Consider the following 57,671-nt stretch of genomic DNA (forward strand, 5'->3'; position numbering starts at 1 on the left):
GTGGCGAGGTCGCGGTCGCCGAGCGTGAACCACTGCGCCTCGGCGCCGTACGCGGCCAGCTCCTCCGCGACGGTGAACGTCTCGGCGGCGCGGCCCCACCCCTGCGACTCCTCGATGCCGCCGCCGAGCGTGTACATGACGGTGTCGAGGTCGGGGCTGACGTGCAGCCCGTGCAACGTGATGTCGTCGGCGGTGTTCCCGACGACCGTGACCTCGGCGTCCGGCGCGGCTCGCAGCAGTCCCCGGAGGAACCTGGAGCCCCCGATCCCGCCGGCCAGCGCGGTGATCCTCAGCACAGCCACGACCGTACCCGGTGCCACGTGGGCGGCTGGCCCGCGCCCGGTCAGCGAGACGCCAGCGGCTACGTTCGATGATGATCATGGAGAAGTTGGGGTTCCGGGCGACTGGCCCAGGTGGCGAACGCAACGGCGGAGTCGGTGGGGCGACGGCAGGTCGGCGGTGGCGGGCGGTGAAGGCAGCGGCGAGGTGGTGAACGGCGGTGTTGGACGGCAGCGGCGGTCGCAGCGGCGGATGGTGGTGAACGGCACCGGTGGTCGCAGCGGCGGCGTGCGGTGAGCTGCGCCCAGATTGCCCCCGTCCCCCTGATAGCTGCCCGTTCTTAGGCCGCGGTGCCGCGGGTCAAGCGGTGCGTCGTCCGCGCGAAGCGCCGTCGGCTCCGCTTGAGGCGCGGTGCCGCGGTTGAGAAAATGGGCAGCAGGGGGACGGCAACGTGGCGAACTCGGCGCACGGCACCCCGGCGAACGAGGTCCGTGCCAACCGAACCGCCGGCCGACGCCGAGGTGGGCTGGCGAGCGCCGCCGAGTCGGGCTGGGTGGGCGCCGGGTGATGTGAAAGTGTGCTGGCAGCGCCCGAGGTGAGGTGGGCCGGGCGGATCACGCGAGGTAGGCGGCGCCGAGACGGGCGGGCGAGCGGGCGCGGACCGGGCCGCCGGAACCGTCCAGCTGGCGGGGAAACCGGGCGCCGAGGCGGAACCCGCGCGCCGTCCGGGACGTCAAGGAGATGGTGCGCCCGGCGACCCTGCATCGGTTGTTCGGCCGTCTGGCGTGCCGCGCGGCGAACCGCTTATGCTCCCGCCTCGAACCGCCAGAAGCCCCGCCCGAGCTGCCGCGAGCAGCCGGGATGTGGCGCCACACGGCGGGTCGGGGCGTGCCGCTGGGGCGGGGCGCCGGCAAACGAACAGAGATCTTTAGCACGGTTCCGCTTGACGCGCACGTATTGCACTCATGTAATTTCGAACGTGTCGTTCAGTGATTCCGCGGCCTCGACCACCGCGGCGTCACTACGGGGGCCGGCTCTGAGCCGGAGAAACAGGTCGAAGGAGGCGAGCCATGACCGAGTGGGACGGGGACCAGGTAGACCTGCTCTGGGGCGAAGCCGAAGAGATGAGTTGGCAAGAGCGGGCGCTGTGCGCCCAGACTGATCCGGAGGCGTTCTTCCCTGAGAAGGGCGGGTCCACCCGAGAGGCCAAGCGCGTGTGCCTCGGCTGCGAAGTCCAGGCGGAATGCCTGGAGTACGCACTGGCGCACGACGAGCGCTTCGGCATCTGGGGCGGGCTGTCCGAGCGGGAACGGCGGAAGCTCAAGAAGAGGGCGGTCTGACGGTCGTCCGGCCGGTCGCCGCAAAGCTGAACTCTGCCGTTCTCAGGTTCAGCGCGTAAGGTTGGCGGCTGGCACACGGGGTTGCCCGGCCGAGGCACGCTTCGGCCGGGGCCGCCGCCCCGGTGCTCGCAGACCTATCGCTGGAACGACGACGAGGCATGGCACCGGACCCCTTGACCGCAATCGAGAACGGCAGCACGACGCCCAGCGTCTATTCCGACCCTGGCATCGGCGCCGACGCCGCCCTGGACGCGTTCGCCGGCGACGTCGGCGAACCGGAGCCGGTCGACCCCACGGCGCTGCTGACGCACGACGTCACGGCGGTCATCGTGGCGCACGACGGCAGCCGGTTCATCCACCGCACGCTCGAGGCGGTGGCGGCGCTGCGCCGCATGCCCGAACGCATCGTCGCCGTCGACACCGGGAGCCGCGACGAGACCGAGCAGATCCTGACGTCCACCCTGGGTGCGCCGTCGGTGGTGTCGATGCCCCGCTCGACGGGGTTCGGCGCGGCCGTCGCGGCCGGGGTCGCCGCCGGCGACGACATGGCGCAGGCCATGCGGGGGTCCGGCGGGCTGCGCCAGTCCGACCGGACGCACTGGATCTGGCTGCTCCACGACGACAGCGCCCCCGCGCCGGACGCCCTGTCCAGGCTGCTCGAGGCCGCCGTCCGCCGCCCCGACGCCGGCATCATCGGGCCGAAGGTGCTCGACTGGCGCGAGGGCCGCCAGCTGCTCGAGATCGGCCTGACGGTCACCGGCGGCGGCCGCCGCCACACCGGCCTCGACCGCCGCGAGTACGACCAGGGCCAGCACGACACCTCGAAGAACGTCCTCGCCGTCGGCAGCGCGGGCATGCTGATCCGCCGCGACGTGTGGGACGAGCTGGGCGGGTTCGATCCCCGGCTGACGATCTTCCGCGACGACCTCGACCTCGGCTGGCGCGCCAACGAGGCCGGCTACCCGGTCGTCGTCTGCCCCGACGCGGTCGTCTACCACGCCGAGGCCGCCGCGCATGGACGGCGCCGGCTGGGCGCCACCCGCGACCGGCCGCACCTCGCCGACCGCCGCAACGCCATCTACGTCCTGCTCGCGAACACGCCGGCGCGGTCGCTGCTGTTCGTGCTGCTCCGCGTCGTGTTCATGGGCCTCGGCCGGTCGCTGACCTTCCTGGTCGGCAAGCAGCCGGCGCTGGCGTTCGAGGAACTGGTGGCGCTGCTGTCGGTCATCGGCCGGCCGGACGTGCTGATCCGGGCCCGCGCCCGGCGCCGGCGCACCCGCCGCAAGGCGCCGTCGCAGCTGCGCTCGCTGTTCCCGCCGCGCGGCCAGCAGTTGCGGCACGCCGGCGAGAACGTCTTCGGCATGATCACCGGGTCCGGCAGCGGCGCGGGCCACGACGTCTCCGGCGGGCGCCGCGCGGCCACGTCGGGCGACGACGAGGAACCGGCCGGCGACGACGGCCGCATCCTGCGCTTCCTGCTGCACCCCGCCGTGCTGATGACGGCCGCCCTGATCGTGGTGACGCTGGTCACGGCGCGCGGGCTGATCGGCTCCGGCCGGCTGTTCGGCGGCGCGCTGCTGCCCGCGCCGGCCGCCGCGGGCGACCTGTGGGCCGTCTACACCGAGTCGTGGCACGGCGCCGGGCTGGGCAGCCCGTCGGCGACGCCGCCGTACCTCGGCGTGCTCGCGCTGGTCGGGACGCTGGTCCGCAACGCCTCGCTGGCCGTCGATCTGCTGCTGATCGGCTCCGTCCCGCTGTCCGGCCTGACGATGTACCTGCTGGTCCGCCGCATCGTGCGGACGAAGCTGCTGCGGGTCTGGGTGGCGACGACCTACGCGCTGCTGCCGGCCGTCACGGGCGCCATCGCGGCCGGCCGGCTGGGCACCGCCGTCGCCACCGTCCTGACGCCGCTGCTGGTGCTCGCGGTCATGCGCACGCTCGGCACGCCGGGCCGCTCCGGACCGGGCCGGGCCGCGTGGAGCGCCGGCCTGCTGCTCGCCGTCATCTCCGCGTTCGTTCCGCTGGCCTGGCTCATCGCGCTGGTGCTGGCCATCGTCGCGGGCGCGACGGTGTTCCGCGATCGCCGCTCGCTGCTGCGGCTGGGGGTGCTGCTGGCGGTGACGCCGGTGGTGCTGATCCCGTGGACCGGCAGCCTCATCACCCGGCCGATGCTGCTGGTCACCGAGGCCGGCGTGGCCGGACCGGGGCTGTCCGACCCCGAGCTGGCGCCGTGGTCGGTGCTGCTGCAGAACCCCGGCGGCCCCGGCAGCGGCCCGGTCTGGCTCGGCGCCGGCATCGTGGCCGCCGCCTGGATCTCGTTGTTCCGCCCGGTCCGCCGGCTGGTCATCGCGACCGCCTGGGTGGTCGTCGGCGTCGCGCTGGTGGCCGGCATCGTGCTGTCGCGCATCGCCGTCAGCGGCCCGACGCTGGAGACCCCGGTCGCCGGCTGGCCCGGGTACGCGACGGTGCTGGTGGCGGGCGGCCTGCTGATCGCGGCCGCGATCGGCGGCGAGGGCGCCCGCGAACGGCTGTCGCGGGCCAGCTTCGGCTGGCGCCAGCCGCTGGCCGTCATCATCGCGGGTGCCGCCGCGCTGGCCCCGATCGTCGGCGCCGGCTGGTGGGTCGCGCGCGGCGCGGGCGACCCCGTCGAGCGCCGCGACCCTGGCATCCTGCCCGCCTACGTCGCCGACGAGGCCGACCGCCCGGAGCGCGTCCGCACGCTGGTGCTCAACCGCGCCGACGACGGCCGCATCACCTACGCGCTGCTGCGCGAGTCCGGCCCGCGGCTCGGCGACGCCGAGACCAGCCCGCCGCCGGAGGAGTACGGCCCGCTCGACGACGTCGTCGCCGACGTCGTGTCCGGCCGGGGCGGCGCCGACGGCGCCCGGCTGGCCGAGTTCGCCGTCCGCTACGTCTACCTCCCGCGGCCCTACGACCCGGACCTCGCCGACACCCTCGACACCGTGCCCGGCCTGGTGCGCAGCAGCGCGCCCGAGGGCGCGGCGATCTGGCAGATCGACCAGCCGGTCGCGCGGGTGTGGATCGCCGCCCCGCCGGCCGAGGACGGCGAGCTGGCGCCGATGGCCGACGAGGACACCGAGGTCGTCACGGTTCCCAGCGGCGACGTCAACGCCAGCGGCAGCGTGCCCGAGGGCCCCGAGGGCCGGCAGGTCGTGCTGTCCGAGCTGGCCGACCCGGGCTGGACGGCGCGCTTCAACGGCGCCGAGCTGGAGCCGACGACGTACGGCGGCTGGGCGCAGGCGTTCACGCTGCCGCCGCAGGCCGGCGAGCTGACCGTCGAGTACGAGGGCAACCGGCGCGCGTTCTGGCTGTGGTTCCAGCTCGGCGCGGTCGTGGTCGCGGTCGTGCTGGCGCTGCCCGGTATCCGCCGCGAGCGCGGCGCCGTCGACGACGCCGCCGACCTCGACCCCGAGGACTCCTCGCCGCGGCTGCCGCTGGCGCCGGTCCCGGCCGGCGCGGAGCCGCAGCCGGTGGCCGCGCGTGGCGGCCGGCGTAAGGGCTCCCGGCGCGGCGCCGAGCCGTCGCCGTCCCCGCGGCCCGCCCCGACGCCGCGACCCGAACCCGAACCCGTGCCCGCCGACGCCTCGGCCTGGGTGCCGGGCGAGCGCAGCCTCGGTGAGCGGCTGCGCGGCCGGCCCGCCGCCAAGCCGTCCGCCGCGCCCCAGGACGAGCCCGCTCCGGCCCGCGGACGGGGTGCGCGCAAGCGCGCGGCCCGCGAGCCCGAGCCCTCGGCCGAGGCGACCGCGTTCCTCGAGTCGATGCCGGAGGCGGTGGCGACGCCCGAACCGGCGCCGCGCGGCCGCGGCGGCCGGAAGCGGGCGGCGCCCGAGCCCGAGCCCGTCGCTCCCGAGGCCGATCCGCTGACCGATCCCGCCTTCGACGAACCGCCGGCGGCCCAGCCGGCCGCCGAGCAGCAGCCGCACGCCGTCGGCACCTGGGACCCGTTCGCCCGGGCCGGCGTCGACGACGACGCGCCCCGCGGGTCCATCACCGACGCCTACCAGGGCCGCCGGGCCGGCCGCGCGGCCGACGAGGCGCCCGACGCCGACGCCGGTGGCCGCACCCGCCGCGCGCCCGGCAAGCGTGCCGCGGGCAAGCGGGCCAAGGGCCGGCGGCAGGAGGACGACAAGTGATCAGTGCACGTTGGGCCGGCCTCGCGGCCGGCGCCGGGGTGGCCGTCGTCGTCGGCGGGGCCACGCTCATCGGCCCGCCCGGCTCGATCGTCGACGACCACCCCGAGGTCCGCGAGCCGGTCGTCCGGTCGTCGCTGGTGTGCCCGTACGTCGACGGCGAGGACGCCGGCAGCGCCGAGCTGGGCGTGCTGGCGCTGCCCGGCGTCGACGCCGGTGAGACCGCCGAGGGCGCTGAGCAGCCGCCGATCACCGTCCGGGCGCTGGCGCTGCCGCCGGACCCGGAGAACCCCGAGGCCACCGGCGACCCCGCCGCCGAGGCCGCGGCCGAGCCGCTGGTCAGCATCGCCGAGCGCGGCGTCCCCACCATCACGCCGGTCGAGACCGCGGCCGGCACGTCGTACGCGGTCACCGGCCAGGGCGCGCTGGCGCCGGGGCTGGCGGCCGAGCAGTCGCTGCTGCTGCAGGAGGTCGACCTCCGCGGCGTCAGCACGGCGGCCTGCACCGCGCCGCGACGCGAGCACTGGTTCGTCGGCGCCTCCGCCGAGGTGGGCCGGCGCGGCCGGCTGATCCTGTCGAACCCGACGGACGTGCCCGCCGTCGTCGACGTCGAGCTGTGGGACGAGGCCGGCGTCATCGACGCGCCCGGCACCCAGGACGTCGGCGTGCCGGCGCGTAGCCAGCGCATCATGCTGCTGGACGCGCTGGCGGCCGGCTCCGTGACCACCGCCGTGCACGTGCAGTCCAGCCAGGGCCGGGTCACCGCCGCGCTCGAGGTGCGCGAGACCGAGGAGATCACGCCGCAGGGCATGACCTACGTCCCGGCCGCGGTCGCGCCCCGCCGCGACCTCTGGATCCCGGGCGTGCCCGGGTCGGGCCAGCGCAGCCTGCGCATCGTCGCGCCCGGCAGCACCGACGCCATCGTGTCGCTGCAGGTCCTCGGCGTCGACGGCGCGTACAGCCCGGTCGACCAGGACGTCGTCACCGTCCCCGCGGGCACCGTCACCGACATCCCGCTCGACAGCGGCGCCGACCCGGCCGGCATCCGGCTGCAGAGCGACGAGCCGATCACCGGGTCGATCCGGGTGGTCCAGGCGACCGACGGCGGCGGGCCCGACGTCGCCTACACCTCCGCGTCCGAGCCGCTCACCGGACCGACGCCGGCACTGCTCAGCCGCGCGGCGTCGGGCATCGCCAGCACGCTGCTGCTCAGCTCCACCGTGCAGTCGACGGCGCGGGTCACCGTCCAGACGCTGGCCGCCGACGGCACCGTCGCCGCCGAGACGCCGATGGAGCTGCCGCCCGGCGCCACCGTCCCGGTGCCGCTGACCGCGGTGGGCGACGCCGCCAACGCCACCGTCGTCGTGGTGCCCGAGGCGCCCGGCTCGGTGGTGGCGGCCCGGCAGATCAGCGGCGCCGACGACGACGGCGCGCTGCTGGACCTCATGCCGCTGATCTCGCCGACGATCGAGGTCGACGTGCCCGAGGTGGTCGGCGAGCTACCCGACGTCCCGGAGCCCGTGCAGTCGCCTTAGGGGTCCTGGACCGGCCGGCCGGGTGCCTGGCGGGAGTACTGTTCCGGCGCGGTGACCTCAGCGCCAACTGTTGGCACGGGTGTCACCCCGCCGCATGCCACCATCCGGGGGCCTGCATCTGATCGGCACCGCCGAGGGCATTCCCATCATCTGGGGACTGGCCAACCCCGAGATCGGCGGAACGCGACGTCATCCGCGCGCTGCCGTCGCCAGCCACACCACCCGCCGCCCGAAGGCCATTCGGACTCACTCCGCTAGGGCAGGTCGTGGCCGCCGTAGGCGGGGTCTATCTCCTCGGGCTCGACGCCGAACAACTCGGCGACCTGCTCGGTGACGACGTCGCCGACGAGGACGCGCAGCTTGGCGGGGTCGGTGGCGCGGGTCTCGACCGGGCGGCGGAACACGACGACGCGGGCCGGCAGGGCGCCGGTGCCGGCGTAGGCGCGGGCCAGTGGCACCCAGCTGCGGTCCCAGTCGTCGAGCGCGGGGACGTCCTCGACGGCGAACTCGACCTTGGCCAGCTGGTCCTGCCAGCGCCGGTCGAGCCGCTCGACGGCGGCGATGACGAGGTCGTCGAAGCGCTGCGCCCGCGACACCGAGAGCGGGGAGTCGGACGGCGCCAGCGGGCCGCGCATACCCCGCCCGTGGCGGTCTCGGCGGATCCGCGGCAGGCTCACCCCGGACGGGGTCTCGGGTCCGGGCACACGGCGGCTCATTCTGGGCAGACTAGCCGTGTTTGGCGTGCCGTGCCCGGACGACACCGCGCAGACGCTAGCCTTCCCCTGTGAGTCCGATGCGTCGCTGTTCACGATCAGCCTGTCCGCGGACTGCTGTCGCGACGCTGACCTACGTCTACGCCGACTCCACCGCCGTCCTGGGCCCGCTGGCCACCTACGCCGAGCCGCACAGCTACGACCTCTGCTCCGAGCACTCCGAGCGGCTGGTCGCCCCGCGCGGCTGGGAGGTCATCCGGCTGGCGCCGGACCCCGCGGCGCTCGGCCCCAGCAACGACGACCTGCTCGCGCTCGCCGACGCCGTCCGCGAGGCCGGCCGGCGGCCCGAGCCGGCGCCCGCTCCGCCGATGGCCGGCGAGGGCGGCGGCGCCCGCCGCGGGCACCTGCGCGCGCTGCCCGACCCCGACGCCTGAGTCACCGCCTCCTCCCACCGGGCCGGTGGCCGGCCGGGTAGGGTCGAGCGCGTGCGCGATCTGGTCCCGATCCTCAAGGCCTACGACATCCGCGGCGTGGTGCCCGACGAGCTGGACGACGAGACGGTGCGGGCCATCGGCTGGGCAGCGGCGCACGTGCTGGCCGACGGCCGCGGCGCGATGGTCGTCGGGCACGACATGCGGCCCACGTCGCCTGAGCTGGCCGAGGCGTTCGCCGACGGCGCCACCGCGGCCGGCGTCGACGTCGTCATGGCGGGACTGACCAGCACCGACCAGCTGTACTACGCCAGCGGCGCGCTCGGTCTGCCCGGCGCGATGTTCACCGCCAGCCACAACCCAGCCCGCTACAACGGCATCAAGCTGTGCCGCGCCGGCGCCGCGCCCGTCGGCTACGACACCGGGCTGGCCGAGATCAAGGCGCTCATCGACGACGGCGTCGACACCCCGGTGGCGGCGCGCGGCCGGGTCTCGCACCGCGACACGCTCGGCGACTACGCCGCTCACCTGCACGGCCTCGTCCCGCTCGCCGGCGGCCGCCCGCTCACCGTCGTCGTCGACGCGGGGAACGGCATGGCCGGGCACACCGTCCCGGCCGTCCTCGACCTCCCGGACCTGACGGTCATCCCGCTGTACTTCGAGCTGGACGGCACGTTCCCGAACCACGAAGCGAACCCGATCGACCCCGCGAACCTCGTCGACCTCCAGGCCGCCGTCCGCGAGCACGGCGCCGACCTCGGGCTGGCCTTCGACGGCGACGCCGACCGCTGCTTCGTCGTCGACGAGCGGGGCGAGCCGGTGTCGCCGTCGGCCCTGACGGCGCTGATCGCGGTGCGCGAGCTGGTGCGAGCGCCGGGCTCGTCCGTCGTGCACAACCTCATCACGTCGAAGGCCGTGCCCGAGATCGTCGCCGAGCACGGCGGCGCCCCGGTGCGCACCCGCGTCGGCCACTCGCTGATCAAGCAGACGATGGCCGAGACCGGCGCCGTCTTCGGCGGCGAGCACTCCGGCCACTTCTACTTCCGCGACTTCTGGCGGGCCGACTCCGGCATGCTGGCCGCGTTGCACACGCTGGCCGCGTTGCGCGCCGAGTCCGCCCCGTTGTCGCGGCTGCTCGCGCCGTACGAGCGCTACGTCGCGTCCGGCGAGATCAACAGCACGGTCGACGACGCCGAGGCGGTCACCGCGCGGGTCGAGGAGGCGTTCGGCAAGGCGCCCGACGTCACCACCGACCACCTCGACGGCCTCACCGTCGAGTTCACCGGCACCCCGATGTGGTGGTTCAACCTGCGCCCGTCCAACACCGAGCCGCTGCTGCGGCTCAACGTCGAGGGCGCCGACCGCGCCGTCATGGAACAGGTGCGCGACGACGTCCTGGCCGTGGTCCGAGGGGGACACGAATGAAGCTCGACCCGACGCTGCTGCAGGTCATCGCCTGCCCGGTCTGTCACAGTGCGCTGGAACCCGACGACGCGGCCGGCGAGCTGCTGTGCAGCGGCTGCCCGCGGGCGTACCCGGTGCGCGACGACATCCCCGTGCTGCTGGCCGACCAGGCCCGCACCCGTCCGGCGGAGTAGCCCGCGGTGTTCTTCGACGGCTCGCTCGACGGCCCGGACGCGTTGGGCGTCATCGACCCGGTCCTGCGCGACATCGCCGGCTGGGGCGCCCAGGTCCGCCTCGCCGAGGTCGCGTCCGCCGACGCGCTGGCCGCGCTGGCGCCGGGCGACCGGCCGCGGGCGATCGTCGCCGGCGGCGCCGACGGCCGGCTGTTCCGGGCCGTGCTCGAACCGGTCTGCCCGGTCCCGTTCGTCGCGTGGCCGCACCGCGGCCTGCCCGGCTGGGCCGGCCCGCTCGACCTCGTCGTCGTGGTGTGCCGCTCGGGCCAGGGCGAGGACGAGATCTCCGCCGTCGCCGAAGCTCGCCGCCGCGGCTGCGCCCTGCTCGTCGCCGCGCCGCCCGACTCGCCGATGGCCGCGGCCGCCGCCGGTCGCGGCACGACGTTCCTGCCGGCCGGCAGCGCCGACCCCACCGCGCTGGCCGTCCCCGTCCTGCGCGCCCTGCACGTCATGGGCCTCGGCCCGCAGGTGGAGTCCGAGCCGGTCGCCGCCGCCCTCGACGACGTCGCGGAGCGGTGCGGCCCGAGCGTCCCCGCCGACGTCAACCCGGCCAAGGAGCTCGCCCTCGGCATCGCCGACGACGTCCCCGTCGTGTGGGGCGGGTCGGTGCTGGCCGCCCGCGCCGCCAGGAGGGTCGCCGAGGCACTGCGCTCGGCCAGCGGCCGGCCCGCGCTGTCGGGCGAGGCCGACCAGCTGGCGCCGATACTGGAGGGCGCGCCCGAGCCGGACCTGTTCGCCGACCCGTTCGAGGACGGCGGCTCCTCGGCGCCCCGCCCCGCCCTGATCATCCTCGACGACGGCGCCGACAGCCCGGCCGCGGTCGCCGGCCGGGCCCGACTGGACGCCGCCGCCGGTAGCGGGTCGGTGCGGGTCCAGGAGGTCCGCGCCACCGAAGGGCCGGACATCGGACGGTTCGCGGCGCTGCTGGCCACCGGCCGGTTCGCGGCCGCCTACCTGGCCCTCGGCCTCGGCCGCCCGGCCTGAGGTCAGCGCAGCAACCGCACCTCGGCGCCGACGTCGAGACCGGACCACGCCTGATCCGCGGTGAGCGCGGGCGCCTGGAGACGTCCGGCCAGCGCGAGGCAGCAACGATCGCCGAGCGACAGGCCGGCTGGTCGCGTGGCCGGGTACAGCTTCGCGGCGCGCATCGCGTCCTCGCGGGTCAACGGCTCCACCGTCACGCCGAGAACGGTCAGCAACGTGCCCTGCCGGTCCGCGTCGCCGCCGTGGAAGGCGATCTTCTGCAGCGTCTCGGACCAGTTGGCCGCGCTGACGTGGGCCTCTTGGAGCAGCGGCGGCACGGATTCGTGGCCGGGCTCGGCGTAGAGGTAGGCCAGGATGGCCGAGCTGTCGAGGACGATCAACGGCCGGCCTCGGGGTCGTCGGCGGCCGTCTGCGCTCGGCGGTCGGCGATCAGTTCGTCGACCACACTGCCCGACGTCGTGCGCGACTCGAGTGCCTCGCGTTGCAGTCGCGCCGCAAGGTGCGCTCGTTCCTCCAGGATGAGTCTGCCGTCCTCGACGTAGGCCACGAGAGGCGTGCCCGGCCGGAACTCGAGCTCCTGGCGAAGCTGCGCAGGGATGAGCACGCGACCCTGCTCATTGACAGTTATTGTCGCATGTGTCATGTCGACATCGTATCTGACACTGTGTTGCGGGCTGAGACCTGTCTTGGGGCTGCGGGCGGGTCAACTAGGCTCTCGGTTCGTGGCCGTGCTTCTGGACAATCCCGTGCGTTCCTATGCGTGGGGTTCGCCCACCGTCATCCCCGAGCTCCTCGGCCGCGCGCCGTCCGGGCAGCCGGAGGCCGAGCTGTGGGTCGGCGCGCACCCCGGGTCCCCGTCGACGGTGGTGGGCGACGGGCGGCCGCTGTCGGCGCTGATCGAGGCCGACCCGGCCGCGACGCTCGGCGCGGCGGTCGTCGGGCGGTTCGGGCCGCGGCTGCCGTTTCTGCTGAAGGTGCTGGCGGTCGAGCGGCCGCTGTCGATCCAGGTGCACCCGACCATTGAGCAGGCGGTCGAGGGCTACGACGCCGAGGACGCGGCGGGCCTGGCGCTCGACGACCCGCGCCGCTCGTACCACGACCGCAACCACAAGCCCGAGATGGCGGTCGCCGTCACCCCGTTCGACGCGCTTGTCGGCTTCGACGACCCCGCCGAGGTCGCCGCGTCGCTGGAGCAGTGCGAGCACACCGACCTCGTCGGCGCCGCCGCCGTCCTGCGCGAGAGCGACGGGCTGGAGCGGCTGGTCCGCCGCTGGCTCACCCTCGACGACGCCGCGGCCACGCAGATCGTCACGGCGCTGACGGCGGAGGCGTCGGCCCGGCGCGACGACCCGCGGTTCGCGCTGGTGCACCGGCTCGCCGAGGTGTACCCGCACGACCGCGGCCTGCTGCTGGCGCTGCTGCTGCGCCACCACACGCTGGCGCCCGGCGAGGCGGTGTTCGTCCCGGCCGGCGTCCCGCACGCCTACCTGTCCGGCGTCGCCGTCGAACCGCAGGCCAGCTCCGACAACACGCTGCGCGCCGGGCTGACGCCCAAGCACGTCGACGCGCCCGAGGTGCTGCGGATCCTGCGCTACGAGCCGCACGGCGCCGTCGCGGTCACGCCGGTCCCGGCCGGCCCCGGCCTGGAGCGCTACCCCGTCGACGGCATCGACGAGCTGGGGCTGAGCCGGGTGCGGCTCACCGCCGGAACCGCCGTGCCGGTGCCCGGGCCGCTGCTGGTGCTCGTCGTCGAGGGGACGGCGGCCGTCGACGGCGTCAGGCTGACGCGCGGGCGGGCCGCGTTCGTCCCCGCCGCCGAGTCCGGCGCGACACTCACCGGCGACGGCGTGGCGTTCACCCTGACGACGGCGCTCGACCAGGCACGATAGTCCTCGACCTCGACACGTGAACCGGAGCGAAGGAAACCATGGCCACTGAGGGTGGTACCAAGGCCGTCGTCGCGGCCCTGCTGGCGAACAGCGGCATCGCGATCACCAAGTTCGTCGCGTTCGCGCTGACGGGTGCGTCGTCGATGCTGGCCGAGGCGGTGCACTCCGTCGCCGACGCCGGCAACCAGGTGCTGCTGCTGGTGGGCGGCCGGCGCGCGCAGCGCAAGGCGACGCCGGAGCACCCGTTCGGCTACGGCCGGGTGCGCTACGTGTTCGCGTTCATCGTGTCGATCGTGCTGTTCAGCCTCGGTGGCGTGTTCGCCCTGTACGAGGCGTACCACAAGTACGAGGAGGTGCACGCGGGCCACCCGAACGAGCTGCTGGAGAGCAAGTGGTGGTGGGTGCCGATCGTCGTGCTGGTGGCAGCGATCATCATGGAGTCGTTCTCGCTGCGCACCGCGATCGTCGAGTCCAACCACGTCCGCGAGGGCCGGTCCTGGGTGGTGTTCGTCCGCCGGGCCAAGTCGCCTGAGCTGCCGGTCATCCTGCTCGAGGACATCGGCGCGCTGCTCGGCCTGGTGTTCGCGCTCATCGGCGTCGGCCTGGCCCTGATCACCGACAACGCCTACTGGGACGTCGCCGGCACCGCGGCCATCGGCGTGCTGCTGGTCGTCATCGCGGTGATCCTGGCCATCGAGATGTCCAGCCTGCTGATCGGCGAGGGCGCCGCCGCCGAGAACGTCGAGAAGATCCTCGCCGCGGCCACCGCCTCCGACGACATCGGCCGCGTCATCCACCTGCGCACGCTCTACACCGGCCCGGAGGAGCTGCTGGTCGCGGCGAAGCTGGCGGTCCGGACCGACCAGACCGGCGAGCAGATCGCGGCCGCGATCAACGCCGCCGAGGAGCGCATCCGGGCGGCGCTGCCCGAGGCCCGGCACATCTTCCTCGAACCCGACATCGACCGCGCGGCGGCGCCCGCGCCCGATCCGTCCTAGTCGTCGCGCGGTTCGCGGTCGGCCAGGATCTTGTCGACGGCGTCGGCCTGCTCGGTGTGCCCGGTGGCGCGGTAGCTCCGCTGCGCGTCGAGGAGGTCGGCGCGGGCTTCGTCGGCCCGCTCGCCCTCGGCCGGCCCGCTGCGTTTGCCCGCGGCGGTCAGCTCGGCCAGCCGGTCCCGGAACCCCGGCGGTTCTGGTCGCGAGTACTCGACGTCGGCCCCTGGCTCCCGGTAGGCGGCCAGGTCGTCCAGGCTCACCCCGCGAGCCTCCAACCATGCGCGGGCCGCTGAACGGACCCGCTCAGGGTGCCGGTACGGGATGTCTCGCATGTAGGTGGTCATCCGATGGCGGCCCCAGCGCTCACGCGGGACCGGGTACGGATCGTCCGGTGGCGGCTCCGCTCCGAACACGTCGAACCAGAGATTGCGCAAGATCTCATCGGTGGTCCACTGTGTCTCGGAGCTGTATGGCGGCTCGGAGGAATCACGGATGTGCGCGGCGAGCTCGTCTCGGAAGCCGAGGATGTCGTCGTGGTTGGTCCGCACCCAATCAGGAACGCTCTCGCACGCCTCGTAGTAGAAGTCCAGCAGCTCGGCCTGGTCGTTGCTGAAGACCTGCATCCATCGATCGAACTCGGGGGTCTGGTCCATCACAGCTCCATGTAGGCAACTCGTCGTGGGTCGTCGGCGAAGTAGCTGGTGACCAGTCGCCACGAGTCGTTCTTCTTCTTGACGAAGATGATCAGGCTACCGGGCCGCCTGCCGCGGGCGATGGTGTCGTGCTCGCGAACAGCCGGTGCGGGACCGTGACCTGCCATCGAGCTGTCACGCGCCCGAAGCCACATCTCTTCGCCCGCCTCGGTGTCGGTACCCGGTGCTCGGATCGTGAAGACGTCCTCAGACGTGATCCCAGTATCCGATGGGCGAAGAAGTGCCTTCACGATCGTCTGACCGTTTGCCTTGCCGTCGAGAAAGGCGTCGAGGTCCGCCTGTGTCGGCCCAGCCGCCCTGAGAATCGCGAGAAGTGGTTTGGCCACCGCCGCCGGCGAGGTGTAGTTGCCGGCGGACGTGCCGACCTGGTGCGGTCCGTTCCCGTACTGCCGCCAGGTGTCGGCCGAGCCGTCGGTGTTGAGCCGCCAGCCGTCGACTCCGGCAGGATCCAGACGCCACTGGGCGCGAGCGATCTGGTGTTCGCGGCGCAGGTGATGGCCGTGGCGTTCGACGGCGTGCGCCGATACTCCTAGCAACAGCTTCAGCACTGTGGCCAGTTCCTCGGGCGGGCACGCCGCCACCACCTGGCCGATCGCCTCTACCTGGACCTCTCTGGTCGGCAAGTGCTGTTGGACGAGCGCGGCGTCGTGGGCGGTGGTCTGAACGCTGGGTGCGGGCGCGGGCGGCGGCTGCCAGCGAACCGGGGCCGGGCCGTCGCCGTCGCCGTCGCCGGGGCGGAGGAGGGCGTCGATCTCGTCGGCGTGCTGGATGAGGGTGTGCGCCACCTCGGCGAAGGTGTCCTCGCGGGTGGCCGTCAGATGGGTGCCGATGAGCCGGATCTCGTGTGCCGTGCCCAGCAGCGACCGGCGCAGCTCGGCCGACGGCGAGGTCGAGGCGGCCGCCTCCACGGCGCCGGTCGTCGCGTCGATGCGGGCGCGGACGGCGCCGTCGAGGTGTTCGGCGAGGTCGGGCAGTGAGTCGAGGGCGGCGCGCAGCGACTCGGCGGCGTGCCGCACGCCGCCGTCAGCGTCGTTCCCCGAAGTCATCCGCCGCCCTGCATCGTGTCGATCTATCCGAACCACGGTAGCGGGTGAGCGGCGACAACGTCGGGGGTAGACTCCAGATGACCACACCGGCGCAGGTGATGCCGCGGACCCAGATGGGTCGCGCCGGGTCGGACGATCGTCGAGGCCGCTTCGTCGTGCCCGCGTCCGACCCCTGACACCCATCCCGCTGAGAGGAACCGTTCCATGTCCCTCGATTTCAAGGTTGCTGACCTGTCGTTGGCCGATTTCGGTCGTCGTGAGATCCGTTTGGCCGAGCATGAGATGCCGGGTTTGATGGCGATGCGTGCCCAGTTCGGGCAGAGCAAGCCGTTGACCGGTGCCCGGATCACGGGGTCGTTGCACATGACGGTGCAGACGGCGGTGTTGATCGAGACGCTGGTGGCGTTGGGCGCGGATGTGCGCTGGGCCAGTTGCAACATCTTCTCCACCCAGGACCACGCGGCCGCCGCGATCGCCGTGGGCCCCACCGGGAGCGTGGACGCGCCGGCGGGGGTGCCGGTGTTCGCGTGGAAGGGGGAGTCGTTGGAGGAGTACTGGTGGTGCACCGAGCAGGCGTTGACCTGGCCCGGCCACGCGGGCCCGAACATGATCCTCGACGATGGTGGTGACGCGACGCTGCTGGTGCACAAGGGGGTGGAGTTCGAGAAGGCCGGCGCCGTCCCCGACCCCGCGGCCGGTGATGCGGAGGAGTGGCGGGTGGTGCTGGGCCTGCTGAAGCGCTCGCTGGCCGAGAGCGACACCCGGTGGACGGCGATGGCGGGAGACATTCGCGGGGTGACGGAGGAGACCACGACCGGGGTGCACCGGTTGTACGAGATGATGCGCGACGGGGCGTTGTTGTTCCCGGGTATCAACGTGAACGACTCGGTGACGAAGAGCAAGTTCGACAACAAGTACGGGTGCCGGCATTCGCTGATCGACGGGATCAACCGGGCCACCGATGTGTTGATCGGTGGCAAGGTGGCGGTGGTGTGCGGGTACGGCGACGTGGGCAAGGGGTGCGCGGAGTCGCTGCGCGGTCAGGGCGCGCGGGTGGTGGTGACGGAGATCGACCCGATCTGTGCGTTGCAGGCGGCGATGGACGGCTACGAGGTCACCACCCTGGATGAGGCGATCGAGCGGGCCGACATCGTGATCACCGCGACCGGGAACAAGGATGTCATCACCGTGGAGCATCTGGCGCGGGCGAAGCATCAGGCGATCATCGGGAACATCGGGCATTTCGACAACGAGATCGACATGGCCGGGCTGGCCGCCGTCGACGGTGTGGTGCGCACCGAGATCAAGGCGCAGGTGCACGAGTGGGCGTTCCCGGATGGGCACACGGTGATCGTGTTGTCCGAGGGGCGGTTGTTGAACCTGGGGAACGCGACCGGGCATCCGTCGTTCGTGATGTCGAACTCGTTCACCAACCAGGTGCTGGCGCAGATCGAGTTGTTCGCGAAGACGACCGACTATCCGCTGGGGGTGTACACGCTGCCCAAGCACCTGGACGAGCAGGTGGCCCGGCTGCACCTGGACGCGCTCGGGGTCAAACTCACCGAACTCACGCCGGCGCAGTCGTCCTACCTCGGCATCCCCGTCCAGGGCCCGTACAAGAGCGAGCACTACCGCTACTGAGTCACGCGGGGCGGACGAGGCGCGCGTTGCGGGCGTAGACCCGGAAACCGAGCGCCTCGTACGCCGCCCGCGCGGCCGGGTATCCGTCGTCGCCGCGGGCGCAGACCCGGGCGTCGCGGGCGCCGAGGTCCCGGGCGGCTCGCAACGCGGCCAGCGAGGCCGCTCCCGCGAGCCCGCGCCGGCGGTGTTCGGGCGAGGTCCCGACCGGCTCCAGCACGGCGGCGTCGCCGTCGACCCAGGCGAGCGCCGACGCGGCCGGGGTGCCGTCCGGCGCGACGATCAGCTGGTCCAGCTCGGGCCGGTACGACGGTGCGCGCTGTATGCCGCGGTAGACGGCCTCCGACATCGTGACGCCGAACGCGACGGAGTGGATTGCGGCCCGCGCGGCGGCATCGGGCGGCCGCCAGGTGTACCCGTCCGGCAACGGCGCGGCCGCCGGGAGCCCGTCGAGCGGGCGGCGCAGGTGGGCGAAGAACCGGTCGTCGTCGCGGCGCGCGTAGCCGTGCTCGCCCAGGGCGTCGATCAGCTCGGTCTCCGCGTCCAGGACGGTGACCGTGTGGCCGCCGAACCAGGCCACGACCTGCGCCGTCAACGCGAGGTGGGACGGGTCGAGCTGGAGGTCCAGACGTCCCCCGCGGTCCCACGCCCATGCCACCACCTCCCCGCGGTGCCGCCAGTACGCCGTCCGCCAGGCCGGGTCCGGCCCGCCGTGCTCGTACCAGAACCACGCCAGTTCGCCCGGATGCCACCGGCTGGACCAGCTCCACAGCCGCCCGGCGAGATCGCGCATGGCGGCCAGCTGCTCCGGCCCGGCGTCGTCGACCCGCTGGTAGCCGCCGGTCACGACGGCGGGGCGAAGCCGCCGTCGGTGCGCGACGGCGGCCTCGGCTGTTCCACCGGGGGTGGCGGATCGGACGGTGGTGGTGGCTGCGCCGGCGGCCGCATCGCCGGGTCGCCGTAGCGCAGCGCGTCGCGGCGGCGGCGTTCGGCCAGCACGGCGGCGAGGTAGTCCCACGGCGGCAGCCCGGGCGGTGGCGGCGGGCTGACCAGCGCGGACACCTCGTTGGCGAGGTCGACGGCGAGCCGGGTGCGCACGTCGGGCGCCAGTTGCGGCGCACGGGCCAGCAGCGACCGCGCGGCCATGGCGAGGCGGTCGGGCAGCCGGGACAGCTCCAGCGACGCCGCCCACGGCGCCAGCCGGGGGTCGAGGACCGGCAGCGGCGCGGCCGTCGACGGTATGCGTTCGCGGACGACGACGGTGCCGGCCAGCACGTCGCCGATGCGCTTGCCGCGCGGGTTGAGCAGCGAGCAGACCATGGCGCCGACGCCGAGCGTCAGCACGAAGTCGGCGAACACCCCGGCCAGCGCGCGGACCAGGGCGTGCCGGAACCGGATCGGCCCGCCGTCGTCGCGGACCACCCGCAGCCCGGCAGCCGCCTTCCCGACCGACTTGCCGCGGGTCAGCGTCTCGACCGTCGTCGGGATGACGACCAGCAGGAACACCGTCCCGCCGATGATCAGCGCCGCCGCCAGCGCTTCGTCGACGCCGGGCGCGATCTGGCCGAGCAGGAGCAGCAGCGCGAACCCCAGCACCGCCAGGATGAGGGCGTCGAGGAGCAGTGCGAGCGCACGCGAGGGCAGCTTGGCCAGCCGCAGCTCGAGGGGGACGGCCTCGCCGGTCACCAGGTCGCTCACCCGGCCAGTCTGCCGTAGCCGGGCCCGCTGTCCGAAACGCGACATGTTGCTGCGGGTCGTGGCCACCGTCGACGGCGACAGCGTCACCCAGACGGTCGAGCGCGCCCACGGCCGGCGGTGACGGGCGCGTGGCGTGGCGGGGCGGGCGCGGCATGGCGCGGCGTGGGGCGGTGCGGTGCGCCGTGGCGCGGTGTCCACCCCTCCCGGCCGGGTGGGCCACCAACTCTACGGCCGCGCACCGACAACGTCCGCGGCCCGCGGGCGGCGGTGATGGGGCTCGAGTGCGGCGCCCGGCGTGGTACAGCAGGTCGTCGCGTGGGGTGGCGTGGCACGGCAGGGGCGCGGCGTGGCGCGGTGTCCACCCCTCCCGGCCGGGTGGGCCACCACTCTACGGCCGCGCACCGACAACGTCCGCGGCTGCGGCCGGCGGTGACGGCTCGAGCGCGGCGGCCGGCGTGGCGCGGTGTGGGGCGGTGCGGTGCGACGTGGCGCGGTGTCCACCCCTCCAGGCCGGGTGGGCCACCAACTCTACGGCCGCGCACCGACAACGTCCGCGGCCCGCGGCCGACGGTGACGATGCCGCCCGCGGCCCGCGGCCCGTGGCGCCGGTCCCGCCCACGCCGGGCAGCCGCGCCGCGAGCCCGGCGACGTCCAGTTCGCCGGCCCGCACGAGCAGGCGGTCGGCCGCTTCCTCGGCTGCGGTGACACCGTCGCCGTCGAGCATCGCGGTCCTCCTCGTCGAGAGCGATGCCCTAGTCTCGGACACGGGCTCGGAGTCGGCGCGTGAAGGGACGGCAGGTGGACCTCGACGCGTTCGTCGCGGCGCACCGCGACGAGTGGGACCGCCTCGAGCGGCTGGTCCGCCGCCGCGGCCGGCTCACCGGGCCCGAGGCCGACGAGCTGGTCGCGTTGTACCGCGCGGCGTCCACGCACCTGTCCACGCTGCGCTCGGCCGCGCCCGACCCCGTCCTGCTCGGACGGCTGTCGTCGCTGGTGGCGCGGGCTCGCACGGCCATCGCCGGCGCCCACGACCCCGGCTGGCGCGACGTCGTCCGGTTCCTCACTGTCGGCTTCCCGGCGGCCGTGTACCTCAACCGGCGCTGGTGGATCGGCGCGGCGCTCGCCTTCGCCGTCGTCTCTGTCGCGGTCGCCTGGTGGGTCGCCGCGAACCCGGCGGTTCAGGCGACCATCGGCGCGCCGGAGCAGATCAGGCAGCTGGTCGAGCACGACTTCGAGGACTACTACTCGGCGAACCCGGCCGGCTCGTTCGCCGCCCGCGTGTGGGTGAACAACGCCTGGGTGGCGGCGGCCTGCCTCGCGCTCGGCGTCTTCCTCGGCATCCCGGTCGTGTACGTGCTGTGGATGAACGCCGTCAACGTGGCCGCGTCGGCCGGGTTGATGGCGGCGGCCGGCCGCCTGGACGTGTTCTTCGGCCTGATCACGCCGCACGGCCTGCTGGAGCTGACGGCGGTGTTCGTCGCCGCGGGGGCCGGGTTGCGGCTGGGCTGGACGGTCGTCGATCCGGGTCCGCGCGGACGCGGCGAGGCGCTGGCCGAGACCGGACGGGCGACGCTCGGCATGGCGCTCGGGCTGGCCTGCGTGCTGCTGGTGTCCGGCGTCATCGAGGCGTTCGTGACGCCGTCGGGCCTGCCGACGTGGGCGCGCATCGCCATCGGGGTGCTCGCGGAGGCGTTGTTCCTCGCCTACGTGTGGGTGTACGGACGGCGCGCGGTGCTGGCCGGCGAGGTCGGCGACATCGACCGCGACGCCCGCGCCGACACCCTCCCGGTGGCGGGTTAGAGCCGTCCGGTCGCCTTGAGCTCCAGGTAGGCGTCGGCGACGGCGGGCGGGAGGTCGGCCGGCGGCTGGTCGACGACGTGGGCGCCGCGGCGGCCGAGCAGCTCGGCCAGTTGGGCGCGGGCGAGGCGGTCGTGTTCGGCGGCGGCAGCGGCGTAGACGGCGTCGGAGTCGCCCCGGCCGGCGGCCAACTCGGCCAGCCGGGGGTCGGCCACCGACGCGACCATGACGGTGTGCCGCCGGGTCAGCCGTCCGAGCACCGGCAGCAGCCCCAGCTCGACGGCGCTGGAGTCGAGCCCGGTAACGATGACGACCAGCGCGTGTTGCCCCGCCCGGCTCAGGATCTCGGCGGTGAGCTGCCGGTAGTCGGTCTCGAGCAGCTCCGGCTCCAGCACCGCCAGCGCGCCGACCATGCGCCGCAGCAGGTCGGTGGCGTCCAGCCGCGCGACGTCGGCGCGGACCTGGCGGTCGTACGCGAGCAGGTCGACGCGGTCGCCGGCGCGCGCGGCCAGCGCGCCGAGCAGCAGCGCGGTGTCGATGGCGGCGTCCAGCCGGGGCTCGTCGCCGACCCGTCCCGCGGACGTCCGGCCGGTGTCGAGGACGATCAGCACGTGCCGGTCGCGCTCGGGCCGCCACGTCCGCACGACGACGCCGCCGTGCCGGGCGGTCGCGCGCCAGTCGATGGAGCGGACGTCGTCGCCGCGGACGTACTCGCGCAGCGAGTCGAACTCGGTGCCCTGGCCGCGGATGCGCACCGCGGACCGGCCGTCGATCTCGCGCAGCCGGGCCAGCCGCGACGGCAGGTGCCGGCGGGCCCGGAACGGTGGCAGCACCCGGACGGTCCACGGGACGGCGTGCGAGCCCTGCCGTCCCGCCAGCCCGAGCGGGCCGAGGCTGCGCACCGTCACGCGGTCGGCGGTGCGGTCGCCGCGCCTGGTCGGCCGCAACGACGTCTCGACCAGCCGCCGCGCACCGGCTGGGAGGTCGACGGCGATGCGGTCGGCGACGGCGCCCGCGGACGGCGGCCAGGCGTCGCGCAGCAGCCCGCGGACCCGGCGGCGGCCGTCGTTGCGCACGCTCAGCCGCACCGTCGCCGTCGTGCCCAGCCGCGCCGTGTGGTCGCCGTCGCGGGACAGCCGCAGCGCGCGCGGCGACCCGGCCAGCGCGACGTCGGCCAGCGCGAGCGCCAGCACGACCCCCGTCACGCCCACGATGCCGGCCCACGACGGCGCCGCGGCCGCCACGACCACCGCGCCGATGGCCGCCAGCGCCGCGACCCGCCCCGTCAGGACCATCAGCGCGGGACGGGGACCGTGGCCAGGACCGTCTCGAGCACGGAGTCGGCGGTGACGCCCTCCATCTCGGCCTCCGGCCGTAGCGACAGCCGGTGCCGCAGCGTCGGCCGGGCCAGCGCCTTGACGTCGTCGGGCGTCACGTACCCGCGCCCGGACAGCCAGGCCCACGCGCGCGCCGTCTTGAGCAGCGCCGTCGCACCACGCGGCGAGACGCCCAGCTGCACCGACGGCGACGTGCGGGTGGCCCGGCAGACGTCGACGACGTAGCCGAGCACGTCGGGCTCGACCCGGACGGCGGCGACGGCCTCGCGCGCGGCCGCGAGGTCGTCCGGGCCGGCCACCGCCTGGACGCCGGCGGCCGCGAGGTCGCGCGGGTCGAAACCGTCGGCGTGCCGGCGCAGCACCGCGATCTCGTCGTCGCGCTCGGACACCGTGACGGTGAGCTTGAGCAGGAAGCGGTCGAGTTGCGCCTCGGGCAGCGGGTAGGTGCCCTCGTACTCGACCGGGTTCTGGGTGGCGGCGACGAGGAACGGGTCGGGCAGCGGCCGCGGCCGGCCGTCGACGGAGACCTGCCGCTCCTCCATCGCCTCCAGCAGCGCGGCCTGCGTCTTCGGCGGCGTCCGGTTGATCTCGTCGGCGAGCAGCAGGTTCGTGAAGACCGGGCCCTCGACGAAGGAGAACTCCGCCGTGCGCGCGTCGTAGACGAGCGAGCCGGTGATGTCGCCGGGCATGAGGTCGGGGGTGAACTGCACCCGCTTCGTCTCGACCCGCAGCGTCGCCGCGAGCGCCCGGACCAGGAGCGTCTTCGCGACGCCGGGCACGCCCTCGAGGAGCACGTGACCGCGGCAGAGCAGCCCGATGACCAGGCCGCTCACCACGGCGTCCTGCCCGACGACGGCCTTCGCGACCTCCTCGCGGACGCTGGTCAGCGCCGCGCGGGCGGCGTCGGACGTGGGTGCGGGGGACTGCGCCGAGAACGTCACGATGGACGGGGATCCTTTCCGGTGGGCGAGGCGCCGGTGGCCCGGGGGACACCGGCATTCTCCAGGTCGTCGAGGTCGGCGGCCAGCCGCACCAGGGCGGCGTCGTCGGCCGGCGGCGGGCCGGCCAGCAGCGCGGCGATCTCCGCGGCGGGCCGGCCGGTGCGGGCGGCGAGCGTCGCGGCCAGGGCGCCGACGGCGTCGGGCCCGGCCTCGCCGGTCTGGCCGGGCAGCCGGGCGGACGCGGCCAGCCGGCGGATCGCGGCCGCCCTGAGCAGCCCGGCGGCGTGCTCGCGGGACCGGCCGCGACGGTACAGCCGGGCCCGTCCCTCCGTCGTCTCGCTGGCCCGGACGACGACCGGCAGCGGCTCGGTGACCAGCCGGCCCAGCCGCCGCGCCCGCCACACGGCAGCCAGCGCCACGGCGATCGCCAGCTGCCAGGCGCCGGCCCGCACCCAGCCGGGCAGCTCGTCGGTGAACGCGGCCGGGGCGTCGGTGCCCTGCTCGGGGATGGGGCGGTACCAGATCAGCCGCCGCGTTTCGCCGAGCAGCCCCAGAGCCAGCGCCGCGTTGCCGTCGTCGTCGAGATACTCGTTCGTCAGGGGTTCGGCGGTGCCGAGCAGCACCACCTGGCCGCCGCTCTCCGTCGACGAGACCGCCAGCGCCGGCTCGCCGTCGACGGTGTAGCAGGCGGCGCCCTCGGACCGGCTGAGCTCGCCGCTGAAGCCGAACCCGCCCAGCCGCGCCGACCCGGCCCGCTCGGCGACCGGCAGCGCGCAGCCGGGCTCCACCGTGCCGGGCGCGTCGACCAGCACGGCGGTCAGCCCGGGCGCGTAGTCGGGTACCCGCAGCTCGGGCGCCACCAGCACCAGTCGCGCGCCGGTGTCGACGAGGCGGTCGATCTGGTCGGTCGTCAGCAGGTCGGGCACCGTCACCAGCACGGTGTCGTCGGGGCCCGCGGCCGCGACGGCGTCTTCGTTGCCGCGCACGGACGTGATGTCGACGCCCTGCTCGGCCAGCAGCGTGGCCAGCGCCCGCGCTCCCGGATTGTCGACGCCCTCGGGGTCGAGGTAGCCGCGGCCGGCCTGACTCTGCACGATGCCCAGGACGACCGCTGTGACCAGCAGGAACGCCACGACCGCGAGCGGACGGCGCCAGCGACGCCAATGCTCGGCGCTGGTGGGGTCGAGCGGCCGCGACTCGGGCGGCGTGGTGGTCGTCGAGCTCACCGGGGCACCGCCAGGACGGGTCCGCCGGCGGCCGGCTCGGGCCGGGGCCGCGCCGCGGCAACGGCGTCGTCGAGCTCGCGCAACAGCAGGTCGTCGGCCTGCGTCGCCGCCGCCCCGCCGTAGCGGACGCCGTCGAACAGCCGGGCGCCCGCGTGCATGCCGCCGGCCGGCCGCGGGAGCTCGCCGAGCAGCGTCGTGGCCTCGCGGGCCGCCTCGTCCGCCGTGCGGCCGGCCCGCGGGTCGAGGACCCCGCGCTCCTCCAGCCCGGCGACGACGGCGCGGAACCGCTCGACGACGGCGGCCGGCCAGTCGCCGCGCCCGGCGGCGGCGTCGGCGGCGGCGCGGTACTCGGCGGCGCTGCGCCGGCGGCCGGGCAGGACGGCGCCGGAGCGGGCGGCGTTGCGCTTGGCCAGTGGCCCGGTCCGGAGGATCACCAGGGCCGCGAACCCGACCGCGATGGCGACCACGATGGCCAGCCCCAGCTGGCTGGACAGCGTGCCGCTCGCCGCCTCGATGATCCGCTCCAGCTGCTCGGCGAGCCAGCGCAGCACGCGCGTCACGATCGGGGTGTCGCGCTCGTAGAACGGCCTCGCGAGCTCCTGCCGGGCGAGCTCGCGCGCCTCGTCGCGGCCGAGGTCGACCGGGATCGACGCCACGATCACGGCGATCCCGGAGGCGCTCCGCTGCCGCCGCGTCCGTGCAGGTCGACGCCGGCCGCGCGGGCGAGCTCGATGTCGAGGCCCTCGCGCCGGATGCGCCGGTCGATGTACAGCAGCGCCGTGGCCGCCGCCGCGAACGGCGCCGTGATGGTCGCCGAGATCATGCCGGCCAGCGTGTTCAGCACGTACCAGGTGACGGGGTCGTCGGCGGCGTTGGTGCCGAGCATGGACGGCACGCCGAACGGCACCGCCACGACCTGCCCGATCAGGAACGTGATGAACAGGATCAGGAGCAGGATGGCGAACACCCGCCACCACGACGTCTTCACCAGCGTCGCCGACCGCCGCAGCGACTCGACCACCCGGATCGGCCGCGTCGCGCCGTCGGCCGTCGTCGTCTCCAGCATGAGCGCCGGCGTCGACAGCGCGTAGCGCACGTACAGCCAGATCGTCACCGGGACCGCCGCGACCCCCAGCAGCACGACCAGCGCCGCCGCGGCCGTGCCGCCGACGGCCGCCAGCCCCAGGGCCGCCAGCAGCACCGCGATGGCCGGGCTGAAGTAGATCAGCGTGTACAGGAAGGTCAGCCCCAGTAGCCGCGGCAGCCGGCCCTTCGACTCGCGCCACGCCTGCCCGATGCTGAGGTCGCGGCCCAGTACCGCCTGCCCCACCACCACCGTCAGCACCCCGGTCAGGAACACCGTCACGACGACGGTGACCAGCCAGCCGATCAGCGCCGCCGGGATGCCCCGAGCCAGCGCGTCGAACGTCTCGGCCTCGGTCATGCCGAGGTCGGGCTGGGTGATGGTCTCGCCGAACACCCACGCCAGCAGCGCCGACGAGAGGATCTGCGTCGTCGCCGCCACGACCGCGGACAGGCCGAGCATGGCGGCGAGGTTGCGGCGGATGGTCGTGATGGCGCCGTCGAGGATCTCCGTGACGCCCAGCGGGCGCAGCGGGATGACGCCCGGCTTCACGTCGGGCGCCCGCCAGCCCGGTCCCGGGCCGTTCGACCAGGCGCCGTAGCCCGGCTGGCCCTGGCGGGGCTCGCCGTAGGCTGGGCCCTGGCCTGGTTGGCCGGCGCCGGGCTGGCCCGCGCTGGGCGGGCCGGTGTAGGTGGGGCCGCCGGGACGGTCCCAACCGCCCTTCTGTTCGGCGGTCGGCCGCTGCCAGCCCTGCGGGGACTGGTCCCAGCCGCCGCCCGGACCCCAGCCGCCGGCGTTCCAGCCGCTGTCCTGAGCGCTCTGGTCGCCCTGACCGCCCTGTTCGCCGGAGCCGCCGCCCTGTCCGCCGCTCGGCACGCCGGGGTCGCTGCCCGGCCGGCCCGGACCACCCGCCGGGAACCCCGGCTGCTGCGGCGACCAGCCCGGATACGGCGGCGGCGCGGGCGGGACCACCGGTGCGGGCGGGGCCACCGGATCGGCGCCGTCCGGGGCGGGCGCGTGGCCGCCGCGCGTCGCGTCGTCCTCGCGCGCCGCGTCGTCGTCCGGCGGAGGCGCCCCCGCGATCCCGGACATCGGGCTCCCTTCTTCGGCGCCGGACGGCCGTCGCGGGCCGATCCGGCGCATGCTCCGCACGCCCCCTGGGCGCTCTGGCCGTCGCCGTCGCGCGCCCGCGAACCCCCGCGGACCCGCCGGTCTCACCTCAATCCTGTCACGTCCGGCGGCCTCTGCTCAGACGAGCCACCGGCGCGTCCGGCGGCACGCTGGCGAGCGACTTTTTCACTCTGAGGCCTCTTCGGTGTCACGATATGGACATGAAGGGACGTGTGCTCATCGTCGACGACGACACAGCGTTGGCGGAGATGCTAGGGATTGTGCTGCGTGGCGAGGGGTACGAGCACGCCATCATCACCCGCGGCGACGACGTTCTGCCGGCGTTCCGTGAGTTCAAGCCCGACCTCGTGCTGCTCGATCTCATGCTGCCCGGCCGCGACGGCATCGACGTGTGCAAGGAGATCCGCGCCGAGTCCGGCGTGCCCATCGTCATGCTGACCGCCAAGAGCGACACCGTCGACATCGTCGTGGGCCTCGAGTCCGGCGCCGACGACTACGTCGTCAAGCCGTTCAAGCCCAAGGAACTGGTCGCCCGCGTGCGGGCCCGGTTGCGCCGCACCGACGACCCCAAGCCCGAGACCCTGCAGGTCGGTGACGTCGTCATCGACGTCGCCGGTCACTCGGTCAAACGCGACGGCCAGCCGATCTCGCTGACGCCGCTGGAATTCGACCTCCTCGCCTGCCTGGCCCGCCGCCCATGGCAGGTGTTCACCCGCGAGGAGCTGCTCGAGAAGGTGTGGGGCTACCGCCACGCCACCGACACCCGCCTGGTCAACGTGCACGTGCAGCGGCTGCGCTCCAAGATCGAGCACGACCCCGAACGACCCGAGATCGTCGTGACCGTCCGTGGTGTGGGGTACAAGGCCGGACCTGGGTGAGCGGATGATCGGTCCCGTCGGCGGGGACGACGCGGGGGCGGCAGCGGCGGGGGCGGGAGCCGACGCGCTGTCGCGGTTCCTGCCGCGCCTGGCCCAGTGGTCGATGCGACCGTGGCGGCTGGTCCGGGGCGCCTGGCGGCGCTCGATCCAGCTGCGCGTCATCACGGCGACGCTGGCGTTGTCGCTGGTCGTCGTGTCGCTGCTGGGCGTCACGCTGTCGCGGCAGATCACCGACGGCCTGCTGCGGGCACACGCCGATGCCGCCGTCGCCGACGCCGCCGCGGGCGTCGACAGCGCCCAGCGCACGCTCGCGGTGTCCGACGCGCCGCCCGATGAGCTGCGGCAGACGCTGACCAGCATCGTCGAGACGCTCGCGGCCAGCGGCAACACGTCCGCCGCGAGCGACCCGCTGTACGAGATCGTCGTGCTCGGCGGCGAGGGGGCGCGCACCTACCGCTCCGGCGTCAGCCCGCTCAGCGTTCCCGGCTCGCTGCGCGACCGCGTCGCCGACGAGGAGCGGATCTTCCGCACGTACACGTCCATCCGCTACCTCGACGGCCGCGAGGTAGCGGGCCTGGCCGTCGGCGGGCAGATCACCGACCCCTACGGCGGCGACTACGAGCTGTACTACCTGTTCCCGCTGACCGAGCAGCAGCAGACCGTCGACCTCGTCCTGACGGCGCTGACGACGGCCGGCGTGCTGCTGATCGTGCTGCTGTGCGCGCTGGCCTGGCTGGTCGCGCGGCAGGTCGTGACACCCGTCCGGCTGGCGGCGCGCATCGCCGAGCGGTTCTCGGCCGGCAACCTCGCCGAACGCATGGCCGTCCGCGGCCGCGACGACCTCGCCCGGCTGGCGATGAGCTTCAACCAGATGGCGGCCAGCCTGCAGCACCAGATCGGCCAGCTCGAGGACCTCTCGCGCATGCAGCAGCAGTTCGTCTCCGACGTCTCGCACGAGCTGCGCACGCCGCTGACCACGGTGCGCATGGCCGCCGACGTCCTGTACGAGTCGCGCGGCCAGTTCGACCCCACCGTCGAACGCTCCGTCGAGCTGCTGCAGGCCCAGCTGGACCGGTTCGAGGCGCTGCTCACCGACCTGCTCGAGATCAGCCGGTTCGACGCCGGCGCCGCCGCGCTCAACGCCGAGCGGTACGACGTCCGCGACGTCGTGCACAAGGTGGTCGACGCCGCCACGCCGCTGGCCGTCGAGAAGGGCAGCGAGCTGGTCGTCGACGTGCCGGTCGAACCGGCGATGGCCGAGATCGACGCCCGGCGCATCGAGCGCATCGTCCGCAACCTCGTCGTCAACGCCGTCGAGCACGGTGAGGGCCACGACGTCCGCATCACCGTCGCCGCCGACGACCACGCCGTCGCCGTCACCGTCCGCGACCACGGCGTCGGCCTGAAGCCGGGGGAGTCGTCGCTGGTCTTCCACCGGTTCTGGCGGGCCGACCCGGCCCGGGCGCGGACCACCGGCGGCACCGGCCTCGGGCTGTCCATCGCACTGGAGGACGCCCGGCTGCACGGCGGCTGGCTGCAGGCGTGGGGCGAGCCGGGCGAGGGGTCGCAGTTCCGGCTCACGCTGCCTCGACTGGCCGGCGACGACCTGCGCTCGTCGCCGCTGGCCCTCGTCCCGGGCGACGTGGGCGACGGCGGGCTGACGGACGCCAGCGCCATCGGGTCGCCCTACCGCCGGCTGCTGCCGTCCGCCGACGAGCCCGACGACGGCCTGTCGCCGGTCTCGTCCGCGGCGCCGCCCGAGGTCACGCCGTCGTCGTCGGCGCCGTCGACGTCGCCCTCGGCGTCGGCGGAGGAGGTGCGGCATGGGTAGCCGCGCCGCCGTCACCGTCGCCGTGCTGGCCGCCGCGGCCGTCGTCGCCGGGTGCAGCGAGATCCCGACGTCCGGCCCGGTCGTCGACGCGGGCGCCGTCGGACCGCAGGCCGACGACCAGAGCCGCTACATCGAGGTCATCGAGGCGCCGCCGCAGCCCGGCATGACGCCGAAGGAGATCGTCGACGGCTTCATCGAGGCCATGGCGTCCTACCAGCCCGGTTACGAGACCGCTCGCGAGTACCTCACCGAGGAGGCCGGCGCGGAGTGGGACCCGTACGCCCGCGTCGGCGTGTACTACGAGCCCAAGCCCGACACCCAGCAGCTCAGCGACAACGTCGTCCACGTGAAGACGACGCCGCGCGGGGAGGTCCGCGCCGACGGCGCGTTCAGCGAGGGCGACGGCCAGCTGCCGCACGAGTTCGACCTGCAGCTCGACCAGGTCGACGGCGAGTGGCGCATCGCCAACCCGCCGCCGGGCATCCTCGTCTCCGACTTCAGCTTCGAGCGCGAGTACCAGGCCCGCAACATCTACTTCTTCGACCCGGGCTTCGAGGTGCTGGTGCCCGACGTCGTCTACCTGCCGCGCACCGCCAACGACGCCACGGCGACGCTGCTGGCCCGCAAGGTGCTCGCCGGCCCGACGGAGTGGCTGGGGCCCGCCGTCGCCACGGCGTTCCGCCCCGACGCGGAGCTCGCCATCGACGCCGTCCCCGTCCGCGACGGCGTCGCCACCGTCGAGCTGGGCGCGGGCGCCGCGCTGGCCGGACCCGAGGAGCGCGAGCGCATGGTCGCGCAGCTGGCGTGGACGCTCGGCGTGCTGCCCGAGGTCGAGAAGGTCGAGGTGCTGGCCGACAAGCTGCCGCTGATCTCCGGCGACCCGATGTCGCCGCAGGAGCCGCCGCTGAGCTCGTACGACCCGTCCGTGCTGCCGTCCGGCACGCCGCTCTACGCCATCGGCGAGACCGGCGTGGTGTCGGTGTCGGACGGCGAGCTGACGCCCGTCCCCGGCCCACTGGGCGAGCAGGCCGAGGCGCGCGAGGTGGCCGTCAACCTCGCCGCCAACCGCGGCGTCGTGATCAACGCCGACCGCACCGCCATCCAGGCCGCCTCGTTCGGCGAGGACGAGCCGCTGGAGACGCTGCTCACCGGCACCTCCCTCGCCTCGCCCGCCTGGGACCGCACCGGCCTCATCTGGGCCGTCGACGCCGGCGCCCCCGCCCCCGGCATCGTGGTCGCCCGCCCCGACGGCCAGCCCGTCGCCGTCACCGCACCCGAGCTCACCGACCAGCACGTCGACCACCTCGCAGTCTCACCCGACGGCACCCGCCTCGCCCTCGTCGCCGGCGGCCTGGCCATGGTCGCCAACATCATCCGCGACGCCGACAGCGACGCGACGATCCGCATCGACCAGCCCCAGCCCATCGGCCCCACCGGCCTCGCCCGCGACGTCGCCTGGAGCTCGACCAGCCCGTCCTGGAGCGCCGCCGACACCGTCGTCATCCTGCTGGAGACCGAGTCCAACGCCGGCGAGACGACGGTCGAGCCCTACTACGCCGCCCTCTCCGGCCAGGAGACACTTCCCCGCGGCGGCCTCCCCGCCGGCGACGCCGCCCACGTCGGCGCGGCGGCCGGACTGCCCGTCGTGCTGGAGTCCGGTGACGGCGTGCTGTACGTACAGCGGTCGAGCAACGCGTGGACGGAGATCGGGCCCGGCCGCAGCCCTGCCTACCCCGGCTGACGCTGCCTGTTCCCGCTCTCGCACCCGCGCCCGCTCAGCACGTCCATCAGCTGGGCGCGGGCGTTATCCAGGCGACCCTGTCGGACCCATGGTGCATGCTGGTTCCATGATCATTTACAGCCGCAACGCCGCCCCCACCGACAAGCCCGTGAATGCTGCCCGCGTCGCCACCCGGGTCAGCCAACCGGAGGGCCCCATCGACGCAGTCGCCTGGGACGGCCATACCGTGGCCGCCGCCCGGCCCAGCCACGCCACCGCCACCCGGGCGAGCCACGCCACCGCCACCCGGGTCGAGCACGCCGAGGCCAGCCGGGGCAGTCGTGCCGAGGCCAGCCGGGGCAGTCGTGCCGAGGCCAGCCGGGGCAGTCGTGCCGAGGCCAGCCGGGGCAGTCGTGCCGAGGCCAGCCGGGGCAGTCGTGCCGAGGCCAGCCGGGGCAGTCGTGCCGAGGTCACCCGGGGCAGCCCTGCCGAGGTCACCCGGGGCAGCCACGCCGCCGCCCGGGTCGGCCCTTCTCGTCCTGCCGGGCCACGCCGTGCCGCCGTGCGGCCCGCGCTCGTGCGCCTCCGACATACGGTTACCCGCCTCGGGCACGCGGCGGCCGACCTCGCCCTCGGCAGCACGTGCGCCGGCTGCGGCGAGCACGCCGGCCTGCTCTGCCCACCCTGTCGCGCGGCGTTGCTCGGCCCGGAAGCGCGAGTCCGGACGATCCCCGGCCGCCCCGACCTCCCGCTGGCCGGAGCCGCCGCCTACGCCGGTGCCGTCCGCGCCGCGATCATCGAGCACAAGGAGCGCGGCCGCCTACCCCTGGCCGCACCCCTCGGCGACGCCCTCGCGGTCGCGATCACCGCCGCCACCGCCCAGCTCGCCGCTTCCACCCCCGACGCCGTCGCCGACCGCGCCGTCGCCGACCGCGCCGCCACCCACCTCGCCGCCATCCAGGGCGCCGCCCCGCCCCTCGATCCCGCCACCCGCGGCGCCCTCGCCCGCGCCAACGCACCCCTCGCCCACCAGAACCCCGACCCCGTCGTCCTCGGCAACGCCGCCACCGGGCACGCCACCCACGGTGACCGCCCCATCGCCCTCGTCCCGGTCCCGTCCGCACCCTCCGCCGTCCGACACCGCGGCCACGACCCCGTCCTCCGATCCGCCCGCCGGGCCGCCGCCACCCTCCAGCGTTCCGGCCAGCGCGCCACCGTCGTCCGCTGCCTCCGCCACGGCCGCCGGGTCGCCGACCAAGCCGGCCTCGACCGCCACGAACGCGAGCACAACCTGCACGGCTCCCTCGTCGCCACGGCTGCCGCGACCCGTCGCGCCACCGGCTGCTGCGTCGTCATCGTCGACGACGTCATGACGACCGGAGCCACGCTGCGCGAGAGCGCCCGAGCGCTCGAGGCCGCCGGCGTGCGCCCGTGCGCGGCGGCGGTCGTCGCGGTGGTGTGACGTCGGCCTCGGCGGAGCAGAAATCAACGGGTTCCACGTGTACGAAAGGCGACGAACGGCTAACGTTTGTTCATGGCACCCATTGTCGATCCTCGACCCCACGAGGAAGGCCGGGTGCGAACCCCGGTGACTTGAGCGTGTGGGTGCCGCTCGACCGTCAGACCCCACACGACCGGGAGGTTTCGAGTGGATATCGTCATCAAGGGCCGTCACACGACCGTGCCGGAGCGGTTCCGCAACCATGTCGCGGAGAAGCTCTCCAAACTCGACAAGATCGCTCACAAGGTCATCCGAGTGGACGTCGAGATCACGGCCGAGGCCAACCCTCGACAGACCGACCAGTCCGAACGGGTTGAACTGACCTTGCACTCCAAGGGCCCGGTCATCCGGGCCGAGGCGGCCGCCGCCGACCGGTACGCCGCGCTCGATCTCGCCACCGACAAGCTCGTCGCCCGGCTTCGCAAGGCGGCCGACCGCCGGCGCGTCCACCGCGGCAGCCGCACGCCGATCTCCGTCGCCGCGGCCACCGCCGGGCTCGACGGCGCCGCCATCCCCGCGCAGCCGACGCCCGCCCCCGCCGCGAAGGCGGCCACCGCGGTCGAGGAGCCGCCGGACGCCTACGCCGTCCCCGACTCCGGCCCCATGGTGGTCCGCGAGAAGACCCACCGGGCCGAGCCCATGACGCTCGACCAAGCGCTCTACGAGATGGAACTGGTCGGCCACGACTTCTACCTCTACGTCGACGCCGAGTCCAAGATGCCGAGCGTCGTCTACCGGCGCCGCGGCTACGACTACGGCGTCATCCGCCTCGACGTCTGACGTCCACCGCATCGGCGCGTCCTCCTCGGAGGGCGCGCCGATGCGCGTCCGCACGGCCCCGACCCTGTCGGTGCCCGCTGATAACTTCGCGACATGGCCAGACGAGAGAGGTTGACGAACGCGGCCGCCCGGCGGGTGGCGCTCGCGGCCCAGGGGTTCGCCGACCCCCGCCCGCCGAGCCCCGACCGGCGCGCCGTCCGCCGCGTCGTCGACCGCGTCGGCGTGGTGCAGATCGACTCCGTCAACGTGCTCTCGCGCTCGCACTACCTGCCGTTCTTCAGCCGCCTCGGCCCCTATCCGCGCGCCGAGGTCGATCGCGCGGCGAACCGCTCGCCGCGCATGCTGTTCGAGTACTGGGCGCACGAGGCGTCGCTGCTGCCGGTGCGCACGCAGCCGTACCTGCGCTCGCGCATGGCCCGGGCCGACGAGCTCGCCTGGGGCGGCATCCGGCGGCTGGCGCAGGAGAAGCCCGAGTTCGTCGCCTGGGTGCTCGACGAGGTGAAGCGGCTCGGCCCGGTCACGTCCGGCGAGATCGAGCACGACGCGCCCAAAGACAAGAGCAACTGGGGCTGGAACTGGTCCGAGGTCAAGACGGCGCTCGAGTACCTGTTCTGGGCCGGCGAGATCACGGCGGCCGGCCGCAACGGCGCGTTCGCCCGGCTGTACGACATCCCGGAACGGGTCCTGCACCGCGACGTGCTCTCGGTGCCGACGCCGACGCCCGAGGAGTCGCATCGCGAGCTGGTCCGCATCGCCGCCCGGGCCCACGGCGTCGGGTCCGAGCAGTGCCTGCGCGACTACTTCCGCCTGCCCGTCGCCGGTGCGAAGGCGGCCATCGCCGAGCTGGTCGACGGCGGCGAGCTGCTGCCGGTCACCGTCGACGGCTGGAAACGCCCGGCCTACCTCCACCGCGACGCCCGCGTGCCCCGCCGGGTCGACGCCCGGGCGCTGCTGAGCCCGTTCGACTCCCTCATCTGGGAACGCGCCCGCACCGAGGCGCTGTTCGGGTTCCGGTACCGGCTGGAGATCTACGTCCCGCCCGAGAAACGTGTGCACGGCTACTACGTGCTGCCGTTCCTGCTCGGCGACGAGCTGGTGGCCCGGGTCGACCTCAAGGCCGACCGCCAGGCCGGCGTGCTGCTGGTGCAGTCGGCGTGGGGCGAGCCCGGCTCACCGGCCGACACCCCCGACGAACTGGCCGACGAGCTGGTGTCGCTGGCCGGCTGGCTCGGCCTCTCCGGCGTGACGACCACCGGTCGCGGCGACATCGCCACCCCACTCCAGGAGGCCCTCGACCGCGCCGGCTGACCTCGAACCCACCCCGCCCGACGGCCGCCCGCGCACCGGCCGCCTTCCCGCCGGGTCGCTGCCGCCTGGCCTCGGCGGCACTCCTGCTCGGCGAGCCGGCGAATGGCGCCGGCGGCGCTCCTGCTCGGCGAGCCGGCGAATGGCGCCGGTGCAGGGGGAGTTCCGCGCGGCCGTCTCCCGCGGCTGCCGCTGCTCGCGCGGCGACCGGTCGCCGCCCGGCAGCAGGGGCCGTAGGACGGCGTCGCGTTGTCGGTGCGCGCGTCAGAGCAGCGGCTCGTCCGGCGGCAGCGAACCCGAGGACCGCGGCAGCGGGTCGTCCGAGAGGAGGTCGTACCAGTGCAGGTCGAGGACGGTCCCGCCGCGGATCCGGTCGCCGGCCCGCTCGACGCCGTAGGGACGGAAGCCGGCCCGCTCGATCACCTTGCGCGACCCGTCGTTGCCGGTCACGTGCGCGATCACCAGCCGGCGCAGGCCCAGCCCGCCCGACGGCACCGGAGCGAACGCGTGCCGCGCCATCAGCCCGACCGCCTCTGTCGCCACGCCACGGCCCCGCGCCGCGGGGTGCACCCAGTACCCGATCTCCGCCCCGCCGTCGTGCGTCAGCAGGCCCATCAGCGAGAACGCCCCGATAGCCGGCCCGCCCTCCGGTAGCGCCGCCGCCCAGTGCACACCCCGCCCCGCGGCCGCCTCCTCCTCACGGTCGCGGATGTAGGCACGTGCGATGTCGCGCGTGTACGGCGACGGCAGCCCGCCCAGCCAGTGCTGCGTGACGGGGTCGTTGCAGGCTTCGACGACGGCGGCGGCGTCGGAGTCGGCGAAGCGGCGCAGCGCCACCCGCGAGCCGCGCAGCGTCGGGACGTCCAGCCACGGCGACACCGGGCGCATCGGCTCGCCGGCCATCAGCGTCCCGACCCAGGTGTCGCGACGGACGCCGCGCTGGGCGTTGCCGCCGCGGATCAGGCCCTCGATCCGGAACCCGCACGCCCACGCGACCCGCCGCGACGCCCAGTTGCCGACGATGGCCCGCCAGCGCAGGTGCGTCAGCCCCAGCCCGACGTCGGCGAAGGCGTACTCGGCCACCAGCCGGACCGCCCGCGACACCAGCCGGTCGCCGCGGGCCTCGGAGCCCACCCAGTAGCCCACCTCGGCGGCGCCGTCGCCGTGCGAGCGCAGCCCGATGACGCCGTGGATCCGCCGGTCCTCCGGCGAGCGGATGGCCCAGACGAGGTCCTGCTCGGTCTCCCAGCCGCGGCGGACGGCGTCCTCGACGAAGCTCTTGGCGTGGTCGTGCGTGTACGGGGAGGGCAGCGTGGTCCAGCGCTGGATCTCGGGGTCCTGGCACAGCTCGGTGATGCGCTCGATGTCGGCGGCCACCGGCACCGCGAGCAGGAGGCGCTCTGCGCGGAGCTCGAACGGTTGCACGTCCTGCATCCTGCCCGCTGCCGCGCTTCGAGGTCGAGTCGTTATCTTTTCCGTGACCCGACGTACCATGGGTCGACGAGCCTCTGTACCTCCCCGGAGCCACCGGGCGCGACCAACGCCCAAGCCCGCTGCATAGGAGTTGACCCCGCGTGCCTGTTCTGCTCGACAAGATTCTCCGTGCCGGCGAAGGCAAGATCCTCAAGAAGCTCGAGGGGATCGTCAAACAGGTGAACAGCATCGAGGACGACTTCACCTCGATGAGCGACGACGATCTGCGCAGCATGACCGACGAGTTCCGCACGCGTCTCGAAGCCGGTGAAGAGCTCGACGCGCTGCTGCCGGAGGCATTCGCGACGGTGCGCGAGGCGGCCCGCCGGGTCATCGGCCAGCGGCCGTACGACGTCCAGATCATGGGTGGCGCGGCGCTGCACCTCGGCAACATCGCCGAGATGAAGACCGGTGAGGGCAAGACGCTGGTCGCCACTCTGCCGTCGTACCTCAACGCGCTCACGGGCAAGGGCGTGCACGTCGTCACCGTCAACGACTACCTGGCTCGCTACCACGCCGAGTGGATGGGCCGCATCCACCGCTTCCTGGGTCTCGAGGTCGGCATCATCCTCAACGGCCTCACGCCGGCTCAGCGCCGCGAGGCCTACGGCGCCGACATCACGTACGGCACGAACAACGAGTTCGGCTTCGACTACCTGCGCGACAACATGGCGCAGCGGGTCGAGGACCAGGTGCAGCGCGGCCACCACTACGCCATCGTCGACGAGGTCGACTCCATCCTCATCGACGAGGCCCGCACCCCGCTGATCATCTCCGGCCCGGCCGACCAGCCGACGCGCTGGTACACCGAGTTCGCGAAGGTCGCGCAGCGCCTGCGCCGCGACACCGACTATGAGGTCGACGAGAAGAAGCGCACGGTCGGCGTCCTCGAGCCCGGCATCGAGCGGGTCGAGGACTGGCTGGGCATCGACAACCTGTACGAGAGCGCCAACACGCCGCTCATCCAGTACCTCAACAACTCCATCAAGGCCAAGGAGCTGTACCGGCGCGACAAGGAGTACGTCGTCAAGGAGGGCGAGGTGCTCATCGTCGACGAGCACACCGGCCGCATCCTGGGCGGGCGCCGCTACAACGAGGGCATGCACCAGGCCATCGAGGCGAAGGAAGGGGTGGAGATCAAGCAGGAGAACCAGACCCTGGCGACCATCACCCTGCAGAACTTCTTCCGCCTCTACGACAAGCTCTCCGGCATGACCGGTACGGCCATGACCGAGGCCGCCGAGTTCGACAAGATCTACAACCTCGGCGTCGTGCCCATCCCGCCGAACCGCCCGCTGGCGCGCATCGACCAGGACGACGAGATCTACCGCACCGAAGAGGCCAAGTTCGACGCCGTCGTCGAGGACCTCGTCGAGCGGCACCAGAAGGGCCAGCCGGTGCTCGTCGGCACCACCAGCGTCGAGAAGTCCGAGCGGCTGTCGCAGCTGCTGCGCAAGCGCGGCGTCCCGCACGAGGTCCTCAACGCCAAGCAGCACGATCGCGAGGCCGCCATCGTCGCGCAGGCGGGCCGGAAGGGCGCCGTCACCGTCGCCACCAACATGGCCGGTCGCGGTACCGACATCATGCTGGGCGGCAACCACGAGTTCATGGCGCAGGCCGAGCTCAAGCAGCGCGGCCTCGACCCCGTCGAGAACGCCGACGAGTACAACGCGGCCGAGATCGCCATCCTCGAGAAGCTCGACGCCCAGGTGTCGGCCGAGCGCGAGGAGGTCCGCGCGCTCGGCGGGCTGTACGTGCTCGGCACCGAGCGGCACGAGTCGCGCCGCATCGACAACCAGCTGCGCGGCCGCTCCGGCCGTCAGGGCGACCCCGGTGAGTCGCGTTTCTACCTGTCGCTGCAGGACGACCTCATGCGGTTGTTCAAGAGCGAGTGGGTCGAGATGATCATGCGGACGTTCAACCAGCCCGACGACGTCCCCATCTCGCACAAGCGCGTCAGCAACGCCGTCAAGAGCGCGCAGACGCAGCGCGAGGCGCAGAACTTCGAGATGCGCAAGGACGTCCTGAAGTACGACGACGTCCTCAACCGCCAGCGCATGGTCATCTACGACGAGCGCGCCCGCGTCCTGCACGGCGAAGACCTCCACGAGCAGGCCACTGGCATGCTCGACGACGCCGTCACCGCGTACGTCCAGGGCGCCACGGCCGGCAACTACCCCGAGCACTGGGACATGGACCAGCTGTGGACGGCGCTGAAGACGCTGTACCCGGTCGGCGTCACCGTCGAGGAGGTCGAGCAGGAGGCCGGCGGCCGCAACGCGCTCACCCCGGCGAGCCTGACCGAGCGGCTGGTCGACGACGCGCGCGCCGCGCTCGCCCGTCGCGAGGAGAGCCTGGGCGTCGAGGTCATGCGCGAGCTCGAGCGCCGGGTCCTGCTCACCGTGCTCGACCGCAAGTGGCGCGAGCACCTGTACGAGATGGACTACCTGCGCGAGGGCATCGGCCTGCGGGCGTTCGCCCAGAAGCAGCCGCTGGTCGAGTACCAGCGCGAGGGCTTCGACCTCTTCGTCGCCATGATGGACGCCATCAAGGAAGAGTCCGTCGGCCTGGTGTTCAACCTCGAGGTCCAGGTGCAGGCTCCGGGCGACGGCGCCGCGGCGCCCACCGCTCCCGGCGCGCCGGTCGTGCAGGCCAAGGGGCTCGGCGGCATGCAGCGGCCGCAGCAGCTGCAGTACACCGCGCCCACCGTCGACGGTGACGGCGCGGTGCAGCGGCGGGTCGAGCAGGTCCGCCCGGCGGCGCGGCAGCAGGCCGGCGCTGGTGGCGCTGGGGTCGGCTCGGCCGGTGCTGGTGCGGCCGGGGCGGGCCCCGTCGTGGCGTCCGGAGCCAACGGCGAGCGCGGCTCGCACGCCGCCGCTGCCGACGGCGAGCTCGACTTCAGCAACGTGTCGCGCAACGCGCTGTGCCCGTGCGGCTCGGGCAAGAAGTTCAAGCGCTGCCACGGCGACCCGCGGCACGCGGCGCAGAACTCGGAGCAGTCGGCCAACTGAGCTGATCCCCGGTCGAGCGGCCGCCGGCGTCCTGCCGGCGGCCGCTTGCCGTCTCACCGCTGCCGCCGTCGCGCCGCCGTCTCACCGCGGCAGCCGCCCCTGCCGGCGCGCCGCTGCCGCTGCCGGGTGCCGTCCGGCAGGCGCTTCGCTGAACGGGTCACGCGCGTTCAGGCGCGTTGTCATGCCGCAGTGCTGATTCCGTCGTCCGTTGTTGGCGGGAATGTGTCCCGCATACGGCATCCGTCCGCTATCGTCCACTGTGACGCTCGGTGATGCCGGGTGTCATAATCCCCGGACGGCGGATGGGAGGAGCGGCCCTGACCGGCCGCGCAGTGCTCATGACCCACACCTCGACCACCCACCACCAGACCACCCAGCACCCGCAACGATCCCCTCGCTCCATCGCCAGAACGGCCGTCACGCTCTGCGTGGCGGCCGTCGTGCTGATAGGGGCGGCCCTCGGCGCGGCGGCGGACGCGTCGGCGGCGGAGACGACGGACGCGGCGGACACGCCGTCGGCCGTCATCACGCTGGGCGACTCCTACTCGTCGGGCCTCGGTGCCGGCGGCTATCTCGACGACTGCGACCGAACGCCGCGGGCGTGGAACAACCTGATCTTCGGCGACGCGGTGTCCGACCGGACGCTGCTGGCCTGCTCCGGCGCACGGATCGCGGAGGTGACGCAGCAGGTGCGGCAACTGGAGGCGATCCCCGGCGCCGGCGACCGGCTGATCACGGTCACGGTCGGCGGCAACGACGCGGGCTTCGCCGACGAGCTGGTCAACTGCCTGGTCTCGTTCCTGTCGTGCACCCGGCGCGAGGCCGAGCTGGCCACGTTGATCACCAGCCTGCACCAGCCGCTCGTGCAGCTCTACGACGCCGTGCAGGCGGCAGCGCCCGGCGACGAGGTGATCGTCGGCGGGTATCCGATGCTCGTCCCCGACCCCGCCGTGCGCAGCGACTGCCCGGCACTGACCGGCCTGCTGTCCGACTCCGAGCGGCAGATGATCCGCCGCCTCGGCGTCCTGCTCAACGACGTCATCGACGCCGCCGCCGCCGACGCCGGCGTCGAGTCGGCGTCGGACGAGGTGGCAGCCGGATTCGACGGACACGAGGCGTGCGCCAACGGGCCCGGTGACTGGCTCTACGGCCTGAAGATCTCGTGGTCGGCGGCGGACGAGCCGGGTACGGCGAGCGCCTCGCCGTACCAGCCGCAGTGGGACGTCGCGTCGTCATTCGTGCGTGACTCCTTCCATCCGACGGTGAACGGCCAGGCGGGCTACGCGGACGCGTTCGAGGAGGCCTGGGCGGCCCGCTGACCCTTGGTGCCGCCCCTGGCGCCGTTGGACGCGGCGCCGGGGGCGGCTCCGCGGGCGGCTCCGCGGCGTGTGCCGCGGCGGGCCGGGCTCGGCTCGGCGATGTCGAAGGCCGTGCACAACCACCGCCCGTCATCGGCTTCGAGACGCACCGCTACGGCCCGCGCCACCTCCCCGACCTGCGCGACGACGCTCGCCTCGGCCACTCCAGGTGTGACGCGGCAGACCCGCAGCGCCCGGATCCGCGGCCGCACGGCGGGCGCCTCCTCCAGCGCGACCGCCCGGCGGCTGAGGTCGCGGTAGACGGACTCGGCGGTCCACCGGACCAGCTGCTGCAGCGGACGGCGGCCGTGCAGGCACTCGAGCGCCGACTGGGCCAGCCGAGCGGTCCAGCGACGCGGATCCGGCAGCTCGTCAGCAGCGGTCGTCGTTCGGGTCGTTGGTGTCTTCCCAGCCCGGGCCGCGGGTCCTGGTCCGGCTGCCGCGACGGCTGCGGCGGTGGGGGCGGCTGTGGTCCGGGTCGCGGGTCCTGGTCCGGTGGCGGTCACGGCTCGGGTGGCGGGTCGTGGCCCGGCTGCGGCTGGATCGGCGGCGTGGGCGTGGCCGGCGGCGCCGTCGCGGGGCAGCTCCCGGGGCGCTCGAGGCGACTCGGGGCCGGGGTAGCGCAGCCACAGGCTGTCCGCGACCACCACCGCGCCGACCCCGACGGGGCGCAGCTGGTCCTCGAAGACGGCGTCGAGGTCGAGCGGAAGTGTCCCCTGGACCGCCGCCCCGCCCTCGTCCCCGCACCCGCCCCCACGTCCGCCGTCCGCCGCTCGCCCCGGGTCACGACGACGCCCAGTTCGTCGTCGTAGGGCGGCTCGGTGACCGGGACCGGCAGCAGGCGCACCCGGCTCACGTACGGCTCGGGCGGTGCGGACGTGGCGGTCATCGCGGCCTCCTGACTTGGGCGGACATCGGCGTCACGAGCATCGAAACCGCCGGGCGCGGACGGGGTCAACGGGATCGCGCAGTCGGGCAGACCCGCGGCTGGAACGGGCAAACGGGCAACCTCTGGGAGGCCCGGAAACGGTGAACGGGCAACCGCTGAACGGGGTCGGGCAAACCCGGCTCTGTCACATTCCGACCATTGATGCGTGGCACGAACCAGCTTGTTGCAGGAGAATCAACAAATGGAGGCCATTCGTCACAACGGGCCGCGGCGGGGGCTGGTGCTCGGCGGCGGCGGGGTCCTGGGCGCGGCGTGGATGGTCGGCGCGCTGAGCGCCATCGAGGAATCGACCGGTGCCGACCTCCGGTCGTTCGACTACATCCTGGGCACGTCCGCGGGCTCGGTGCTCGCCGCGCTGCTCGGCGCCGGGGTCGACGCCGAGCAGTTGCGCGACCACCAGCTGGGCAATCCGATCGACGGCCCGCTGTCCGACCACACCTGGGACTACGAGACCGCGACCGGCGGCTCGCGTCCGCAGTTGCCCCGCTTCGGGGTCGGCTCGCCGGCGCTGGTCCGCCGCAACGTCCGCAGGCTGCGCCGCATGCCGCCCACCGCCGTCCTGTCGGCGCTGATGCCGGTCGGCCGCGGCTCGCTGGACGGCGTCGGCGACCTCGTCGACGCGGTCACGGGACCGGACGCCGGGTGGTCGCCGCACTCGGGCGTCTGGATCGTCGCGATGGACTACGAGACCGGCCGACGGGTGCCGTTCGGCCGGGCCGGTGAGCCGCGGGCGTCGCTCCCGCAGGCCGTCATGGCGTCGTGCGCCATCCCGGGCTGGTTCGCGCCCGTGGTGATCGGCGGCCACCGCTACGTCGACGGCGGCACCTGCTCGGCCACGTCGGTCGACCTGCTCGGCGGGCTCGGCCTGGACGAGGTCTACGTCGTCGCGCCGATGGTGTCGTTCGAGCTGGACCATCCGCGGGCGCTACTGCCCCGGCTGGAGCGCCGCTGGCGGCGACGTTGCACCCGCCGCTGCCTGCGCGAGGCGGCGAAGCTGGAGGCCGCGGGCACCGCCGTGACGATCCTCGGCCCCGGCCCGGAGGACCTCGTCGCGATCGGCGCGAACGTCATGGACACCGGCCGGCGCATGGCCGTGCTCGAGACCTCGCTGCGGACGTCGGAGGAGGCACTGACCCAGCGCCGATCCTGGGCCGACGCGGCCGAAGCCGGATGAGGCGGGGCGTACGGCTGTCGTTCATACCACGGAGGCGATACGCTTCGCAGCCGGTAGCGTTGAGGTCGACGACAATCCCACCGGAGCGGTCGCCGGGCGGCAGCCATTCGGGGGAAGTCGGGCCAGTGGGACGAATGACAAGGCGGGTTCGGTGCAGAATCTTCTACGGTGGACGAGCGCTCGCGCCGTGACGGAGCCGTTCGCCCCGCTGCAATGCGCACGAGTGCCCGCACACGGGTGAGCCGAGAGATGAGAACACGAGGTGTCAAGCGTGATGGATGACCGGCTGTCGACCAGGCCGTACGTCGCACGAGCGGTGCGACTGCTGTCCCAGCCCCGTCGGAGTCCCGCCGACGGCGCACTGGTCACCGCGGTAGCACTGCGGCTGGCCTCCCTCGACAGCGACAGCGAGACGGCCGAGCGCCTCGTCGCCGCGTCCGACCGGGTGATGGCCGGGGTGGCCGGGCTCATCGGGGAGCAGGCGCCGGCGTCCGACTGGAGCGACACCGCCGAGGCGCTGGCGCTGATGATCGCCGGCCGGCCGCTGCAGCGGGGTCACCTCATGGCGGCGCGGGCGACGCTCGGCACGGCCGACAAGGTCATCGACCTGTCCGACCGGCTGCGTCGCACCGCCGAGGAGCCCATCGACCGCGACGACCTCGGCCGCGCGCTGGCCATGGCCGTCACGGGCCCGGCCGAGCTGGCCGAGGCGCTGCTCGAGCGCGAGTCGACCGACGCCGCGCCGGCAGCGGCCGCCGAGGCGCCCGCGCCGCGGCAGCCGGGGCGCCGGGCCGGCGCCGCCGAGCGCAACGTGTCGCTGCGCGCCCTCGACGGCGGCGTACCCGGCCGCTGAGCTGCTCTCTTTCGGATTTGACGGAATCGGCGTCAACTCCGCTGAGGTGCTCGTGAAGACGGCCGGGCGACCGGTCGTCTGACACGCCTGTCCGCCCGCGCCGTCCGCCGACCCGACGTCACGTGCGCCGGACGGCCGCACCGTACGCCGGGCCGGGGCGTCAGCGTGCCCCGACCCCGCGCGCTCGTCGCAGCGTCCCCCAGCTCAGCGCGTCCCGGCGAGCCAGTCGTTGCCGACGCGTTCCTCGACCTTGACCGCGTGCATCAGACCCTGGTGCACCGCCTGCTCGATCTTCCCGCCGACCAGCGGCACCGACGCCTTCAGCAGGGCCTTGATCGTCAGCACGGTCGAGGCGCCGTTCCCGGCCAGCCGCATGGTGCCCGTGGCGCGGACCGGTGCGCCGGACATCTCCAGCTCGATGCTGCCGTCACGCGAGCCGTCCGCCGCCGCCGGTCCCCAGGTGTCGCGCTGCTTGATGTCGATCGTCTCGCCGACGAAGCGGCGGACGAAGTCGGGGACGTCGGGGGGCATGACGCGCAGGAGGTCGATGGTGACGCGGTCGCCGTCGCGGCGGACGGAGGCCTGGTGCCGGATCGCGTTGGCGGCCATGGTCTTCTTCTCGATGTAGGCCTCGTCGGTCAGCATCGCGAAGACCGCTGCCGGATCGGCGTCGAAACGCAGCTCGCTGTTCAGGTCCATGGCTCCACATCCTGACCCATACGCTGGCGAGGTGACCACCGACAAGGAGATGAGTCCTCCGTCCGCACAGTTCGGCGAGGACGGTGCCCGGCTCAGCTACGGCACCTACCTGCGTCTCGCGCAGCTGCTCGACCAGCAGCGACTCGAGACCGATGCTCACGATGAGCTGCTGTTCATCACCATCCACCAGGTCTACGAGCTGTGGTTCAAGCAACTGCTGCACGAGCTGGAGGCGGCCCGGCAGGCGATGTTCGACGACCGCCTGTGGTGGGCCCGGCACCTGCTGAACCGGGTGCACGAGATCGAACGGATCCTGATCGAGCAGGTCGGCGTCCTGGAGACGATGACCCCGCAGGACTTCCTGGAGTTCCGGGCCCGGCTGGCGCCGGCCAGCGGCTTCCAGTCGGTGCAGTTCCGCGAGCTGGAGTTCATCTCGGGCGCGAAGGACGCGGCGTTCCTGCGCCGGTTCCGCGGCCTGACGGAGGACGAGTCGGCTCGGCTGCGGCGCCGGCTGGACGAGCCGACGCTGTGGGACGCGTTCCTGGCGGCGCTGCGCGCCCACGACCTCCCCGCCGGCACGGACGACGAGATCAGCGCGTCGCTGCGGACCGCGGCGCACGATCGCGGCGCGTTCGGTGACGTCTGGGAGCTGGCGGAGGGTCTGATGTCGCACGACGAGCTCGCCGCCGGCTGGCGGGCCCGGCACGTCACGATGGTGGAACGGATGATCGGGACGAAAACCGGCACCGGCGGCTCGTCCGGCGCCTCCTACCTGCGCAGCCGCCTCGATTTCCGCTACTACCCGCTGCTCTGGGAGCTGCGTTCCTGGCTCTGACCCGCTCGGCGCCCGCCCTCGATGATCATGACATTCGGACCCGGCGAGCGGGCGCCGCGGCGAGCTACTAATGTTCTGAGAGGTTCCGTACAACGACGTGCGGAGTCTCGTTCTGGGGGTTAGTGGAAGATGCGTAATCGGCTCGACGAAGCCAAATCCGAGCTCCTCGCGAAGGCCGCGCTGGTCGGCGACCGCGGGAGCCGCGACGAGGACGAAGCCTTCCTTCGCCGGTACTACCGGCACGTCGCCGCCGAGGACCTCGTCGACCGCGACGTCATCGACGTCTACGGGGTGGCCGCGTCGCACCGGCGCTCGGCGCAGACCAGGCCGCAGGGCACCGCCGTCGTCAACGTCTACACGCCGACGGTCGACGAGCACGGCTGGGCGTCCGGGCACACCATCGTCGAGGTCGTCATCGACGACATGCCGTTCCTGGTCGACTCCGTCACCATGGCGCTGTCCGAGCACGAGCACGCCATCCGCCTCGTCGTCCACCCGCAGCTGGTGGTCCGCCGCGACATCACCGGCCAGCTCGTCGAGGTGCTCGACCTCAACGAGAACGACCCGCGGCGCGACGCCGGCACCGTCGTCGAGTCGTGGATGCACGTCGAGATCGACCGCACCGACGACCCCGACGACCAAGCCGCCATCGAGCAGCTGCTGCGCGACACCCTCCGCGACGTCCGCGAGGCGGTCGAGGACTGGCAGCGCATGCGCCAGCGCGCCATCGACATCGCCGGCGAGCTGGAGCACCCGCCGTCGTCGATCAAGGCGCCCGAGGCCGACGAGGCGCGCGAGCTGCTGCACTGGCTGGCCGACGACCACTTCACCTTCCTCGGCTACCGCGAGTACCAGCTCGACGAGGTCGACGGCGAGGACGTGCTGCGCGCGGTCACCGGCACCGGTCTCGGCATCCTGCGGTCCGACCAGGACCTCTCCGGCTCGTTCGGCAAGCTGCCGCGTGAGGTGCGGGCGAAGGCGCGCGAGAAACAGCTGCTGGTGCTCACCAAGGCCAACTCCAAGGCGACGGTGCACCGCCCGGCCTACCTCGACTACGTCGGTGTGAAGACGTTCGACGAGTCCGGCGAGGTGGTCGGCGAGCGGCGCTTCCTCGGGCTGTTCACGTCCGCCGCCTACACCGAGAGCGTCCTGCGCATCCCGGTGCTGCGGCGCAAGGTCCAAGAGGTCATCGAGCAGGCCGGGTTCGCGCCGTCCGGGCACTCCGGCAAGGACCTCCTGCAGGTGCTCGAGACGTACCCGCGCGACGAGCTGTTCCAGATCCCGCCCGAGGAGCTGCTGCCCACCGCGCTCGCCGTCGTCCACCTGCAGGAGCGCCGCCACCTGCGCATGTTCGTCCGCCGCGACGACTACGGGCGCTACCTGTCGTTCCTCGTCTACCTGCCGCGCGACCGCTACAACACCGACGTGCGCGAGCGCATCCAGCGGCTGCTGCTGGCCGCCACCGACGGCGACTCCATCGACTTCACCGCGCGGGTCGGCGAGGCGGCGCTGGCCCGCCTGCACTTCGTCGTCCGGATGAAGCGCGACCAGGGGCTGCCCGCGATCGACGTCCCGGCGTTGGAGAAGCAGCTGGTCGGCGCGACCCGGTCGTGGATCGACGAGCTGTCCGACGCGCTGGCCGAGCAGGTCGGCGAGGAAGGCGCGGCCAAGCTGCTGCGCCGGTACCGGCAGGCGTTCCCCGAGGGCTACAAGGCCGACTTCCCGGCGCGGACGGCGGTGGCCGACGTCCGCCGCCTCGAGGAGCTGCCCGCCGAGGACGGCCTGGGCATGAACCTCTACCAGCCGGTCGGCGGGCTGGCCACCGACCGCCGGTTCAAGATCTACCGCACCGGCACGCCCATCTCGCTCACCCAGGTGCTGCCGATCCTGTCGCGCATGGGCGTCGAGGTGGTCGACGAGCGGCCGTACGAGATCGTCCGGCGCGGCCACGACACCGAGTCGACGGCGTACATCTACGACTTCGGGCTGCGCTACCGCGGGCTGCGCGCCACCGAGGCCGACCGCCTCAAGGTGCTGTTCCAGGACGCGTTCGCCGCGGTGTGGCGCGGCGACGCCGAGAGCGACGGGTTCAACGCGCTGGTGCCGCAGGCGGGGCTGTCGTGGCGGCAGGCGTCGATCCTGCGCGCGTACGCCAAGTACCTGCGCCAGACCGGCACCACGTTCAGCCAGAACTACCTCGAGGAGGCGCTGTCCGGCCACGTCGACGTCGCACGCATGCTCGTCGACCTGTTCGAGATCCGGTTCGACCCCGAGCGCTACGGCGACGACGACACCGGCCGCGCGGCCCGGCAGACGGCCGCCGACGAACTGAACGGGCGCATCGACGAGGCGCTCGACCAGGTCGCCAGCCTCGACCAGGACCGCATCCTGCGCTCGTTCCTGCGGCTGGTGAAGGCGACGCTGCGGACCAGCTACTACCGCACCACCGTCGGCGGGCCCCAGACCGTCACCAGCTTCAAGCTCGACTCCCGGTCGCTGCCCGACCTCCCCGACCCCAAGCCGAAGTACGAGATCTGGGTGTACTCGCCCCGGGTCGAGGGCGTGCACCTGCGCTACGGCGCCGTCGCCCGCGGCGGGCTGCGCTGGTCCGACCGGCGCGAGGACTTCCGGACGGAGATCCTCGGCCTGGTCAAGGCGCAGGCGGTGAAGAACTCCGTCATCGTCCCGGTCGGCGCGAAGGGCGGCTTCGTCGGCAAGCGGCTGCCCGACCCCGCCGTCGACCGCGAGGCGTGGCTGGCCGAGGGCGTCGAGTGCTACAAGACGTTCATCCGGGCCATGCTCGACATCACCGACAACCGCGCCGCCGATCGCAGCGTCGTCCCGCCGCCGATGGTCGTCCGCCACGACGGCGACGACCCGTACCTCGTGGTGGCGGCCGACAAGGGCACCGCGTCGTTCTCCGACATCGCCAACGACGTCTCCCACGAATACGGCTTCTGGCTCGGCGACGCGTTCGCGTCCGGCGGGTCGGCCGGGTACGACCACAAGGCCATGGGCATCACCGCCCGCGGCGCCTGGGAGTCGGTGCGGCGGCACTTCCGCCAGCTCGGCCGCGACACCCAGACCGAGGACTTCACCGTCGTCGGCATCGGAGACATGTCCGGCGACGTGTTCGGCAACGGCATGCTGCTGTCCGAGCACATCCGGCTGGTGGCCGCGTTCGACCACCGGCACATCTTCCTCGACCCCGACCCCGACCCGGCGGAGTCCTACGCCGAGCGCCGTCGCCTCTTCGAGCTGCCGCGGTCCAGCTGGAACGACTACGAGCCCAAGCTGATCAGCGAGGGCGGCGGCGTCTACCCCCGCACGGCGAAGACGGTCAAGCTGTCGGCCGAGGTCAAGCAGGCACTGGGCATCGACGCGTCGGTCGAGACCATGTCGCCGCCGGAGCTGATGCACGCCATCCTCGGCGCGCCCGTCGACCTGCTCTGGAACGGCGGCATCGGCACCTACGTGAAGGCGTCGACGGAGTCCAACGCCGAGGTCGGCGACAAGGCCAACGACGCCATCCGCATCGACGCCGCCGACCTCCGCGCGCAGGTCGTCGGCGAGGGCGGCAACCTCGGCCTGACCCAGCGCGGCCGCATCGAGTTCGCGCAGGCCGGAGGCAGGGTCAACACCGACGCCATCGACAACTCCGCCGGCGTCGACACCTCCGACCACGAGGTGAACATCAAGATCCTGCTCGACGGCGTCGTCCGGGCCGGCGACCTCACCGAGAAGCAGCGCAACGAGCTGCTGGCCGAGATGACCGACGAGATCGCCGACCTCGTGCTGGCGAACAACTACGGCCAGAACATCGCGCTGGCCAACGGCGTGTTCCAGGCACCGAACCTGGCCCACGTCCACCGCTCCTACCTCGCCAAGCTGGAGAGCCAGGGCAAGCTCGACCGCGCCATCGAGGCGCTGCCGACCGACCGCCAGCTGGCCGAGCGCATGGCCGCCGGCAAGGGCCTGACCAGCCCGGAGCTGTCCGTCGTCCTCGCGTACACGAAGAACCTCATGTACGAGGAGCTGCTGGCCGGCGGCATGCCCGACGACCCGTACCTCGGCGCCGCGCTGCACGCGTACTTCCCGAGCGCGCTGCGCGACACCTACGGCGAGGTCATCGACAACCACCCGCTGCGCCGCGAGATCATCTCGAACGTCGTGGTCAACGAGCTGGTGAACACCGCGGGCACGACGTTCGCGTACCGGCTGGGCATGGAGACCGGCGGCACCGTCGAGGACCTCGCGCGCGCGCACACCGTCGGCGGCGTCGTCTTCCGGATCCCCGACCTCATGGTCGCGATCAAGGAGCTCGACAACGTCGTGGCGTTCGACGTCCAGACGCGCATGCGGCTGGAGGCGCGGACGATCACCGAGCGGGCCACCCGCTGGCTCACCGTCAACCGCCGGCCACCCATCGACATCGCCTGGCAGATCGGGTTCTTCGAAGAGCCCATCGCCCGGCTGCTGGTGGCGCTGCCCGAGGTGCTGTCCGGCCGCGAGCTGGACCTCTACCACGAGCGGCTGGAGGCGCTGGCCGCCGACGGCGTGCCGGAGCCGCTGGCCAACCGGGTCGCGGTGCTGCCGCCGGCCTACGCCGGGCTCGGGATGGTCGAGAACTCGCTGGCCACCGGCACCGACCTGCTCGAGGTGGCGCGGGTGCACTTCACCCTCGGCGCGTTCCTCGAACTGGGCCGGCTGCTGGAGCGGATCATCTCGCTGCCGCGGCGCGACCGCTGGCAGACGATGGCCCGCGCCGCCCTGCGCGACGACCTCCACGCCGTCCAGGCGGCGCTGACGGCGCAGGTCATCCAGCACACGCACGAGGAGGCGGCGCCGCAGGACCGGGTCGAGGCGTGGGCGGCGCAGGACGACGTCGTCGTCGCCCGCACCCAGGGCATGCTGCGCGAGATCGTCGAGGGCGACAGCTTCGACCTCGCCCGCCTGTCGGTCGGCCTGCGCGCCGTCCGCGGCCTGCTCCGCCCCGACGCGACGTAGCGCACCGCCTGAACAGTGCGGGCGGCGCTCCGTTCAGGCGTGCCTCGGCGCCCCCCGCGTCTCGCCCCTTTGCAATGAGCACCGATACGCATCACCCAGCCGGCGATGCGTATCGGTGCTCATTGCAAGCGGTGCGGGACGGGCGATGGCTGGCGGTCTGCTGGTGTCAGGGCACCAGCAGACCGCCAGCCATGAGGGCCGCGGTGCCGTGTCAGCGAGTGGGAACGAGCTCCGGTGCGCCGGCGCCGCGGCCGTCCGTCTCGGCGGCCGCGTCCACCTCCGCGTCGGGCAGGTAGAGCTCGGGCCGGCCCTCGACGTGCAGCTGGGGCAGCCGGCGCTCCAGCCAGGACGGCAGCCACCAGTTGGCCCGTCCGAGCAGGTGCATGACGGCGGGGACCAGCAGCATCCGCACGACGGTGGCGTCGACGAGGATCGCCGCGGCCATGCCGACGCCGATGACCTTGAGGAACACCTCCGGGCTCGGGATGAACGCCGCGAACACCGCCACCATGATCGCCGCCGCGGCGGTGATGACCCGTCCCGTGCCGGCCAGCCCTTCGACGATGGCGCGGGCGTTGTCGCCGGTCCGCGTCCACGCCTCGCGCATTCGGCTGATCAGGAACACCTCGTAGTCCATCGACAACCCGAACAGCACCGCGAAGACCAGCACCGGGATGAACGCCGGCATCGGCGTCTCGGTGTCGATGCCGATCAGCTGCCCGGCCCAGCCGCCCTCCAGGACCAGCGCGACCACGCCGTACGCGGCGGCGACGGAGAGCAGGTTCATCAGCGCGGCCGTGATCGGGATGACGATGCTGCGGAACGACACCAGCAGCAGGACCATCGACAGCAGCACCACGCCGCCGATCAGCAGCGGCAGCCGCTCGGCCGTGTTCTCCGTCGAGTCGATCGACGTCGCCGTGACGCCGCCGACGTGCACCTCGACGCCGGCGCCCGGCAACACGTCGTCGCGCAAGGTGTGGACGAGGTCCTCCGTCGCGGCGTCCTGTGGACCGGTCGCCGGGAGGACGGTGAGCAGCGCGGCGTCGCCGGCCTCGTTGACGGCGGGCGGCATGACGGCGGCGACGCCCGGGGTCGCGGTGACGGCCTCGGCGAGCGCCGGCAGCGCGGCCTCGTCGCCCGGGCCGTCCAGGTCCGCGACCAGCAACAGCGGTCCGTTGGCGCCCGCGCCGAAGCCGTCGGACAGCAGGTCGTACGCCTGCCGCGACGAGCGGTCCTCCTCGTTGTTGCCCGCGTCGGGGAAGCCGAAGCGGACGCCGAGGAACGGCGCCGCGAGCGCCAGCAGCAGGCCGACGCCGACGACCGTCGCGATGATGCTGTGCCGGTCGACCAGCCGGCCCCAGCGCAGCCACATCCGCGACGGCTCGACGTGCCCGCCCGCGGCCAGTTGCGCCGTCGTCCGTCGCCGGCGGCCCAGCGGGAGGCGGAGGCGGTCGACCCAGCCGCCGAAGAAGCCGAGCAGCGCCGGGAACAGCGTCGCGGCCGCGGCCATGACGACGAGGACGGCGACGATCGTGACCAGCGCCGCGCCCTGCATGAACGAGAGGCCCATCGCGAACAGGCCGAACATGCTGACCATGACGGTGCTGCCGGCGACCATGACGGCCCGCCCGGCGGTGTCGAGCGTCGCGACGGTGGCCGGTTCCGGGTCGAGGCCGGCGGCGCGCCATTCGCGGAACCGCGTCACCATGAGCAGCACGTAGTCGATGCCGAGCGCGATGCCCATCATCGTCGCCAGCGCCGTCGACCAGTCCGGCACGTCCACCAGCGCCGCGACGACACCGGTGAGCGCGCCGCTGAGTGCCAGCCCGGCGACCGCGACGATGAGCGGGAGCCCGGCCGCGACGACCGAGCCGAACGTGATGAGCAGGATCACCGCGGCGGCGGCCATGCCGATGGCCTCGGAGCCGATCTCGCCCTGCTCCGCCAGCGCGACGGTCTGCCCGCCGAGCGCGATCTCCAGCCCCGGCCGTTCGGCCGCGGCAGCCATGGCCAGGATCTCTTCGGTCTCCTCGACCGGCATGTCGTCCGGCAGCACGACGTCCAGATTCACCGTCGCGACGAGGATGTCGCCGTTCTGCGAGATGCCGCCAGGTGTCGTGTACGGGTCATCGACGGCGACCACGTGCGGCTGCGCCCGCAACTCGTCGAGCAACGCGGTGACGTCGGCCTGCACCTCGGGGTCGGTGACCCCCGTCTCGTCCGTCCTCACCACCACGTCGATGGTGTCGCCGGACTGCGCCGGGAAGCGCTGCTCCAGCAGGTCCTGGGCTTCGCGGGAGTCCGAGCCGGGCGCCGAGTAGTCGGCGGTGAAGTCGCCGGCGAACGCGGCGGACAGCCCGAACGCGGCCGCGATGGCCACCACCCACGCCACGACCACCCGGCCGCGGCGCCGGTACGAGGCGCCGGCCAACCGGCCGAGCACTCCAGGACGCGGGGGAGCGGCGGGCGTGTCGGTCGGTGCGCCGCCGCGGCCGTTGCCGTTGCTCTCGCGGCCCGCGCTGCTGGGGCCGCCGTTGCCGCTGCGGCCCACGTTGCTGCCGTTGCCAGCGAGGTCGTTGCGGTCGCGGTTGCCGCCGTTGTGATCGTGGTCGCTGTCGCCGCGGGTGCGGCCGTTCCCGTTGGACTCGCCGCGTTCGCCGGTCTGGGCGTCGTCGGTGCGCCAGCCCGCCGTCGTGGGCCGGTCCGCGTTTCTCGATCCGTTGGCCAACGTGCCCGCCTCCAGCGGGTCGGCTCCGGTGGCCTGCGCCGAGTTATGGCGGACCGTGGAATCGAGGTGGTCTGTCGAGTCTGAGCGGCCGGCGGAATCACGGCGGTCGACGTCAGGGTGGCCAGTCGACCCGGTGTGGTCGGACGGCCCCAACCGGTCGGCGGGGCCAAGCCGGTCGGCCGAGGCGATGTGGCCGTCGTTGGTGGCGGCGGTGGCATCAGCGGCGGCATCAGTGGCGGTGGTGGCGGCGAGGCGGTCGGCCGCGGACGTCGGGTCGGGCGGGGTGGGCCGGTCCGTCGCGCCGGCACCCGGAGGCGTCGTCGGCCGGTCGCCGTCGTCAGTGGTGGTGGGCTTGTTCATGTCCTGCCCCTCGAAGTGTTACGTGACGTAGCGTTAGAACTGTTACTCGACATAACAAACACGACGCGGCTAAACTTGTCAAGAGGCTTCACATCTGTGAAAGTGCTTCACGCATTGCCGCCGCACGACACAAGGAGGTGGGCGCAGATGGCAGGCGAGACCCCCCAGCCCGGCCGCGAGCCGGAGCGACCGCCGACCCGGCCGACGGAACAGTCGGAGCGGCTGGCTGAGAAGCCGCCGTCCCGGCGGGAGCGGGCTCGTGCGGCGACCATCGAGGAGATCAAGCAGACCGCGCTGGGCCTGATGCGCGAGCAGGGGACGACCGACTTCCGGTTCTCCGACATCGCCCGCCTCATGGGCATGACGGCGCCGGCCCTGTACCGCTACTTCGCCGACCGCGACGAGCTGCTGACGGAGCTCATCGTGGACGCGTACAACGACCTGGGCGAGGCGGTCGCGGAGGCGCGCGACCGGATCCCCGTCGACGATCCGGGGGGCCGGTTCGGCGCGGTCGCGCAGTCGTACCGGCGCTGGGCGCGCGAGGAGCCGCAGCGGTTCGCGCTGATCCTCGGCATGCCGGTCCCCGGCTATCACGCCCCCGAGGAGGGCCCGACGACGGAGGCGGCCCGGCGCGCGATGGCGCAGCTCAAGTCGCTGTTCTTCGAGGCCGCCCAGGCCGGCGTCCTCGGTCCTCCCATGCTCGCCGACGCCGATGGCAGCATCGCCCGCATGCTCGCGGAGCACCACGACGAGAAGGAGCTGCCGATCGACGGCCCGCCGGTCGCGCCCGAGACGTTCCAGGCGATGCTGCACTGCTGGGCGAGCCTGCACGGCTTCGCGTGCCTCGAATCGTACGGCCACCTCGACTGGCTGCCGGGGGAACTGCGCGACGCCATCTTCGACTCCAGCATGCGGCTCGTCGCGAAGGTCGCCGGCCTCCCCGAACCGGGCATCGCTCCCGCGCCGTGACGGTCAGGCGGCGACGGCGTCCCGCCAGGGCACGGCGCCGGCGACCAGTGCGCGGGCCCGCAGCAGCTCGCGTGGCGAGCGCCAGCCCAGCACGCCGACGACCCGCTCGCCACGCCCGTAGGCGGCGACGAACCGTCGGTCCTCCAACGATCCGCTGATGACGGCGAACCGCTCGGCCGCGGAGGTCTGGCCGTAGGCCTGGAGCTTCGTGTCGTACTGGTCGCTCCAGAAATACGGCACCGGCTCGTACGCCTGCCCCGCGCCCAGCATGGAGCGTGCGGCCGCCATCGCCTGCTCGGTCGCGTTGGTCCGGTGCTCGACCCGCAGGCTGGCGCCGTGGCCGCGATGGAACCAGCGGGCGACGTCGCCGGCGGCGAACACGTCCGGCGCGGCCTGGCAGTGCGCGTCGCACCCGACGCCGTCGGCGAGCTCCAGGCCGCTGCCGTCGAGCCAGCCGGTGGCCGGCATGGTCCCGATCGCGACGAGCACGCACGGGCTGCGCACCGTCGTGCCGTCGCCGAGCCGCACGCCGGTGACGCGGCCGCCGTCCCGCTCGACGCCCCGCACCGTGACGCCGAGGCGCAGGTCGACGTCGTGCTCGGTGTGCAGGCCGGCAAGCAGCCGCGCCACCTCCGGACCGACCTGACGCAGCATCGGCGCCGCCGCCGGGTCGACGAGCGTGACGGGGATGCCCAGGCCGCGCAGGGTGGCGGCCGCCTCCGCGCCCAGGAACCCCGCGCCGATGACGACCACCCGCCCGGCAGCGTGCGCCGCCTCCTTGAACGCGACGGTGTCGTCGATGGTGCGCAGGACGTGCACACCGTGCAGCCCGTCCGTCCCCGGCCATCGACGCGGCTGGACGCCGGTGGCGATGAGCAGCCGGTCGAAGCCGAGGTCGGCTCCGTCGACGCGGACCGTCCGCCCGGCCACGTCCAGCGAGGTCGCGGCGGCGCCGAGCCGGCAACCTATCCCCAGCTCGTCGTACCGATCACGGGGCAGCAGGTGCAGCCGGTCCGCCTCCCACGCCCCGGAGAGCAGCTGCTTCGACAGCGGCGGACGGTCGTAACCGAGATGCGGCTCGGCGCCGACGACGGTGACCTCGCCGTCGAAGCCGTCGGCGCGCAGTGACTCCGCGGCCGTCAGGCCGGCCGCCGACGCCCCGATGACGACGATGCGACGCGGCGGCGTCACGCCTCGACCAGGATCGCCCGCGCCGGGCACAGCCGGGCGGCGAGCTGGACGTCGTCGGACATGGACGCCGGGGGATCGTCGTCGAGCAGGACGGCGAGACCGTCGTCGTCCTGGTCGAAGACGTCGGGTGCGGCCATGACGCACTGGCCGCCGCCGACGCAGCGGTCGATCTCGACGATGATCTTCACGGCTGCTCCTCCCAGGTCACCGGCAGCGCGGTGAGACTCAGGAACGCGTACTCCTTGACCGACAGCGAGTCCGCGTCCGTGGCCAGCCGCAGCGACGGGATGCGCCGCAGTACCGTCTCGAGCACCGTCTGCAGCTCGATGCGCGCGAGCGGCTGCCCGAGGCACTGGTGCACTCCGTAGCCGAACGCGACGTGGTGCCGCGCCTCGCGCCGCGGGTCGAACCGGTGCGCGTCGGCGAACGCGGTGTCGTCGCGGTTCGCCCCGGCGACGGCGGCGATGACGCCGTCGCCCGGCTCGATGACGTGACCGCCGATCTCGATGCGCTCCGTCGCCACGCGCGTCGGCGAGATGTGGAAGATGCTGATGTAGCGCAGCAGCTCCTCGACGGCGTTGGGCACCAGCGACGGGTCGGCCCGCAGCTCGCGCAGCTGCTCCGGGTGGCGCAGCAGCGTGGCGATGCTCATCGAGATCATGTTGGCGGTGGTCTCGTGGCCGGCCGTGATGAGCAGCCGGACCGCCGCGATCAGCTCGTCGCGGGTGACGGTGTCGCCGCCGAGCTGATCGGCGACGAGCGCGCTGACGAGGTCGTCGGCGGGTTCGCGCTGTTTGCGGGCGATCAGCGCGTCGGCGTAGCCGAGCATCTCCTCGGTCGCGCGCCGGACGTCCTCGGGCGACGTCGTCAGCGTGTTGCGCCGGTGGTCGAGCTCCTGGATGCGATGACGGTCCTCGAACGGCATCCCCAGCACCCGGCAGATCGTGCGGGCCGGCACCTCCAGCGCCAGCGCCGGCACGAGGTCGGCCGGCGGCCCGGCCGTCAGCAGGTCCGACACCAGCTCGTCGACGATCTCCTGGACCATCGGCCGGAGCGTCTCGATGCGCTTGACCGCGAAGTACCTGGTGAACACCCGGCGCAGCCGCCCGTGCTCGGGCGGGTCCATCTGGATGAACGTGCGGCCGGACCGTTCCAGCGCCTCGCGGCCGGCCGTCGGGAACGGGAAGCCCGGACGGGTCCGGTCGGCGCTGATGCGCGGATCCGCGAGCAGCGAGCGCACCTCGTCGTACCCGGTGACCAGCCAGGCCGCCCGGCCGTCGAAGAGCCGCACCCGCGCCAGGCCGCCGGCTGCGCGGACGGCGGCGTACTCCGCGGGCGGGTCGAACGGGGTCGGCCGCGGCATCGGGAACGCGGGCAGGTCCTCGGAGGTCTGGGTCACGGTGTCACCTCGCTGGTCGGGTTCGGCTCGCGGTGCGGGTTCAGGACGGGCGGACGGACGCCCCGCTGGACGAAGTCGAGGGCGATGCGGGCCGCCGACGCGCCCAGTTGCTGCTCAGAGCCCTGCGAGTACCAGGCGACGTGCGGCGTGACGACGACGTCGGCACGGCCGAGCAGGGCCGCGTGCCGCCCCACGTCGTGCTCGTCCTCCAGGACGTCGAGGCCGGCGGCCCGGACGACGCCGGTGTCGAGCGCCTCGACGAGCGCGGCGGTGTCGACGAGTCCGCCGCGTGCGGTGTTGACGACGACCGGGGCCCGGCGCATGCGCGCGAACGCGGCGCGGCCGAGGAGGTGGTGGGTGTCCGCCGTCAGCGGCGCGTGCAGGCTGATGACGTCGCTGCCGGCCAGCAGCTCGTCGAAGGAGACGGGGGCGACGCCGGCCCGCGTGAAGGCGTCGGCGGCGACGTACGGGTCGTGGGCGACGACGTCCATGCCCAGCGCCCGCGCGCGTCCGGCCGTCGCCGTCCCGATGCGGCCCAGTCCGACGATGCCGAGACGGCTGCCGCGCAGCCGCATGACCGGCGGGCGGTCGACGGTGACCCAGTCGGCGCGCGTGGACGCCTGGAAGTGCGCGAGCCGGCGGACCGCGGCGAGCATCAGCAGGACGGCGTGGTCGGCGACCTCGTCGGTCGCGTAGTCCGGGACGTTCGTGACCAGGACGCCGAGCTCGGTCGCCGCCTCGAGGTCCATGCGGTCGACGCCGACGCCGGCCCGCACGACCAGCCGCAGCCGGGGCAGCGACGACAGCAGCGTCCGGGAGACCTCCGCGCCGCCGACGACCAGGGCTTCGGCGCCGGCGGCCCGGCCGAGACCGTCCGCGCCGGGCTCACCGGGGTCGTCCGGCAGGACGACGTAGGGGACGCCCGCGTGGTCCAGCGCCCGCAGCGCGGCGGGCAGGAAGGGGGACGCGGCCGCCCAGATCGCGATCACCGGCTCGCCTCCCTCACGCATGGCATGCCGTTCCATGACGGGAACCTACTGTCAGCTCCAGAGGCCGTCAAGGTCCCGGACGGCGTGCGCGCC

General features: G+C 73.7%; 46 protein-coding genes and 1 pseudogene (1 of these 47 only partly in view). 25 read left to right on the plus strand and 22 right to left on the minus strand.

Translation table 11 applies throughout. From position 1 onward, the window contains the following. Window positions 1-293, minus strand: the 5' end (the start) of a protein-coding gene (cofD, locus tag BLU82_RS02300) for a 2-phospho-L-lactate transferase (protein WP_092625322.1). 667 nt of this gene lie to the left of the window's left edge; the window shows 293 of its 960 coding nt (coding positions 1-293); the start codon lies at window positions 291-293; its stop codon lies off the left edge, out of view. Between the two features lie 600 nt (window positions 294-893). Then, window positions 894-1,016 (minus strand): hypothetical protein, encoded by a 123-nt coding sequence (locus BLU82_RS35900; RefSeq protein ID WP_255367100.1) that lies wholly within the window; start codon window positions 1,014-1,016, stop codon window positions 894-896. A gap of 333 nt (window positions 1,017-1,349) precedes the next feature. Between BLU82_RS35900 and BLU82_RS02305 the strand changes: the two genes are divergently transcribed. The 3 genes from BLU82_RS02305 to BLU82_RS02315 all read left to right on the plus strand — a co-directional run bounded on the left by BLU82_RS02305 (window position 1,350) and on the right by BLU82_RS02315 (window position 7,305). Continuing rightward, a complete protein-coding gene (locus BLU82_RS02305) occupies window positions 1,350-1,619 on the plus strand; it encodes a WhiB family transcriptional regulator (RefSeq protein ID WP_069110412.1) in 270 nt (89 codons plus the stop codon). A gap of 173 nt (window positions 1,620-1,792) precedes the next feature. Next, window positions 1,793-5,773, plus strand: coding sequence for a glycosyltransferase (locus tag BLU82_RS02310; protein WP_172885512.1), 3,981 nt, complete (start codon window positions 1,793-1,795; stop codon window positions 5,771-5,773). Then, window positions 5,770-7,305 (plus strand): DUF5719 family protein, encoded by a 1,536-nt coding sequence (locus tag BLU82_RS02315; RefSeq protein ID WP_092615069.1) that lies wholly within the window; start codon window positions 5,770-5,772, stop codon window positions 7,303-7,305. Before BLU82_RS02310 ends, BLU82_RS02315 begins: the two co-directional genes overlap by 4 nt. A 254-nt stretch (window positions 7,306-7,559) precedes the next feature. Here the strand turns inward: BLU82_RS02315 and BLU82_RS02320 are convergent, their stop codons facing one another. Next, complete coding sequence (locus tag BLU82_RS02320) at window positions 7,560-8,021, minus strand: metallopeptidase family protein (RefSeq protein WP_092615072.1); 462 nt, start codon at window positions 8,019-8,021, stop codon at window positions 7,560-7,562. Window positions 8,022-8,089: 68 nt separating this feature from the next. Between BLU82_RS02320 and BLU82_RS02325 the strand changes: the two genes are divergently transcribed. From BLU82_RS02325 to BLU82_RS02340, 4 genes are read left to right on the plus strand one after another with little or no spacing between them, the layout of a single operon-like run. Further along, entirely contained in the window at window positions 8,090-8,452 is a 363-nt protein-coding gene (locus BLU82_RS02325) for a DUF3499 domain-containing protein (RefSeq protein ID WP_092615075.1), read from the plus strand. A 51-nt stretch (window positions 8,453-8,503) separates the two neighbouring features. Next, on the plus strand, window positions 8,504-9,874 hold the full coding sequence (locus BLU82_RS02330) for a phosphomannomutase/phosphoglucomutase (RefSeq protein ID WP_092615078.1): 1,371 nt from the start codon (window positions 8,504-8,506) through the stop codon (window positions 9,872-9,874). Next, entirely contained in the window at window positions 9,871-10,047 is a 177-nt protein-coding gene (locus BLU82_RS02335) for a Trm112 family protein (protein WP_092615082.1), read from the plus strand. Before BLU82_RS02330 ends, BLU82_RS02335 begins: the two co-directional genes overlap by 4 nt. Window positions 10,048-10,053: 6 nt before the next feature. Then, window positions 10,054-11,070 carry an SIS domain-containing protein gene (locus BLU82_RS02340; protein WP_092615085.1) on the plus strand — a complete coding sequence of 339 codons (1,017 nt, stop codon included), beginning with the start codon at window positions 10,054-10,056 and terminating at the stop codon, window positions 11,068-11,070. Window positions 11,071-11,072: 2 nt separating this feature from the next. On the opposite strand, the gene BLU82_RS02345 is transcribed toward BLU82_RS02340, so the two are convergent. Together BLU82_RS02345 and BLU82_RS02350 are read right to left on the minus strand one after the other, a co-directional pair. Further along, the gene (locus tag BLU82_RS02345; protein WP_092615088.1) at window positions 11,073-11,450 is read right to left on the minus strand and encodes a type II toxin-antitoxin system VapC family toxin; all 378 of its coding nucleotides are present in this window, start codon (window positions 11,448-11,450) and stop codon (window positions 11,073-11,075) included. Continuing rightward, entirely contained in the window at window positions 11,447-11,713 is a 267-nt protein-coding gene (locus BLU82_RS02350) for an AbrB/MazE/SpoVT family DNA-binding domain-containing protein (protein WP_092615091.1), read from the minus strand. Before BLU82_RS02350 ends, BLU82_RS02345 begins: the two co-directional genes overlap by 4 nt. 79 nt (window positions 11,714-11,792) lie before the next feature. Between BLU82_RS02350 and manA the strand changes: the two genes are divergently transcribed. Together manA and BLU82_RS02360 are read left to right on the plus strand one after the other, a co-directional pair. Next, window positions 11,793-12,959, plus strand: a complete 1,167-nt coding sequence (manA, locus tag BLU82_RS02355) for a mannose-6-phosphate isomerase, class I (RefSeq protein ID WP_197682685.1) — start codon at window positions 11,793-11,795, stop codon at window positions 12,957-12,959. A 38-nt stretch (window positions 12,960-12,997) separates the two neighbouring features. Next, on the plus strand, window positions 12,998-13,957 hold the full coding sequence (locus BLU82_RS02360; protein ID WP_092615098.1) for a cation diffusion facilitator family transporter: 960 nt from the start codon (window positions 12,998-13,000) through the stop codon (window positions 13,955-13,957). Here BLU82_RS02360 and BLU82_RS02365 read toward each other — a convergent pair. Further along, a complete protein-coding gene (locus tag BLU82_RS02365) occupies window positions 13,954-14,607 on the minus strand; it encodes a hypothetical protein (protein ID WP_092615101.1) in 654 nt (217 codons plus the stop codon). The genes BLU82_RS02360 and BLU82_RS02365 overlap by 4 nt on opposite strands. Next, complete coding sequence (locus BLU82_RS02370; protein WP_157740483.1) at window positions 14,607-15,683, minus strand: hypothetical protein; 1,077 nt, start codon at window positions 15,681-15,683, stop codon at window positions 14,607-14,609. Before BLU82_RS02370 ends, BLU82_RS02365 begins: the two co-directional genes overlap by 1 nt. A 234-nt stretch (window positions 15,684-15,917) precedes the next feature. Between BLU82_RS02370 and ahcY the strand changes: the two genes are divergently transcribed. Then, the gene (ahcY, locus tag BLU82_RS02375; protein ID WP_092615109.1) at window positions 15,918-17,354 is read left to right on the plus strand and encodes an adenosylhomocysteinase; all 1,437 of its coding nucleotides are present in this window, start codon (window positions 15,918-15,920) and stop codon (window positions 17,352-17,354) included. Window position 17,355: 1 nt separating this feature from the next. Here ahcY and BLU82_RS02380 read toward each other — a convergent pair whose 3' ends face one another. Next, complete coding sequence (locus BLU82_RS02380) at window positions 17,356-18,198, minus strand: GNAT family N-acetyltransferase (protein ID WP_092615112.1); 843 nt, start codon at window positions 18,196-18,198, stop codon at window positions 17,356-17,358. Beyond that, the gene (locus BLU82_RS02385) at window positions 18,195-19,049 is read right to left on the minus strand and encodes an RDD family protein (RefSeq protein ID WP_197682686.1); all 855 of its coding nucleotides are present in this window, start codon (window positions 19,047-19,049) and stop codon (window positions 18,195-18,197) included. Before BLU82_RS02385 ends, BLU82_RS02380 begins: the two co-directional genes overlap by 4 nt. Before the next feature lie 798 nt (window positions 19,050-19,847). Between BLU82_RS02385 and BLU82_RS02395 the strand changes: the two genes are divergently transcribed. After that, window positions 19,848-20,849 carry a stage II sporulation protein M gene (locus BLU82_RS02395; protein WP_092615118.1) on the plus strand — a complete coding sequence of 334 codons (1,002 nt, stop codon included), beginning with the start codon at window positions 19,848-19,850 and terminating at the stop codon, window positions 20,847-20,849. On the opposite strand, the gene BLU82_RS02400 is transcribed toward BLU82_RS02395, so the two are convergent. The 5 genes from BLU82_RS02400 to BLU82_RS02420 are packed head-to-tail and all read right to left on the minus strand — an operon-like array spanning window position 20,846 to window position 26,526. Further along, entirely contained in the window at window positions 20,846-22,141 is a 1,296-nt protein-coding gene (locus tag BLU82_RS02400) for a DUF58 domain-containing protein (protein WP_092615121.1), read from the minus strand. The genes BLU82_RS02395 and BLU82_RS02400 overlap by 4 nt on opposite strands. After that, window positions 22,141-23,124 (minus strand): MoxR family ATPase, encoded by a 984-nt coding sequence (locus BLU82_RS02405; protein WP_231947690.1) that lies wholly within the window; start codon window positions 23,122-23,124, stop codon window positions 22,141-22,143. Before BLU82_RS02405 ends, BLU82_RS02400 begins: the two co-directional genes overlap by 1 nt. Then, a complete protein-coding gene (locus BLU82_RS34630) occupies window positions 23,121-24,350 on the minus strand; it encodes a DUF4350 domain-containing protein (RefSeq protein ID WP_092615124.1) in 1,230 nt (409 codons plus the stop codon). Before BLU82_RS34630 ends, BLU82_RS02405 begins: the two co-directional genes overlap by 4 nt. After that, window positions 24,347-25,012, minus strand: a complete 666-nt coding sequence (locus tag BLU82_RS34635; RefSeq protein ID WP_092615127.1) for a DUF4129 domain-containing protein — start codon at window positions 25,010-25,012, stop codon at window positions 24,347-24,349. The genes BLU82_RS34630 and BLU82_RS34635 overlap by 4 nt, the downstream gene beginning before the upstream one ends. Then, the gene (locus tag BLU82_RS02420) at window positions 25,009-26,526 is read right to left on the minus strand and encodes a hypothetical protein (protein WP_092615130.1); all 1,518 of its coding nucleotides are present in this window, start codon (window positions 26,524-26,526) and stop codon (window positions 25,009-25,011) included. Before BLU82_RS02420 ends, BLU82_RS34635 begins: the two co-directional genes overlap by 4 nt. 239 nt (window positions 26,527-26,765) lie before the next feature. On the opposite strand from BLU82_RS02420, the gene mtrA reads away from it, so the two are divergent. From mtrA to BLU82_RS02450, 6 genes are all read left to right on the plus strand, one after another. Continuing rightward, the gene (gene mtrA, locus BLU82_RS02425) at window positions 26,766-27,443 is read left to right on the plus strand and encodes an MtrAB system response regulator MtrA (RefSeq protein WP_046769651.1); all 678 of its coding nucleotides are present in this window, start codon (window positions 26,766-26,768) and stop codon (window positions 27,441-27,443) included. A 4-nt stretch (window positions 27,444-27,447) separates the two neighbouring features. Further along, window positions 27,448-29,274 (plus strand): MtrAB system histidine kinase MtrB, encoded by a 1,827-nt coding sequence (gene mtrB / locus BLU82_RS02430; RefSeq protein WP_197682687.1) that lies wholly within the window; start codon window positions 27,448-27,450, stop codon window positions 29,272-29,274. Next, complete coding sequence (locus tag BLU82_RS02435; RefSeq protein WP_092615133.1) at window positions 29,267-31,015, plus strand: LpqB family beta-propeller domain-containing protein; 1,749 nt, start codon at window positions 29,267-29,269, stop codon at window positions 31,013-31,015. Before mtrB ends, BLU82_RS02435 begins: the two co-directional genes overlap by 8 nt. A 106-nt stretch (window positions 31,016-31,121) precedes the next feature. Then, window positions 31,122-32,456 carry a ComF family protein gene (locus tag BLU82_RS33940; RefSeq protein ID WP_157740484.1) on the plus strand — a complete coding sequence of 445 codons (1,335 nt, stop codon included), beginning with the start codon at window positions 31,122-31,124 and terminating at the stop codon, window positions 32,454-32,456. A gap of 186 nt (window positions 32,457-32,642) precedes the next feature. After that, window positions 32,643-33,275 carry a ribosome hibernation-promoting factor, HPF/YfiA family gene (gene hpf, locus BLU82_RS02445; protein WP_069110388.1) on the plus strand — a complete coding sequence of 211 codons (633 nt, stop codon included), beginning with the start codon at window positions 32,643-32,645 and terminating at the stop codon, window positions 33,273-33,275. A 93-nt stretch (window positions 33,276-33,368) separates the two neighbouring features. Then, entirely contained in the window at window positions 33,369-34,583 is a 1,215-nt protein-coding gene (locus BLU82_RS02450) for a winged helix-turn-helix domain-containing protein (protein ID WP_092615139.1), read from the plus strand. 261 nt (window positions 34,584-34,844) lie between these two features. On the opposite strand, the gene BLU82_RS02455 is transcribed toward BLU82_RS02450, so the two are convergent. Further along, window positions 34,845-36,005 (minus strand): GNAT family N-acetyltransferase, encoded by a 1,161-nt coding sequence (locus BLU82_RS02455; RefSeq protein ID WP_172885513.1) that lies wholly within the window; start codon window positions 36,003-36,005, stop codon window positions 34,845-34,847. 149 nt (window positions 36,006-36,154) lie between these two features. Between BLU82_RS02455 and secA the strand changes: the two genes are divergently transcribed. Both secA and BLU82_RS02465 read left to right on the plus strand, forming a co-directional pair. Then, window positions 36,155-39,064: a preprotein translocase subunit SecA gene (gene secA / locus BLU82_RS02460; RefSeq protein WP_092615145.1), complete on the plus strand. Its 2,910-nt coding sequence runs from the start codon at window positions 36,155-36,157 to the stop codon at window positions 39,062-39,064. 338 nt (window positions 39,065-39,402) lie between these two features. Then, window positions 39,403-40,383: an SGNH/GDSL hydrolase family protein gene (locus BLU82_RS02465; RefSeq protein ID WP_157740485.1), complete on the plus strand. Its 981-nt coding sequence runs from the start codon at window positions 39,403-39,405 to the stop codon at window positions 40,381-40,383. On the opposite strand, the gene BLU82_RS36235 is transcribed toward BLU82_RS02465, so the two are convergent. Further along, complete coding sequence (locus BLU82_RS36235; protein ID WP_370246273.1) at window positions 40,344-41,072, minus strand: Rv3235 family protein; 729 nt, start codon at window positions 41,070-41,072, stop codon at window positions 40,344-40,346. The two genes, BLU82_RS02465 and BLU82_RS36235, sit on opposite strands and share 40 nt — an antisense overlap. A gap of 480 nt (window positions 41,073-41,552) precedes the next feature. Between BLU82_RS36235 and BLU82_RS02480 the strand changes: the two genes are divergently transcribed. The 3 genes and pseudogenes from BLU82_RS02480 to BLU82_RS02490 all read left to right on the plus strand — a co-directional run bounded on the left by BLU82_RS02480 (window position 41,553) and on the right by BLU82_RS02490 (window position 43,398). Then, window positions 41,553-42,545: a patatin-like phospholipase family protein gene (locus tag BLU82_RS02480; RefSeq protein WP_092615157.1), complete on the plus strand. Its 993-nt coding sequence runs from the start codon at window positions 41,553-41,555 to the stop codon at window positions 42,543-42,545. A gap of 7 nt (window positions 42,546-42,552) precedes the next feature. After that, window positions 42,553-42,786: pseudogene (locus tag BLU82_RS36240) on the plus strand (1-pyrroline-5-carboxylate dehydrogenase); the annotation flags it as partial. 30 nt (window positions 42,787-42,816) lie between these two features. Then, window positions 42,817-43,398, plus strand: a complete 582-nt coding sequence (locus BLU82_RS02490; protein WP_157740486.1) for a hypothetical protein — start codon at window positions 42,817-42,819, stop codon at window positions 43,396-43,398. A gap of 204 nt (window positions 43,399-43,602) precedes the next feature. Here the strand turns inward: BLU82_RS02490 and BLU82_RS02495 are convergent, their stop codons facing one another. Beyond that, window positions 43,603-44,097 carry a DUF2505 domain-containing protein gene (locus tag BLU82_RS02495; protein ID WP_092615163.1) on the minus strand — a complete coding sequence of 165 codons (495 nt, stop codon included), beginning with the start codon at window positions 44,095-44,097 and terminating at the stop codon, window positions 43,603-43,605. Between the two features lie 49 nt (window positions 44,098-44,146). On the opposite strand from BLU82_RS02495, the gene BLU82_RS02500 reads away from it, so the two are divergent. Both BLU82_RS02500 and BLU82_RS02505 read left to right on the plus strand, forming a co-directional pair. Next, window positions 44,147-44,932 (plus strand): tryptophan 2,3-dioxygenase family protein, encoded by a 786-nt coding sequence (locus tag BLU82_RS02500; protein WP_092625332.1) that lies wholly within the window; start codon window positions 44,147-44,149, stop codon window positions 44,930-44,932. A gap of 129 nt (window positions 44,933-45,061) precedes the next feature. After that, a complete protein-coding gene (locus BLU82_RS02505) occupies window positions 45,062-49,939 on the plus strand; it encodes an NAD-glutamate dehydrogenase (RefSeq protein WP_092615166.1) in 4,878 nt (1,625 codons plus the stop codon). Between the two features lie 211 nt (window positions 49,940-50,150). Here BLU82_RS02505 and BLU82_RS02510 read toward each other — a convergent pair whose 3' ends face one another. Next, window positions 50,151-53,030 carry an MMPL family transporter gene (locus tag BLU82_RS02510; RefSeq protein WP_092615169.1) on the minus strand — a complete coding sequence of 960 codons (2,880 nt, stop codon included), beginning with the start codon at window positions 53,028-53,030 and terminating at the stop codon, window positions 50,151-50,153. A 147-nt stretch (window positions 53,031-53,177) separates the two neighbouring features. Between BLU82_RS02510 and BLU82_RS02515 the strand changes: the two genes are divergently transcribed. Further along, window positions 53,178-53,999, plus strand: coding sequence for a TetR/AcrR family transcriptional regulator (locus tag BLU82_RS02515; protein WP_092615172.1), 822 nt, complete (start codon window positions 53,178-53,180; stop codon window positions 53,997-53,999). 3 nt (window positions 54,000-54,002) lie between these two features. Here the strand turns inward: BLU82_RS02515 and BLU82_RS02520 are convergent, their stop codons facing one another. Genes BLU82_RS02520 through BLU82_RS02530 form a run of 4 tightly spaced genes read right to left on the minus strand, consistent with a single transcriptional unit; the run spans window position 54,003 to window position 57,599 of the window. After that, on the minus strand, window positions 54,003-55,190 hold the full coding sequence (locus tag BLU82_RS02520) for an NAD(P)/FAD-dependent oxidoreductase (protein WP_172885514.1): 1,188 nt from the start codon (window positions 55,188-55,190) through the stop codon (window positions 54,003-54,005). Next, window positions 55,187-55,378, minus strand: a complete 192-nt coding sequence (locus BLU82_RS34640) for a ferredoxin (protein ID WP_172885515.1) — start codon at window positions 55,376-55,378, stop codon at window positions 55,187-55,189. The genes BLU82_RS02520 and BLU82_RS34640 overlap by 4 nt, the downstream gene beginning before the upstream one ends. Next, window positions 55,375-56,589: a cytochrome P450 gene (locus BLU82_RS02525; protein ID WP_092615178.1), complete on the minus strand. Its 1,215-nt coding sequence runs from the start codon at window positions 56,587-56,589 to the stop codon at window positions 55,375-55,377. The genes BLU82_RS34640 and BLU82_RS02525 overlap by 4 nt, the downstream gene beginning before the upstream one ends. Next, a complete protein-coding gene (locus BLU82_RS02530) occupies window positions 56,586-57,599 on the minus strand; it encodes a C-terminal binding protein (protein WP_157740487.1) in 1,014 nt (337 codons plus the stop codon). The genes BLU82_RS02525 and BLU82_RS02530 overlap by 4 nt, the downstream gene beginning before the upstream one ends. Window positions 57,600-57,671 lie beyond the last annotated feature (72 nt).

It is taken from the genome of Jiangella sp. DSM 45060 (assembly GCF_900105175.1).
Classification (GTDB): Bacteria; Actinomycetota; Actinomycetes; order Jiangellales; family Jiangellaceae; genus Jiangella.

What these genes read in the sequence shown, in the direction of transcription:
- BLU82_RS02480 (WP_092615157.1), top strand. Translation starts at nt 41,553, where the DNA reads ATGGAGGCCATTCGTCACAACGGGCCGCGGCGGGGGCTGGTGCTCGGC.
- BLU82_RS02450 (WP_092615139.1), top strand. Translation starts at nt 33,369, where the DNA reads ATGGCCAGACGAGAGAGGTTGACGAACGCGGCCGCCCGGCGGGTGGCG.
- mtrA (WP_046769651.1), top strand. Translation starts at nt 26,766, where the DNA reads ATGAAGGGACGTGTGCTCATCGTCGACGACGACACAGCGTTGGCGGAG.
- BLU82_RS02350 (WP_092615091.1), bottom strand. Translation starts at nt 11,713, where the DNA reads ATGACACATGCGACAATAACTGTCAATGAGCAGGGTCGCGTGCTCATC.
- BLU82_RS02435 (WP_092615133.1), top strand. Translation starts at nt 29,267, where the DNA reads ATGGGTAGCCGCGCCGCCGTCACCGTCGCCGTGCTGGCCGCCGCGGCC.
- BLU82_RS02305 (WP_069110412.1), top strand. Translation starts at nt 1,350, where the DNA reads ATGACCGAGTGGGACGGGGACCAGGTAGACCTGCTCTGGGGCGAAGCC.
- BLU82_RS02530 (WP_157740487.1), bottom strand. Translation starts at nt 57,599, where the DNA reads ATGCGTGAGGGAGGCGAGCCGGTGATCGCGATCTGGGCGGCCGCGTCC.
- ahcY (WP_092615109.1), top strand. Translation starts at nt 15,918, where the DNA reads ATGTCCCTCGATTTCAAGGTTGCTGACCTGTCGTTGGCCGATTTCGGT.
- BLU82_RS02400 (WP_092615121.1), bottom strand. Translation starts at nt 22,141, where the DNA reads ATGGTCCTGACGGGGCGGGTCGCGGCGCTGGCGGCCATCGGCGCGGTG.
- BLU82_RS02465 (WP_157740485.1), top strand. Translation starts at nt 39,403, where the DNA reads ATGACCCACACCTCGACCACCCACCACCAGACCACCCAGCACCCGCAA.
- mtrB (WP_197682687.1), top strand. Translation starts at nt 27,448, where the DNA reads ATGATCGGTCCCGTCGGCGGGGACGACGCGGGGGCGGCAGCGGCGGGG.
- BLU82_RS02420 (WP_092615130.1), bottom strand. Translation starts at nt 26,526, where the DNA reads ATGTCCGGGATCGCGGGGGCGCCTCCGCCGGACGACGACGCGGCGCGC.
- BLU82_RS02335 (WP_092615082.1), top strand. Translation starts at nt 9,871, where the DNA reads ATGAAGCTCGACCCGACGCTGCTGCAGGTCATCGCCTGCCCGGTCTGT.
- BLU82_RS02365 (WP_092615101.1), bottom strand. Translation starts at nt 14,607, where the DNA reads ATGGACCAGACCCCCGAGTTCGATCGATGGATGCAGGTCTTCAGCAAC.
- BLU82_RS02495 (WP_092615163.1), bottom strand. Translation starts at nt 44,097, where the DNA reads ATGGACCTGAACAGCGAGCTGCGTTTCGACGCCGATCCGGCAGCGGTC.
- BLU82_RS02360 (WP_092615098.1), top strand. Translation starts at nt 12,998, where the DNA reads ATGGCCACTGAGGGTGGTACCAAGGCCGTCGTCGCGGCCCTGCTGGCG.
- BLU82_RS02500 (WP_092625332.1), top strand. Translation starts at nt 44,147, where the DNA reads ATGAGTCCTCCGTCCGCACAGTTCGGCGAGGACGGTGCCCGGCTCAGC.
- BLU82_RS02515 (WP_092615172.1), top strand. Translation starts at nt 53,178, where the DNA reads ATGGCAGGCGAGACCCCCCAGCCCGGCCGCGAGCCGGAGCGACCGCCG.
- BLU82_RS33940 (WP_157740484.1), top strand. Translation starts at nt 31,122, where the DNA reads ATGATCATTTACAGCCGCAACGCCGCCCCCACCGACAAGCCCGTGAAT.
- BLU82_RS02320 (WP_092615072.1), bottom strand. Translation starts at nt 8,021, where the DNA reads ATGAGCCGCCGTGTGCCCGGACCCGAGACCCCGTCCGGGGTGAGCCTG.
- BLU82_RS02505 (WP_092615166.1), top strand. Translation starts at nt 45,062, where the DNA reads ATGCGTAATCGGCTCGACGAAGCCAAATCCGAGCTCCTCGCGAAGGCC.
- BLU82_RS02510 (WP_092615169.1), bottom strand. Translation starts at nt 53,030, where the DNA reads ATGAACAAGCCCACCACCACTGACGACGGCGACCGGCCGACGACGCCT.